General features: G+C 43.3%; 32 protein-coding genes and 1 pseudogene. 24 read left to right on the forward strand and 9 right to left on the reverse strand.

The annotated features are described in order from the left end of the window. The first annotated feature begins 168 nt into the window (after positions 1-168). The 9 genes from AB5443_RS16060 (at position 169) to AB5443_RS16100 (ending at position 14,610) form a co-directional block, all read left to right on the forward strand. Positions 169-672 (forward strand): sigma-70 family RNA polymerase sigma factor, encoded by a 504-nt coding sequence (locus AB5443_RS16060; RefSeq protein ID WP_009001328.1) that lies wholly within the window; start codon positions 169-171, stop codon positions 670-672. Positions 673-711: 39 nt separating this feature from the next. After that, complete coding sequence (locus AB5443_RS16065) at positions 712-1,887, forward strand: FecR family protein (protein ID WP_277130065.1); 1,176 nt, start codon at positions 712-714, stop codon at positions 1,885-1,887. A gap of 132 nt (positions 1,888-2,019) precedes the next feature. Beyond that, entirely contained in the window at positions 2,020-5,370 is a 3,351-nt protein-coding gene (locus AB5443_RS16070; protein ID WP_195662085.1) for a SusC/RagA family TonB-linked outer membrane protein, read from the forward strand. Positions 5,371-5,386: 16 nt separating this feature from the next. Continuing rightward, positions 5,387-6,910, forward strand: a complete 1,524-nt coding sequence (locus AB5443_RS16075; protein ID WP_277130062.1) for a RagB/SusD family nutrient uptake outer membrane protein — start codon at positions 5,387-5,389, stop codon at positions 6,908-6,910. A 9-nt stretch (positions 6,911-6,919) separates the two neighbouring features. Then, positions 6,920-7,609 (forward strand): DUF4843 domain-containing protein, encoded by a 690-nt coding sequence (locus tag AB5443_RS16080; RefSeq protein ID WP_195662083.1) that lies wholly within the window; start codon positions 6,920-6,922, stop codon positions 7,607-7,609. 18 nt (positions 7,610-7,627) lie between these two features. After that, a complete protein-coding gene (locus tag AB5443_RS16085; protein WP_277130058.1) occupies positions 7,628-9,253 on the forward strand; it encodes a PKD-like family lipoprotein in 1,626 nt (541 codons plus the stop codon). 15 nt (positions 9,254-9,268) lie between these two features. Then, positions 9,269-11,617, forward strand: coding sequence for a zinc-dependent metalloprotease (locus tag AB5443_RS16090; protein WP_277130056.1), 2,349 nt, complete (start codon positions 9,269-9,271; stop codon positions 11,615-11,617). A gap of 26 nt (positions 11,618-11,643) precedes the next feature. Next, positions 11,644-13,701: a DUF5117 domain-containing protein gene (locus AB5443_RS16095; RefSeq protein WP_277130054.1), complete on the forward strand. Its 2,058-nt coding sequence runs from the start codon at positions 11,644-11,646 to the stop codon at positions 13,699-13,701. 135 nt (positions 13,702-13,836) lie between these two features. Then, positions 13,837-14,610 carry a radical SAM protein gene (locus tag AB5443_RS16100; RefSeq protein WP_277130052.1) on the forward strand — a complete coding sequence of 258 codons (774 nt, stop codon included), beginning with the start codon at positions 13,837-13,839 and terminating at the stop codon, positions 14,608-14,610. A gap of 15 nt (positions 14,611-14,625) precedes the next feature. Here AB5443_RS16100 and AB5443_RS16105 read toward each other — a convergent pair whose 3' ends face one another. From AB5443_RS16105 to AB5443_RS16120, 4 genes are all read right to left on the reverse strand, one after another. Further along, positions 14,626-17,508 (reverse strand): chondroitinase family polysaccharide lyase, encoded by a 2,883-nt coding sequence (locus AB5443_RS16105; protein WP_277130050.1) that lies wholly within the window; start codon positions 17,506-17,508, stop codon positions 14,626-14,628. A gap of 90 nt (positions 17,509-17,598) precedes the next feature. Further along, positions 17,599-19,215 carry a RagB/SusD family nutrient uptake outer membrane protein gene (locus tag AB5443_RS16110; protein WP_277130528.1) on the reverse strand — a complete coding sequence of 539 codons (1,617 nt, stop codon included), beginning with the start codon at positions 19,213-19,215 and terminating at the stop codon, positions 17,599-17,601. Positions 19,216-19,244: 29 nt separating this feature from the next. Further along, positions 19,245-22,430: a TonB-dependent receptor gene (locus AB5443_RS16115; protein ID WP_022137334.1), complete on the reverse strand. Its 3,186-nt coding sequence runs from the start codon at positions 22,428-22,430 to the stop codon at positions 19,245-19,247. 354 nt (positions 22,431-22,784) lie between these two features. Continuing rightward, positions 22,785-25,868 (reverse strand): chondroitinase family polysaccharide lyase, encoded by a 3,084-nt coding sequence (locus AB5443_RS16120; RefSeq protein ID WP_277130047.1) that lies wholly within the window; start codon positions 25,866-25,868, stop codon positions 22,785-22,787. Between the two features lie 936 nt (positions 25,869-26,804). Between AB5443_RS16120 and AB5443_RS16125 the strand changes: the two genes are divergently transcribed. The 6 genes and pseudogenes from AB5443_RS16125 to AB5443_RS16150 all read left to right on the forward strand — a co-directional run bounded on the left by AB5443_RS16125 (position 26,805) and on the right by AB5443_RS16150 (position 35,262). Beyond that, complete coding sequence (locus AB5443_RS16125; RefSeq protein ID WP_277130045.1) at positions 26,805-30,647, forward strand: TIM-barrel domain-containing protein; 3,843 nt, start codon at positions 26,805-26,807, stop codon at positions 30,645-30,647. A 360-nt stretch (positions 30,648-31,007) separates the two neighbouring features. Beyond that, the gene (locus AB5443_RS16130; RefSeq protein ID WP_301885802.1) at positions 31,008-31,514 is read left to right on the forward strand and encodes a GNAT family N-acetyltransferase; all 507 of its coding nucleotides are present in this window, start codon (positions 31,008-31,010) and stop codon (positions 31,512-31,514) included. 349 nt (positions 31,515-31,863) lie between these two features. Continuing rightward, a complete protein-coding gene (locus tag AB5443_RS16135; protein WP_277130041.1) occupies positions 31,864-32,790 on the forward strand; it encodes a DNA adenine methylase in 927 nt (308 codons plus the stop codon). 159 nt (positions 32,791-32,949) lie between these two features. Continuing rightward, on the forward strand, positions 32,950-33,768 hold the full coding sequence (locus tag AB5443_RS16140) for a DpnII family type II restriction endonuclease (protein WP_277130039.1): 819 nt from the start codon (positions 32,950-32,952) through the stop codon (positions 33,766-33,768). Next, positions 33,761-34,266: pseudogene (locus AB5443_RS16145) on the forward strand (DNA methyltransferase). Before AB5443_RS16140 ends, AB5443_RS16145 begins: the two are co-directional and overlap by 8 nt. 177 nt (positions 34,267-34,443) lie before the next feature. Beyond that, positions 34,444-35,262 (forward strand): hypothetical protein, encoded by an 819-nt coding sequence (locus AB5443_RS16150; protein WP_277130037.1) that lies wholly within the window; start codon positions 34,444-34,446, stop codon positions 35,260-35,262. A 68-nt stretch (positions 35,263-35,330) separates the two neighbouring features. Here the strand turns inward: AB5443_RS16150 and AB5443_RS16155 are convergent, their stop codons facing one another. Further along, positions 35,331-35,582: a LuxR C-terminal-related transcriptional regulator gene (locus AB5443_RS16155; RefSeq protein WP_349815024.1), complete on the reverse strand. Its 252-nt coding sequence runs from the start codon at positions 35,580-35,582 to the stop codon at positions 35,331-35,333. Continuing rightward, positions 35,464-36,162, reverse strand: a complete 699-nt coding sequence (locus AB5443_RS16160; protein WP_368113687.1) for a hypothetical protein — start codon at positions 36,160-36,162, stop codon at positions 35,464-35,466. Before AB5443_RS16160 ends, AB5443_RS16155 begins: the two co-directional genes overlap by 119 nt. Positions 36,163-36,229: 67 nt before the next feature. Here AB5443_RS16160 and AB5443_RS16165 point away from each other — a divergent pair, with 67 nt between their 5' ends. Then, positions 36,230-36,736: a GNAT family N-acetyltransferase gene (locus tag AB5443_RS16165; protein ID WP_277130032.1), complete on the forward strand. Its 507-nt coding sequence runs from the start codon at positions 36,230-36,232 to the stop codon at positions 36,734-36,736. Positions 36,737-37,233: 497 nt separating this feature from the next. On the opposite strand, the gene AB5443_RS16170 is transcribed toward AB5443_RS16165, so the two are convergent. Next, a complete protein-coding gene (locus tag AB5443_RS16170; protein WP_195407710.1) occupies positions 37,234-37,446 on the reverse strand; it encodes a hypothetical protein in 213 nt (70 codons plus the stop codon). Between the two features lie 360 nt (positions 37,447-37,806). Between AB5443_RS16170 and AB5443_RS16175 the strand changes: the two genes are divergently transcribed. Continuing rightward, on the forward strand, positions 37,807-38,442 hold the full coding sequence (locus AB5443_RS16175; RefSeq protein ID WP_073347048.1) for a hypothetical protein: 636 nt from the start codon (positions 37,807-37,809) through the stop codon (positions 38,440-38,442). A 183-nt stretch (positions 38,443-38,625) separates the two neighbouring features. Here the strand turns inward: AB5443_RS16175 and AB5443_RS16180 are convergent, their stop codons facing one another. After that, positions 38,626-42,594 carry a two-component regulator propeller domain-containing protein gene (locus AB5443_RS16180; RefSeq protein WP_368113688.1) on the reverse strand — a complete coding sequence of 1,323 codons (3,969 nt, stop codon included), beginning with the start codon at positions 42,592-42,594 and terminating at the stop codon, positions 38,626-38,628. 8 nt (positions 42,595-42,602) lie between these two features. Next, positions 42,603-44,036, reverse strand: a complete 1,434-nt coding sequence (locus tag AB5443_RS16185) for a sialate O-acetylesterase (protein ID WP_277130026.1) — start codon at positions 44,034-44,036, stop codon at positions 42,603-42,605. A 266-nt stretch (positions 44,037-44,302) separates the two neighbouring features. Here AB5443_RS16185 and AB5443_RS16190 point away from each other — a divergent pair, with 266 nt between their 5' ends. The 7 genes from AB5443_RS16190 to AB5443_RS16220 are packed head-to-tail and all read left to right on the forward strand — an operon-like array spanning position 44,303 to position 56,947. Continuing rightward, positions 44,303-47,575: a TonB-dependent receptor gene (locus tag AB5443_RS16190; protein ID WP_277130024.1), complete on the forward strand. Its 3,273-nt coding sequence runs from the start codon at positions 44,303-44,305 to the stop codon at positions 47,573-47,575. A 29-nt stretch (positions 47,576-47,604) separates the two neighbouring features. Next, positions 47,605-49,416, forward strand: a complete 1,812-nt coding sequence (locus AB5443_RS16195) for a RagB/SusD family nutrient uptake outer membrane protein (RefSeq protein WP_277130022.1) — start codon at positions 47,605-47,607, stop codon at positions 49,414-49,416. 20 nt (positions 49,417-49,436) lie between these two features. Further along, positions 49,437-51,251, forward strand: coding sequence for a heparinase II/III family protein (locus AB5443_RS16200; RefSeq protein WP_277130020.1), 1,815 nt, complete (start codon positions 49,437-49,439; stop codon positions 51,249-51,251). 24 nt (positions 51,252-51,275) lie between these two features. Further along, positions 51,276-53,207 carry a heparinase II/III family protein gene (locus AB5443_RS16205; protein ID WP_277130018.1) on the forward strand — a complete coding sequence of 644 codons (1,932 nt, stop codon included), beginning with the start codon at positions 51,276-51,278 and terminating at the stop codon, positions 53,205-53,207. A gap of 15 nt (positions 53,208-53,222) precedes the next feature. Then, positions 53,223-54,404, forward strand: a complete 1,182-nt coding sequence (locus AB5443_RS16210) for a glycoside hydrolase family 88 protein (protein WP_277130016.1) — start codon at positions 53,223-53,225, stop codon at positions 54,402-54,404. A gap of 12 nt (positions 54,405-54,416) precedes the next feature. Next, entirely contained in the window at positions 54,417-54,890 is a 474-nt protein-coding gene (locus AB5443_RS16215) for a hypothetical protein (protein ID WP_277130014.1), read from the forward strand. Positions 54,891-54,919: 29 nt separating this feature from the next. Further along, positions 54,920-56,947: a hypothetical protein gene (locus tag AB5443_RS16220; RefSeq protein WP_195407718.1), complete on the forward strand. Its 2,028-nt coding sequence runs from the start codon at positions 54,920-54,922 to the stop codon at positions 56,945-56,947. Positions 56,948-57,671 lie beyond the last annotated feature (724 nt).

Raw genomic sequence — 57,671 nt, forward strand, 5'->3', positions numbered from 1 at the left:
GATTATCTTGCTCAAGACAGTTAAAGGGTTCTGCTGCCTTATGCAAGAAATAAAAAATGGAATTGATAGAACCCACCGGAAATAAAAAAGCAGATGTACAAATGCAACTACGTATTAAGTTTTAATGTATATTTGTCTGCCAGAAATAACAGAAGAATACGATATTAAATGGATGACAGGGCTACTTTTGACAAAATGTTTAATGAATGGTATGCACAGTTTGTATATTTTGCATACTATTTCATAAATGATGCTGAAGTATGCAGGGATATCGTAAGTGATGCTTTTGAGTATTTGTGGCGTAATTATGAAAAGATAGAAGAAGCAACGGCGAAAACTTATCTTTATACAATCATCCGTACACGTTGCATAGATTACCTTCGCAAGCAAAATATTCATGAAGAATATGTAGAGTTTACTGCGCAATTGACTGATAAAATGATAGAAGGCGATTCGCAAAATTCTGATTCTCGTGTTTTGCGTATTCGTGAAGCTATGAAGAAGTTGACTCCTTATAATTATCATATTTTGGAAGCATGCTATATTCATAATAAGAAATATAAAGAAGTGGCTGAAGAATTAAATGTAAGTGTCGCGGCTATTCATAAGAATATAGTAAAGGCTTTACGTATTCTTCGCGAAGAATTAGGCCAAAAGGGTAACCGGAATTGACTTTAAAACGTAAATATATATAGATTGAATACATTATTTATGGATGAAAAGAATATAAATATAAGTAAGTCGGAAGAAGAACTCCTGGAAATTATGGAGAATCGTTCGCATATAACTGCTGGTCAATTGCATAATTTGGAAGAAGATGAGGAATGTTTGCAAGCATGTTCTGATTTGACGGAGGTTGTGATAGAGATGCAGAAAGAGCAAAATTTACTGGCAATTGATGTCCGGAAAGAACTGGCAGATTTTCGTAATAAACATTCTAAGAATGATCGAAGAAAAAATACACGCATACTGTGGGCCAGTGTCACAGGTGTAGCGGCGGCTGTTGCCATCATTTTAGTTTTGCGTGCAATGATGATTTCCTCACAACCGGAAATCATTAAAGTGTTTCAAGCCAATCATATTGCCCGGGAAGTCACTTTACAAGTGAATGATGAGAAAGAAATAAAGCCATTGAAAGAAGTGGTAGAATCTCTTTCGTCTTACTCTACTGCGCAGTTGTCTTCTAAGGAAATAGATTATAGTCGTGCTCTCCTTCAGACAGAAACCAAGGAAGTAGGGAAACAGAAAGTACAGATACATAGATTAAGTATTCCTAGAGGAGAGACATTTAAAGTTGTTTTATCCGAGGGGACTGAAGTATTTTTGAATTCAGACAGTCGTTTGGCTTATCCTACGGTTTTCAAAGGAAAAGAACGAGTCGTCTCTTTGGAAGGTGAAGCCTATTTTAAAGTTGCTAAAGATGCAGCACATCCTTTTATCGTGAAAAGTGGAAATCTGCAGATTCGTGTATTGGGAACGGAATTTAATGTACGTAGCTACTCTCCTACTGATGTTCGTGTTACGCTCATTACAGGAAAAGTGGCTGTGAGCGATACTTGTGGAGTCCATAGTGTTGAAATGGTGCCGGGACAAAGCGCACAACTTTCTTCTGACGGAACATTTGCCGTGAATGAGGTGGATATTGAATCATTTTTGTATTGGAAGGAAGGATTTTTCTATTTTGACGATGTTGCTCTGGTTGACATGATGAAAGAAATAGGACGTTGGTATAATATAGATATTGAGTTCCGTAATAGCAAAATCATGGATCTTCGTATGCATTTCTTTGCAAATCGTCATCAGGACATCTATCACTTGATTGAATTATTGAATCGAATGGAGAGAGTTCATGCCTATTTTGAAACAGGAAAACTAATTATTGAGTAAAAAACAAGCAAAAAGACATAAATCTGAATAGAAAAATATATTTCTGAAAAAAAACTCTTTTAAGGGTAACCATTCTTTTTTAAACTTCGTATACAATTAAAAGAATGAAATATTATTTAACTATTCAGGCTTATGAAAAGAAATCAGGCACAGAAGTTCATTGTTTTATTCTTGCTTTTCCTTTTTGCCTATTCATGGCGTGTAGAAGCACAGACAGGTAAAGAAAAGCAAATAACAATGGAGTTTAAAAATGAAGGTTTACCCTCTATTTTTAAACGTTTTGAAAAAGTATCGGGGTATAAAGTTCTTTTTATCTATGATGAAATTAGCTCTTATACTTCTACCGGAAAAGTAGAAAAAGCTACAGTTGATGAAGCGTTGAAGGTGATTATCGGAAAAAATCCGTTGAAATATCACATTGACGGACAATTCATCAATATCACACAAAAGGATTCTAAAAAGTTTTTCTCACAAGTAAAAGGAAAAGTGCTTTCTGAAGAAGACGGGCTTCCGGTTATTGGCGCCACTATTATAGTGGAAGATCCTAGTAATAACCGTACTATCACAGACAATAATGGTAATTTTCAGCTTTCTGATGTTCCGAAAGATAGCCGTGTCAGAATATCGTATGTAGGTTTGGAAACCCAGTTTTTGCATCCTTCATCTTATATGTCGGTAGTGATGAAATCTGATACAAGGGCGCTGGATGAAGTAGTGGTGACAGGTATGTTTAACAGAAAGAAAGAAGGATTTACCGGTTCGGCTGTTACTATCAAAGGTGAGGATCTGAAGAAATATAGTACAAACAATGTGGCTAAAGCGATAGCCGCTGTCGCTCCCGGACTTCGTATTGTGGATAATATCAATATGGGATCTAATCCGAATGGTTTGCCTGATATGCGTATGCGTGGTAGTGCAAATATGGATATGGGCACACAATCTGTAGATTTTAATTCTACCAGTAATGATGTGCTGGCAGTTCAGGGCGAGTATGAGACGTATGCCAACCAACCATTGCTTATCATGGACGGATTTGAAATCAGTATACAGACACTTGCCGATATGGATCCCGATCGTGTTGCTTCTATCGTTTTGTTGAAAGATGCGGCAGCTACGGCTATCTACGGTTCACGTGCGGCAAATGGAGTAATTGTTATCGAAAGCAAGACGCCCAAACCAGGACGGATTTGGGTGACTTATGGTGGGGAACTTCGTATTGAAGCTCCGGATATGACCGGATATAACTTGATGAATGCAAGAGAGAAGATAGATGCAGAGTTAAAAAGCGGACTTTATACATACGGTGGCGAGACTGTTGAAAAATGGCAGCTCTATCAGTCCAAATTGCGTGAAGTATTGGCGGGAGTAAATACATACTGGTTGGACAAACCTTTGCAAACAGCTTTCCAACAACGGCATACCGTTACATTGGAAGGTGGTGATGAAGCCTTGCGTTATCGGATGTATGTCGGATACAATAGTTCTCCGGGTGTGATGAAAGACAGTAAGCGTGATGTATTGACCGGATCGCTTGATTTTCAGTATCGTCTGAAAAAGGTGTTGTTAAAGAATAGCATTACGTTGGATAATTCGGTGGCTAATGAGTCTCCGTGGGGAAGTTTCAGTGAATATACCCGCTTGAATCCTTATTTGCGTCCGTATGGAGAGAACGGGGAGATACAGAAACGGCTTGATAATTTTGAAGGAGTAGGCGGTGAATCGAGTTATCTGAATCCGATGTACAATACGACATTCAACAGCAAAGATCAGAGTAAGAACTTCACAGTACGTGAACTTTTCAGGGTAGAATATAATCCTACTAATGAATTACGTTTTGAAGGAGCTTTCAATTTGTCTAAAAGTGTAGGACATCGTGATATTTTCCGTCCTGCACAACATACGCTTTTTGATAATGTGACCGATCCTACCTTAAGAGGTGATTACCGCAGAAGCCAGAGTGAAGCTGTCAGCTGGGGAATCGATTTGACAGGAAGCTGGAACAAGCAATTGAAAGACCATTATCTGACTGCTAATGCACGCATGAGTGTATTGGAGAATAATTCGGAGACTTATGGAAACTATGTGACCGGTTTCCCGAATGATAATATGGATAACTTGTTGTTTGGTAAGAAATATAACGAGAAAGTGACGGGCGATGAGAGGACAACACGCTCTATCGGTTGGGTGGCTGCCGGAGGTTATTCTTATAAATATAAGTATTCGTTCGACTTTAATATACGCTTGGACGGTTCTTCACAGTTTGGAAAAAATAACCGTTGGGCTCCTTTTTGGTCAACAGGATTGCGCTGGGATTTGAAAAAAGAGAACTTTATGAAAGATGTATCTTTTATTTCCGATTTCATTTTGAGGGGTACATACGGTACGACCGGTTCGCAAGGTTTTGATCCTTATCAGGCGCATGGTTATTATACATACTCTAATTTGCTGCTTCCTTATTACTCATCGGATGCAACAGGTTCGGAAATCCTGGCTATGCATAATGAGAGTTTAAAATGGCAGACAACGAAAAGCACTAACCTTGCTTTGGAACTCGGTTTCTTAGACCAGCGTCTTACCGCCCGTGTGGAGTATTACCGGAAAATAACAAATAATATGGTTACTTCGATAAGCCTTGCTCCTTCTCTTGGCTTCGGTAGTTATCCTGAAAACCTGGGAAAGATAGAGAATAAAGGTTGGGAAATCTCTCTTTCGGCTATTCCTTATAAGAATACTGCCAAGCAGGCTTATTGGACCATTACGGTGAATGGCTCTCGCAATACAGACAAATTGCTGGAGATATCGGAAGCAATGAAACACAGGAATGACATGAATGCGTCAAATCTGAAAGATACACCATTGCCACGTTATGAAGAAGGTGAATCTCTTTCTCGCATTTGGGTAGTACGCTCATTAGGCATTGATCCGGCTTCCGGAGATGAAATATTATTAAAGCGTAACGGAGAAATGACAAGCGCCGTTAACTGGAGTGCGAATGATGTAGTACCTATCGGTAATACGGAACCTACATGGCAAGGATATATTAATTCTTCCTTTACATATAAAGGTTGGGGAGCAGATGTCAGTTTCAGATACCAGTTTGGCGGTCAGGTATATAATCAGACTTTGCTTGACAAGGTGGAAAATGCCAATCTGAAATATAATGTAGATCGGCGGGTAAGTCAGTTGCGTTGGGCTAAACCGGGTGACAAGGCACAATTCCGTACTCTTACCCCCAGTGGTTGGGAAACGAAAGCTACTTCTCGGTTTATCATGGATGAAAATATATTCCAGGGAAGTTCGTTGTCTGTCTACTATCGCATGGATCGTACTAATACAAAATTTATCAGCCATTGGGGATTGAGCTCCGCCAAAGTGACGTTTAATATGGAAGACTTTTTCTATTGGTCTACAGTGAAACGCGAAAGAGGTCTGTACTATCCCTATTCCCGTCAGTTTACTTTTGCTTTGAATGTTGCTTTCTAATTAAAAACATATTTGTATGAAACAGATAATATATATACTATTAGCAACAACCATGCTGGGACTTATGTCTTGCAGCGACTGGTTGGATGTATCTCCGAAGACTTCTATTCCTACCGACAAGCAATTTGAGTCGGAATCCGGATTTAAGGATGCGCTTACAGGTATTTATTTGAAGTTGGGAACCCAGACATTGTATGCCGGAGACTTGACTTATGCTTATTTGGATGAACTGGCAGGATTATATTCTGATTATCCGGGATATAATACAAATGCCGTTTTCGACCAGAGTATTGTATTTGATTATGAGAACATGTTTTTGAGTAAGAAGAATGGGATTTACTCAACGATGTATAATATCATAGCCAATATTAATAACTTCCTGGAGTATGTAGACAAAAATAAAGATGTCCTAGTTACCGAACGCTATTATGAAACCATGAAGGGAGAAGCACTTGGGCTTCGCGCTTTTCTTCATTTTGATTTGTTGCGTATGTTCGGTCCTGTTTATAAGGAACATCCTGCATCCAAAGCTATACCCTACCGTACTACTTTTGATAAAGATGCTACTCCTGTTTTACCAGCCAGCGAAGTGGTAGACGCTATTCTCAAAGATTTGAATGACGCAGAAAAATTACTGAAAGAGAACGATCCTCTTGATTTCTTTACCGACCGGACGGATGAAGATTTTACAGAGAAAAATCATTTTCTTGTCAATCGTGAATTTCGTATGAATCTATATGCGGTTAAAGCTATGCTGGCCCGTGTATATTGTTACAAAGGTGATGCGGAAAGCAAAGGATTGGCCACGGAGTATGCTAAACAAGTAATTGCCGCCTCTAAGTATTTTACATTGTACAAGTCGCAGACTGCTTCTAATTACAACTCCATACGCTATGCAGAGCAAATATTTGGAATAACAGTGAATGAATTCTCCAACTTGCTTATTGGCAACTATATGGATATGGAGAATACCAATACTCAGCAACGTTTCTATCTGGATGGAGATAAATTCAAATTCTTCTATGAAACAGCCGACGCAGGAAATACCGACTGGAGAAGAAATACAGAAATGTTTGAAGTTGTTAATGGAGCAAGTAAAACAGATGTCTTCTGTAGAAAATATAATCAGAAACCTTTGAATGGTGGATATGTCTATTCTGGTGCTAATGCTGTTCCATTGATACGTTTGCCAGAAATGTATTATATCGTAGCGGAATGTGCAATTTCTGCATCAGAAAGTGCTGATGCATTGAATACCGTACGTTTTGCACGTGGTATTTCTTATAGTGATGAGATATCGTCTATCGGATATGATGATCTTGATAATACCTCGGAAGAAGACAAAAATCAGACTAAACGTATCAATGAGATAATGAAAGAATATAGAAAAGAATATTTCGCGGAAGGTCAGCTTTTCTACTTCCTGAAAGCGCATAATTATAGCACCTATCATGGTTGTGGGATTGAAACGATGACTGAAGCCCATTATCAGATGACGTTGCCGGATGATGAGTATATTTTTGGAAACAACTCTAAATGATGAAGCATTATGAAACGTATTATATATTTTGTTTTAGCTATTCTTGTTTGCGGCGTCTATATGGGATGCAGCGAAAACGAGATAGAATTATATGACCAGACACCTCGTGTCAATTTTTATGGAAGTATGCATATCCGTACTTTGGTTGATACGGATTATGTGAAGAAAGAAGACCCTTATGCTATTGACAGTTTTATGGTAAGGATACAAGGGGATCTTTTGAAAGAGAATCGTGATTTCTGTGTGAAAATTACTTCGAATCATGATTATCAGAATTCGGTAGATGTTATACTGGAAAATAAGTATACATATACCGAATTGGACACTGTTTGTCAAGTGTTTTATTATAAAATTAATCGTCCGAAAGTAGAGGCAGGTAGAAATGTTTATGGCTGTTTTCTGGAGTTTGATTTGAGTAATCCTCTTCATCAGTTTGATAAAGGGCTGGTGGAAAAGAATCAAATAGCTTTAAATGTCAGATGGGAGTTGAAACCGAATGATTGGAGTGATTGGAGCGGATATAGATATGGCAGCTATAGTGATAAGAAATATATGTTCATTATGGATGTATGTGAGTGTGTGTATGAGGAACTGAAAGATGAGGATTATGACAAAGTTAAACAAGCTTACAAAGAATATATAGAAGCAGGAAATCCTCCTATTTTAGGTGAAGACGGTGACGAAATTGTTTATGAATAAGATTAAAGGAAAAACGTTATGAGGAAATATATCATCTATATAGTAAATTTTATCGGAGCGGCTTTATTGCAAACAGGCTGTTACGATGACAAGGGAGATTACGATTATCATGATGTGAATATGATGGAAATTGTAATACCTGAAACCAAGTTGCGTATGCCTAAGGAAAAAGCGGTGGAAGTTTCTATTATGCCGCAGATTTCCCAGACATTAGAACAGAATGAAGAAAATCTTGAATTTCAGTGGAAACGTCTCAATCCGAATGCTACGTTGGGATCGGACCGGTTGGCTGATTATACGGATTATTCTGTAGGAAAAGAATGCACGATAACTGTTGAGCCCAATGAATCTAATAATATAGGTTTGATGTTGGTTGTTTTAGATAAAAGAAATGGAACCACTTGGTATCAGACAGGTGAAATTGCAATTATTCGCCCTTTAAATCCTTGTTGGTTTGTATTGCAGGAAAAAGAAGGAAAAGGAGTATTAGGAGCGATAGAGGGGACCCCGGAAGGATATTATGTTTATCCGGATGTCTTTCGGTCGGAATTGAACCTGTCTTTTCCTTTAGAAGGCAAGCCTTTGGCAGTGAGTGCAAGAAAAGATTACGGAAATTCAACTTTGAAACAAATGTTGGGTTTCTTTGGATTTACAGTAAGTCCGGCATTGATGTTAGTAACCAATCAAGATTTGGCATTGTTGACTCCAAGTACTTTAATAACGAAATATCCTTCTGATAAGATACTTTTTGAACCAATAGAAAAAGGTGAGCCGTTGAATATCGGATATTATAAAATGAATGCTCATGGTGAGCTGTTTGTAAATAGCGGAAAAGCATATTGCGCTCCTATGGATGGATTTTGCGTGCCGTTTTCAGTAATACAGGAAAGTGGACTTCCTGTTATTTCTGCTTATGGTTCGTATGGAAAAAACTTCCTGTTTTTTGATTCAGAAAATCATTGTTTTCTTAGATCATCCGTTCCGAATTATATGGCTTATATGTCAAATCAGGCTACTCAAAATATACGTAGATATGGAACTAAATGGAGCGATCAGAAACCTGTTCAAACATATTTTATGTCATCCAACGAGTTGGATGCCTTTGATCCGAATAAGATTGATCCGTCTTTGGAAATGCGTGATATTGTCACAGGAGGAAGTCAGGGAGATTTTGCCTATGCGATTGCTGCCCCACAGAACGGGCAAGAATTGACAGTGTTTAAGTTCAGTGATGAAGATCCGGTTTGTGCTGCCCGTTATAGGCTTGCTTTACCGTCTGAAGTAAATATAGAAACAACAAAGTTTATTGCTTCTTATGCGTATACGGCAAACCTTGTATTTATGGCTTCAGGTAATAAATTGTATCGTATTGATCTTGATCGTGGAAGAGCAGTCGAACTTTATCAATATGAAGCGGATCCGTCAGCGCAAATTACATGTTTGAAGTTTAAAGATGCTGAAAATGAAGAAGAACTCGGCATGTCTCTCGGATTAGGCATCAATACAGCTGATAAAGGTGTAGTTGTAGAATTGCAACTGACAGTGGCAGGTGATGTGGCCCGCGAAGAAAACAGTATTTGTGTTTACGAAGATCCCGAGCAACCCATTGGGAAGATTGTTGATATTAGCTATAATTATGAATAGTATAAATCGCTCTTTATGCTAAAAGGAATTATCAGTGCAGTATTTCTTGCTGTTGCCTGTACTTTTTTGTACGGGCAACAGCCAAGTATTGCTACTTTTCTAAAAGAAGGAGCACCAGTGGAAGTTATTCCCGGTATGTTTACTACTTATCGAAGTGATAAGCATATATATTGGGAAATCCCGGATTCATTGATTGGGCGTGAATTTGCCGTAACAACTACTATTCTGACTGCTCCCGCCCGTCCGGACCGGGATATGGAAAAGACATTCGGATATTCGGGTGATATGATAGGTCCGGTATTCTTCAGTTTCAGGAAACAGGGTGATGAATTGTGGATGATAGATCCACAACATGAAAGGATCATAGAAGATCCTGAAGGAGTATATGCGAAGATTGCTGCCCAACGTGGGAATAATAGGCTTTATGAGAGATTGCCGGTCAAAGCAAAGACTCAAGAAAGTAGTTTGATAGAAATTGGCGAAGTATTAAAAGATTTTCCTTTGTTTAATCTTGATATTGTATCTTTTGATTTATCAATAGGTACGCGTTTAAGAGAGAAAGATTGCATCAAGGAAATCAAGGGATATGATAATCGCTTGTTGGTTCACGTATCACGGGCTTATCGAAGTTCATCGATAGGAATACCCGGTAGACCGGTTTCGGCTCCTTATGTCGGTGATTGGGATACGGGTGTTTGCATTAAGCTATTATCAAAAAATCCATTGGAAGCAGTTCCTGCAAATAACGGAGCCTACTTCTCTATCGGCAAGGAGTGTTTTCAGGGCGATCAGCCCGCTGTCCGGAAAGCTGTTGTCAAACGGTGGCGTTTGGAGATAAAGCCGGAAGATAAGGAGAAATACATAAAAGGTGAATTGGTGGAGCCAATACAGCCTATTATCTTTTATATAGATCGCAATACGCCGGAAAAGTATATCGGTTGCATCATTGAGGCAGTACGTGACTGGCGTCCTGCTTTCGAGCAAGCCGGATTTAAGAATGCCATTGATGCACGATTGGCACCCACTGCCGAAGAAGATCCGGATTTTAGTATTTATGACAGTACTTATCCGTTTATTTCATGGAAGATATCAGGGCGAAATAATGCTTATGGCCCGTCTCCTTGCGAATCGCGGTCGGGTGAGATTATAGCTTGCCATATCGGTATTTTCAGTAGCGTGTTGAATTTGGAACAGAAATGGTATTTCGCCCAATGTGGAGCCAATGATCCGCAGGCATGGAACATAGAATTGCCGGACTCTTTGCTATTTGAACAGATAAAACAAGTCTTGACACATGAAGTCGGTCATACGTTGGGATTGGAACATAATTTTCTAGGTAGCTCTCATTATTCCATCGATCAATTACGTGATAATGATTTTTTAAGTCAACATAGTATAGGTAGTTCTATTATGGACTATGTACGGTTTAATTATGCTTTGCGTCCTCAAGATAAGGTCGATTTGGAAAACAGACGGATACGTGTCGGCGAATATGATAAGTGGGCTATTGAATGGGGTTACCGCATATTTCCGGGTAAGGATGCTTCTGAAAGAGAAAAGAACAGGAACCGTTGGAATCAGGAAAAACAGAAAGATCCTTCATTGCATTTCTTAGGTGGAATGGATGTACGGGCACAGGCGGAAGACTTAGGTAACGACCATGTTATTGTCAATACACAAGGAATAGAAAATTTGAAATATTTGTGTGAACATCTGGATGTATGGAATGTAACGGATAAAACGTCTTTATATGTATTACAGGGGCGTTATGAAGCTGTATTAAATCATTATAAACAGTGGGTACAGCATGTCTTGTCGCATTTGGGTGGAAAACGTCTTGCTAAAGCCGATAATAAGAATATTTATATACCGGAAAAGGCTGATTACAATAAGAAAGTGATGAACTTTATACAGACTTATGTATTACAGCCTCCTGTATGGATGTTTAATACAACGTTTACCAATAAATTAGAAATAGATACCAGTCAGGAATTCGATCGTTTTTATGAGGAGCTTATGTCGGAAATAATCCGTTCTCTTCGGAAGGTAGAAAAAGCGGAGGATGCTTGCGAGGGGATGTTATCTGTAAATGAGTTTCTGGAAAGCATGCATGAAGGATTATTCGTCGAATGGGCTAATAAGGGTCTTGTAAGTGAAGCGAAGCATAAGGTACAGATACTTTATGTAAATAAACTTTGTGATATGCTGAATCGGTCGGGAAAGACAACCTCGTCGAAATTATTAGTTTCTGTCAGGCAAGCTTTGAATAGAATTAAGAAAGAGGGGCTTGAATATAGTCATAGGGTATCAGAACCGGTTGCTAGAAAGCGTGCTATGTTTCTTGTAGATAGTATTATATTTTAAGGATGAAAAGCAAAATAAAAAGACTCATGAATAAGAGAAAATATGTGATTTTTATATTGCTGTGTATGACTACATGGCTTCAGGCACAAGATTCCGTCAAGACGTTTGATGAATTCTTTGTCACCGGAATGAAAAAAATAGAGGGTGTATTTCCTGTATATGTAGCTGAGAAAGAGGTTTATCTGGAAATACCCGGTGAATATATCGGGCGGGAGATTGAAGTGCGAGGACAGATAGATAGAGGCTTCGATTTACTGAATCGTCCTGTTACCGGTTTGGGGGTAGTACGCATCATGTCTCCTGATAAAGCTACGATTTGTTTCCAAAAACCGTTTTATACAGAACGTATTCTGGATGAAAAGAGTGTATATCAGCAGTCATTTTCATTGTCGAATATACAACCTGCCGGCGATAGCTATCCGGTAGTGGCTTATTCGAAAGAACAAGGAGCCATTATCAGGATCACAGAATATCTGAAGAACGGCAGTGAGTGGTTCAGTTATAATTATAATTCTATTCGTTCGTTGGTTCCGGAACTGTCGGAGGTAACAAAAATACATCCTTTTGAAGAAGGAGTGTCATTCACTGTCAGGCGTTATCACGGGGCTGAGTCGGAGAGATATATGTTTTCCAGTTCTGCCATTATATTGCCTGAAGGCAGCATGCCTTTGGAGGTTACTTGTGTAATACGTTTGCTCCCTCAAAAGAAAGATCAGATCCGCCTGGCAGATCACAGGATACCCTATCAGACATTGACTTTTAAAGATTATTCCCAGGATCCTTATTGTATGGTAGAAGATTCATTGATTCTTCATTGGGATATGTCGAAACCGCTTACTTTTTATGTAGATACGCTTTTTCCGAAAGAATATTTTCAAGCTGTGAAAGAAGGAATATTGGTATGGAATACTGCATTCCGCAAGGCAGGTATCCGGGATGCCTTACAAGTGAAGTATGCAGACAGCAAGATTATTCCGGCCGAACAGCGTGCTTTCGTTTCTTATGATTTGATGATGCCTGGGATAAAGAGCGACTTTACCTGTCATCCTCGTACCGGAGAAATACTGTCATGTCGTGTGAATATCGGGCATGGATTTCAAAAAGGAAAATTGGATGACTATCTGTTGAGTTGTGGTGCTTCGGATCCGCGTATCATAGCCGACCGTTATGCAAAGGAAGTGGAAAAAGAGTTGTTGCAAAGTGAAATAACAGGGGAAATCGGGCATCTTTTAGGTTTACGTGGAAATCTGTCAAAAAGCTCGTGCGGAACGACTGTGAAAGTAGGGGACGATGCTTGCCGGGCTATTTGTTTTGGTTATAATCTTCTCAAAGGAAGTAGGAATTGCTATGATGAACGGGAGCAACTCCGCCGATGGATAGATAAAAACCTGCCGGATGAGACTCTTTCTCTTCCGTCATCCGATTATGCAGCAAAAATGTCAAATCTGCAGATTGTACTAAATCAATTGGATAAGATTGTGTATAAAGGAAAAAATAAGGATAAGGGGGGGGCGCTAATTGATATATACAGGAAGGCTATTCGCCTGTATGGAAGTTATCTGATGGAGATTGCAAAAACAGTAGGTAGTTCTCAGCCGGCAGACGCACAACATCAAGCAATGCTTGAACTGGACAACTATTTATTTCATCCTGCTGAAAAGATGGAATGTGCGTATGTAAAAGAGAATCTACTGGAAACAAGAAATAACATTCTATATCCGGAATTGGTGAAGATGTTCAAGCACTTACTAAGTATAGAAACAATATCGGCTCTTAGATTGCAGGCATTACATAGTAATCAAAAAGGGTATAGTGATGACGATTTCTTCCGGGATTTGTATAAAGGGCTGTTTAATGATTTTGATCTGTCGGCTGCTGTAAGCTATGAACAAATGGATATCCAGTTGATATGTCTGGACGCATGGTTGGATATCATACAGGAAAATGCAAAACATAATAGTACAACGAAGCGTTTAAAGGACGAATTGCATAGTCTGTACAACAGATTGGAGAAGCTTGGCACGATACATCCCCAGGCAGAGGTGCGTGATATGTACACTTTACTTATGGGAAGAATAAAGTGATATTTCTGTTATTTCCTGCATATTGTTAAAGAAGCTAATTTGTTTCGGGTGATGAAAAAATGGTTGAACAGATAAGATAACCTGTAACTTTTGGGTTATCTTTGCTACGATTTATGAATAAATTATTAAAATAAGATGACTATTATTTTTCCTTCACCCATCTTCGGCCCTATCCATTCCCGCCGTTTGGGTGTTTCTTTGGGAATCAATTTATTACCGGATGACGGTAAAGTTTGTTCATTCGACTGCATTTACTGTGAATGTGGCTTCAATGCCGAGCGCCGTACGAAGAAGCTTCTCCCTACCCGTGTGGAAGTCCGTACGGCTCTTGAAGAGAAACTGAAAGATATGCAGGCAAACGGTCCTGCTCCCGATGTACTGACATTCGCCGGAAACGGTGAGCCGACTGCGCATCCCCATTTCCCGGAAATCATAGAAGATACGCTTGCACTTCGTGACAAGTATTTCCCCAAAGCGAAAGTAAGTGTATTGAGCAACTCTACGTTTATCGACCGTCCTGCCGTATTCGAAGCGTTGAACAAGATAGATAACAATATCCTGAAACTGGATACGGTGGATGAAGAATATATTCGTCAATTAGACCGTCCGAATGGAAAATATTCCGTGAGGAATATTATCGAAAAGATGAAAGAATTCAAAGGAAACTGTATTGTACAGACGATGTTCCTGAAAGGAGCTTATCAGGGAAAAGATATGGATAATACATCCGATAAATATGTACTTCCCTGGATAGCAGCGGTGAAAGAAATCGCTCCCCGTCAGGTTATGATATACACGATTGACCGTGAAACACCCGACCATGATTTGCAGAAAGCTACCCATGAAGAATTGGATCGTATTGTAGCTTTACTGGAAAAAGAGGGTATTCCTGCAACAGCTTCTTATTAGTATGTGACTATTTATTCATAACTTCTCTAACGTAAATTCTACAGGCTGCCCGTGCTGGCAAGTTACAGTGACAATCGTTTCTGCCTGATTGGAGTGTACGGTTATTTTCTCATGGGGTGTTGTGCTTCTCCATTTCCCTTTTAGAATCAACTTCTTTTCAATGGGGCGGCTTGGCTCTTTGGTGGTAAAAGCTTTTTCAGAGATATTCAAGTTAGGATCGCATACACTGAGCAAGATGTTGGAACCTGATTGTTTTTGCATTACCATCGTTTCAGCAGGGATTGATAAGAATAGTTCATCTTTTTGAGGAAGATAGGTTTCAAAAGCTGCGTATGCGGTGATACCTGTCTGCTTGTCGGCAACTACATGAGCGATATTATCTTTGTGGATTATCCGGTAAGGGGCTTTCCGGCGGGCGGCATTCAGTTCTTCCGGGGTGGGTTGTATCAATACCATGTATTCGTATGCGGCATTTTGCGGCGTTACTCCGTGATTGATGTAGGCGGAAGCAAATGTTCCTTGTGTTTCTATACGGGTTTTCTCGTGACGGGAGTCTTGTCGGGCGATTTGTACCTGTATGTTGTCACCATTCACCAGATAGTAATTGTTATATCCGTCTTGAATACAATGGCGCTTACCATCATTTAATTCTAGGTGGAAAGGCGCGTTTTTCTGTTGGCCGTCCACATAGATATCGCTCTTTCCTTTTTGGAAAGTACTTTGAAAGAGAGTCGTTTCCGTAGGGAAAGAATTGTTGTTGTTACTGATGCCCGTGCCCAGACATATCATACGATTATCGAAACAGAACACTGATTTACGGGCAACGAAGTCGGGGGTGAAGTTCTTCAGGTTACGTTCCATCAGTTTCATGGCAAACATGCCGTTTTTGCCTTCCAGTGAACTGCTTCCGGAGAAATTTTCTTTGGAATGAGCCATGGTGGTACCGGACAGGGGGCTATCCAGCAAGTCGAACGGTAAATGGATCGTGGTGGTTCCGGGCAGCCGGTTCCAATCCCAGCCATTTTCGTTGAAACCGCTGGCTTTGCGCGAAGGATATCCCATGATTTGAACGGAACCATAACTTTGGTAACGTCCGTAGCGGTTGTCTTTCTTGTAAATCTCAGCTCCCCATACATCGGTAGTGTAACCTTTCAAGGTTACCATCCAGCCATCTCGGCGAAAGATACCTGCCGAACCGTAATTGTATACAAAAAAGCCTTGAGGTGCTTTTGCGGGGGCAATTCCTTCTTTCTTGAAATAAGAGGCTTCAGAAGTATTCTTGTTGCAAAGCCGCAGATAGTCTGCAGCCAAGTGGTGGTCGAAGGTGTTACCTTCTCCCGATAAATCTCCGGCAAGGGCAAGATAGGCAAAGGCGGCAACATCATTCTCCTTCATGGAACCTCCGAAAGGGTGTCTTCCGCTGATGCCGATACCCCATTCATAGGCGTTGCAATAGTTGCGCATAGATATGAATGCGGATTTTAGCACTTGGCGTGCTTCCACGGTAGGCACATACCGGGTATGGTCAGTGAGTGCGATGAACTGCCCTACCATGGCAAGTACTCCGGTAGTGTAGGCGGGATAGAATCCACCGTGGTGGAAAGTTGTTCCGTCTACCTTGATACCGCCAATGGTACCCGGACTGTACTGCAGGGAACCGCTCAACCATCTGGAGAGTCCGGTAAGGGCGCGTGCTCTTTCTCTTTCGTCCACAAACATGAGTGCAGATACGGTTTTCGCCATCAGCAGGGTGTGCCAGCTGTCCAGCAATTCGTCCCGCCCGTATTGGAAAGGGATTCTTGTTTCCTGCAATGCCGACCAGAAGATGAGTGTTGAGAGAATGTTATCTCGGTTGGGAGCTTTCCGGATGGCATCGCGTATCAGCCATGCCGTGGTATATATTTTTCGTACCTGATAACCATAGTGGTGGTTAGTGCCCATGCCGCTGCCGAAAGCGAAACCTTGGTTGATGGCATAATCCCAGACGAGGAAGTAGTTCTTTGCCGATTGGGTGGAGTGGTTGTAGTAGGCATCGTAGGCAAAGCCGGAGAGCATATCTTCCAAATCGTTCCAGGAAAGTTCGCCTTTTTGGCGGTTCAATTCGTCGGGTGCTACGACGGGAGCACCGATGAAGCCGTTACCGGAGGGACGGATATTGGCTGTCTGGAATGTGCTGTAGGCTTTTAATATCCCTTTTTTAGGCGCTTCATGGATGTCGAGCGTTGCAGTCAGTCGTGCTTCTACAGTAGCCAGTTCTTGTTTTTCGTCAGTAGTTAGTGATTTGCTCAAGGGCAGGTCGTATTGGTATTGTTCCCATTGCCAAACACGGCACCAATGCCACAAATCCCGATAGGTGAGTGAGTTATTCGTGGGCATCTGTAAATCGGGGGTGGTACGGTCATTAATTTTTTTCACCGGGAAGGTCAGTCGGTCTATAAAGACTCGTCCGGCACGGTTGGGGGCAACGATACGGTAACCGGCAATTTCTTTATCCTGTTTGTCTCCCTGCATGTGCTTGAAACTTATCCAGCAGGCACGCCATCCGGCAGCATACAGCCGGAATCCGAAGTGATAAGAAACATGTCCGGTGGGAGAATAGAATTCAAAGCGCAGAGAATCTTGCTGAGGCTTTTCGTTGTATATCCATAAAGTAATTCCGTTGTCATTCTCCAGGGTAAAGGCTGATTCGGATGGAACGTTCAATGTACTGTTGGGAGAGAATTTCCACTCCAGGCTCTTGCATCCTTCTTTATAGTATGATGAAGATAAAGCTAACTCGTGTGTATCGGAACTCTTGAAGTTCCGGGGGATTTCTTCCTCGAAACCTGTGAATTGCGCAAAAGCGGGTGAGCTAAGAAAGAGTATGGTAAATAGTAGTTGAAAAATCTTTTGTGTCATATTTCTTTATATGGATGTATGAGAGTATCGAGGGGAGAAAGAGGGGAAAGAGGAGAATGAGCTTTCGATCACCCTCCTCCTGTGGTTTTATTACCACCATCTGTTTTGCTTTAACTTGGTATTTACAGACAGTTCTTTACTGGGGATGGGATAGAACTGGTGTTTTTCTTCCGTTTTGGCTGCTACAGTAGCGGCGAAGTCATATTTGCCACCGGTTTTGTCGGCTTTGGTATCACTTGCACTCTGTGAGTTCCAGCGTTTGTCGGCTGCTGCCGCACCCAATGCATTCTGCATTCTATCCAAGTAAATACCCCAGCGTACCAAGTCGAATTTACGTATGGACTCGAAGCAAAGTTCGCGGGCGCGTTCATCACGTAACTCCTGTTGGAACTGTTCGTAGGACAAATCCTCGAGCTCCGGGATACCTGCGCGTTTGCGTACAAGGTTGATAGCTGTATAGGCCAAGTCCGTAGGTTGCTTGTTCACTTCATTTTCAGCTTCGGCAAGCATAAGCAACACGTCGGCATAACGCAAAAGCGGATAGTTTTCGGGAGTCCAGTTCTTATTTTTGTTTTCGGCTGTTTCCCATTCACGGCGGAATTTGCCACAACGGCGCATGGTGATTTCGTGGTCTTTCCATTTTACTTGCGCGTCTTTCGCATTCAAGTAATAAGGCGCCATGGAAAGATCGCGGCGTTTATCTGTACTGTTCTTTTCGAATAAATCCCAAAGGATTAGTGTGCCTGCATAGAAAGCGTACGTATAACCTTTGCCTGTGGCATTACCATTTCTTTGGGCGTTACCGATGGTGTTGCCGATACGGCTTTCGGTGTAGTTGTTGTCAAGACGGGTACCTATAAATTCCACTTCCCAGATAGATTCGTTATACTCAGTGTCATATTTATCCGTTGCCATACATTTCCACATGGCATATACATCAGGGTTTAAGTCATGTTTTTTGGATTTGTAGACTTCATTGGCGTATTGAGCCGCTTTTTTATAAAATGGTTCTCCACCGTTGGAAGGCTTTCCTGCTCTCCATAAGCATACGCGTGCCAGGATACCGTATACGGTAGTCTCTTTTACGTGAGAGGGACTTTTGTCATAATCTTTTTTGTCAACCAAAGGAATGCAGTCTTCCATTTCCTTGATAATCCAGTCTAACGCTTCCGCATTGGAAGTGGCGGGCATACTGGCGGCATTGATGTCATCTAAGGATTGCTTGCGGATAGGTACTTCATAGAAAGCCTGAACAAGCAGGAAGTGATAGTAAGCGCGGAGAAACTTGGCTTCACCTTTTATTCTGTCTTTAACGGTTTGATCCATATCTGCCCCGTCTATGTTTTCGAGCAAGCCATTGGCGTTCTTAATACCGGTGTATAGTCCTGCCCAGATGTTCCATATCTCTTGGGTGGTACTGGTATAGTCGTTTGCCCATAGCTTGCCGGAAAAGCCGGAGTTGCGCGTATAGTAGCTCAGGTCATCTATATTGGTCATTTCCGTTGCATAGAAATTGCCGTACAGGTTGGCGGTTGCCATCGGATAATATACTGCGGCAAGTGCCATGTTACATTCAGATTCGTTTCTATAGAATGTAGTCGGTGAAACGAAATCGTATGGTTCGGTTTCTAAGTAGTCGCATGAAGTCATAGAAATTACTCCTATGAGGACAAGGGCTTTTTTGAAGATGTTATAGAATTTTTCCATCATTGTTTTTTGGTTTTATACATTTGTTATTAGAAAGTAAGGTTCACTCCGATAGATGCGTTGAAAGAACGCGGATATGCAGACCAGTCGAATCCGGGAGTCAATACGGAATTACGAGTTGATACTTCGGGGTCCGGACCGGAATATCCTGTGATCGTAGCGATGTTTTCAGCGGAAACAAATATTCTGGCAGAACTGATGAATGCTTTTCTCAACAACTGTGCCGGAAAGTTATAACCTAAAGAGATTGTTTTCAGTTTCAAAAACGAGCCGTCTTCCACATAGAGAGAACTGTATTCGTTTGAACCGAGGGCATTTGCACGAGGCATATTGCTATTCGGATTTTCGGGACTCCAACGGTCGGCATAGGACGCAAACATGTTGGTGTTCTTCTTCTTGGCGGGATTTTCAAAGACCATGCGGTTGGCATTCAGGATATCATTTCCTAAACTCCATTGCAAGAAAATACTGAGATCCCAGTTCTTATAGGTAAAACTGTTGGTGAAACCACCGGTACATTTGGGCAGACCGTCGCCGATGGTGGTGCGGTCGTCGTCATTGATGACGCCGTCGCCTGTATCAGGGATACCGTCGCCATTGGTATCTATGGTAGGGATATCTCTATATTTGGGGTCACCGGGTTGGCAGCCTTTCACGTATGAAGCGATACCGTCTTTCAGGGTATATACTTTTTTGCCATTGCCGTCAGTGGTAATGTCAAAGTCCGATTCTTTGTAGGTGCCTTCATAAATGAAACCATACATCTTACCGGCCGATTCACCGATGCGGCTTACGTATGCGGGCATGGTTTTGTACTTGTTGTCCCAGCTTATATAACTTGTAATTTCACCTTTACCTTCCGTCAATGCGGTAATCTTGTTAGAGTTGAAAGCTATATTGAAGTTGGAAGTCCATGAGAATTTCTTGTTCTTCAGATTAATCGTTTCCAACGTAAGTTCAAAACCTTTGTTCTCGAGTTTACCGACGTTGAGAGTGGCGCTGGAGAAACCTGAGCTACCCGGAACATCTGCCTGGAGTAACAAATCTTTAGTGGTTTTTATATAGTAATCGGCAGTCACGTTGATACGTCCGTCGAAGAAACCCAAATCCAAACCAAAGTCTATTTGTTCGGTAGTTTCCCATTTGAGTTGTGAATTGGCTTTGTTGGCAATGTGGAAACCCGGAGTAAATGTTCCATTCCAAGGATATTTGTACACGTCATCGCTGGTAATCAGTTTGGCCATGTAGTCAAAGTCTCCTACACGGTTGTTACCTGTTTGACCGTAGCTGACACGCAGTTTACCATTAGACAGCCAGGAAGCATTTTCCGATACAAAAGCTTCGCGGCCGAAAGCCCATGCTGCAGACGCAGAAGGGAAGTATCCCCAACGATTGTTTTTCGGGAATTTGGAAGAACCGTCGGCACGCATAGTGGCATTGAGGTAGTATCTGGAGTCGTAGTTGTAGTTGATACGACCGAAGTAAGACATCATTTTACTTTCTCCCTGATTGCTCTCTATGGTTTGGTTGGTACCCTTATCCAGCCCTGCCATGCCGAAAGACTCATTACTGATATGTTCGGTCGCTACTGAATGAGCATAATCGCTGTTCTTCTGTAAGCTTAAACCTGCCAGTACATTCATGCTATGACGCTTTTTATTGAACTGATAGGTCAATGTGTTTTCGTTCAGATAGCTTCTGAATTCATATTGGTACAATTTGGCATTGATACCCTTACTTTGCGTGTTGGAAGGATGGGAGTTACCTGTACGGGTATTAGGACCGTTGAATTCTTCTTTCTTTATATCGCGGCTCGAATAACCTGCTGCAACTTTAAGTTTCAAGTTCTTGACGATTTCATACTCTGCGCTCAAGTTGGCTTGTAGTGTATTAGTAATATTTCTGCGATACTCATTCTTGGCCGACAATACAGGGTTGAAGCGATAGTCCTCTGCCATATCGATGTCGGTGTCATAAATTTCTTCCATTAAGTCGGTGCCTGACGGAGATACCGGACGATACGCCCACACACTGTACATGAATGCGGTAGACATGGAACTGGTGTTGTTCGAAGGATTAGGCCCGTTCTGTTTTGTGCTGGCAAAGTTTGCGTTGGCATCTACCTTCAGTCTCTTGTTGAATTGCTGGCTGAGGTTGACACGTCCCTGGTATCTGCTTAAGTCCGAATTGATGATGACACCTTGCTGGTTGTTGTAAGATACGGAAGTAGAATATTTCAAGTCGCCGGCATTACCGTTCAAGAGCACATGGTGATTGTGGCTTAAAGCTGTACGGTAAATCTCCTTCTGCCAATCGTAGGATTTGAAATTGCGGTAGTCTTCCAGTGTGATGCCATCTTTCAGATACATATTGTTGAAATCATCTGTACCCATGATTTCTTGTTGGAGTTTCACGAATTCATATCCATTCATCATTTCAGGTGTATTGTTCACCAGACCTACCGTGAAACTTCCGTTGTAGGAGATGGTCGGTTTCCCTGATTTACCTTTTTTTGTAGTGATGATAACCACACCGTTGGCACCACGCGAACCGTAGATGGCGGTGGCGGAAGCGTCTTTCAAAACGTCAATGGATTCAATATCATTCGGATTTAAGGAGCCCATGTTAGAGGTCTCTTGGGGGAAACCGTCGATAACATATAAAGGCGCTGTACTTTGTGTTAATGAACCGGCACCACGGATCACAATATTAAAGTTGTCGCCCAGTCCACCGTCCGTAGATGAAACTTGCACACCGGCAATACGTCCGCCTAAAGATTCGGCAACGTTGTTTACTGGAGTTTTAATCAACTCCTTGATGTCTGCTTTAGCGATAGAACCTGTCAGGTCTTTGCGGCGGACATCACCATAACCCACTGCCATAACCACTACTTCTTGTAGTTGTTGTGAATCCTCTTTTAAGTTGATGGAAAACTTCTGCTGATTGTTTACCGGAACTTCTTGTGTTTGATAACCAATGAACGAAACGACCAAGGTTCCTTTGGAAGATACATTAGATAATGTGAAGTTTCCGTTGCTGTCAGTGATACAACCGTTGCTTGTACCCTTTACGAGGACTGACGCACCGGTAACCGGACCGAAATCATCATTCACAGTACCGGAAATGTTCAATCCTTGTGCATTAGCTTGCGTTGCAAATAGGACACAAAGTAACATAATACTCAACGTCCTTAAAAAGATTAGTTCCTTTTTCATACATATTAGTTTTATTAATTAATAAGGTTGTTGGATTGTAAATTTCACCTTACGGTGCAAAATTGTAGCACAAATATATTCGGATGATACTAAAAATGTATGATGTAATCGTTCATAAATAATCCAATTTTGTACATGAAGTATGGACTGGAGATACTCTGTGAGCTGATTTTATCTTAATATTATGAACTAATTTTAATAGGAAGGGGGGCAAAACACTGGCACAACCTTTATCATGCGTAAAGTTGTGTTGTTTTGCCCCCTTACAAATATTAATAAAATATTTTATTATTACATATTCGAAATTAGGTGTACTTCAGGACGTATCTGAGCTACGTGGGGTAGATTGAAATGTTATTTATACAATTCCACATCAAAGCTTGCTGCATCCCTACACATGAAACGTAGCACTGTCTGTTTTTTATCAGTAGAGACAAGTTTGCAGTAAGGAGTTTCAGCCACTTGCCACTGTCCTTTCAGAGTAACGGTAACGGGTATTTCGCCGCTGTCATTGTTTATCCACGGACGAGAATAGATACTACGTTCAATGCGCTTTCCGTCCTTATCAAAGGCCTCGTCACTCGGGCCGCGATATAGAGCAAGATCCGGTTGGGCCACAGTTAACATGAGTTTGTCTTTGTTCTCGCGTATCATAACGAGACAAGAAGTATCGGCTTTCTGCAATAATCCTTCCACAGGTAGTTTCCGGGGAGCCTCAAACAACACGTAGGAAGTCAGGTTGTCTGTCAATGAATGGACGATATGCGCATTGCGGTCTTGTTGAAGAACTTTGTAAGTAGGTTTTTGGGTGAAAGCTTGCAAAGAAGCTATATCGGTATGAGGCAACACGGCATATTCATACGAAGCGCCCTTAGGTGCCTTGCCATGTTCCAAGACGAGTGACACCCAATCACCGGAAGTAGATTGGGTACTACGTTCGCCTACCGTCACTTGCGGAAAGTTCTTTTCATACCGGGCATTTACGACGGATGCTTCGGAAAGGTAATATCCTACTCCATTCGGATCTATATAAGTACGTCCGTCACTCTGATAATTCTTCCAATAACGATTTGTTTCGGGAGTGGTGGCAGCCAGTTGGAAAACAGTGGTTTCCGTAGGATATTCAGTATTTGTATTTTCTATATCAGTTCCGAGACATACAATGGTACCATCAAAGAAGTGAAAGGATTTGCGCGCACGATGCGAACCGTTGTACTTGTCATGTTCGTGCAGCTTCATTCCGAAATTACCATTGATACGTGCTTGAGACAACCCACCGGCAAAAGCCTCATCAGAATAAAGCATTTCTTCCATTCCTGAAAAAGTGTCTACATTCAACACTTTAGCTCTTAATTGGTCGAAAGGCAGATGGATACTGGTTACTCCCGGAATACGATTCCAGTCGAAACCGTTTTCTTGCCAACCGCTAGTACCGAAAGTGACCATATCACCGGGTTTCCCAGTTAAGATTTGCATACTGCCATGTGCCAGATAACGGCCGTAGAAATTAGCGGGAAGGTAGTGTTCGGCAGCCCAAAGATAACGGGAATGTCCACGTACCACTGCTGCCCAATTATCTCGACGTTGAACGGATACACAACCATAACCAAGCGCAAGATTACCTTGTGGATCAGGTTCGGGACGAAAACCTTGCTTTTCCAGCAGTTTTTTCATTTCCAGTTCCTGTCTGGTAGAAGACTTTGGTAGATAATCGGGAATATTCTTATCCGGTGTTTCTGTATAAGAGACCAGGCGCAGGTAAGCTGCGGCCATTTCAGGATCATATTTTTGTTTACCATCCGGTGTACCGGCAATCGCCATAGTAGCATACTGAATGGGCACCAACTGGCCTTTCCCATTAGGATGACGGCCGGACATGGAAAGTGGCCATTGCTTCAGATTACAATAGAAACGCATCGTGAGGAGTACGTTCTTCACTGTTTCGTGCGCTAATTCGGAAAGTTTGAATTCTGTACCGCTCAGCAGATAAATCATACTCGTAGCACCGTCCAGCCCGCCTACCGCATATGCAGGATAGTTATTGCGGTGATGAAAACATGCTCCGTCTTTCTTAAAAGAACCTTCCAATCCTAATGCCGGACGACATCCGTAGTCTAGCCAGCGGGATAAAGAACGCAAATATTGCAATTTCTCCGGTGTATCTTCCATAATCAGAATACTGGCAACACGACCTTGTAACTTCGTATTAAAAGTATCTATATCAATGCCGTTGACTATCGGTTTAGGATATACCTCGTTCGTAATGGCATACCAGTTCAATGTTCGTTCCGCCTCATCCAGTTTACCCGCTTCGCGCAATACATCCTTCATCAGGAAATAAGAAACAAAAAGTCCGCGCATGCTGTATCCATAATGATGGATATTGCCCCAGCAACTGCCGTATGCCACCCCTTGATCGGTAATATGATCGTACATAGCAAGAAACTTCTGCTGTAATTCTTCCTTAAACGCGGGCTGCGTAGCGTTATTATAAGCAACAGCAATACGTTTCATCAGGTCGAAGTATTCTTTCATCTCCATACCCAATTGGGTAAACATATTCTTATCCCAGTCAGAAGACATACGCTCGTATGCCTCGGCCTGCCGCACCATAAAAATGGGTAATCCACTGACTTTGCCATCTCTGTAGATAATCCGATAATGGTCATATTTCTTACGGATGGACTCCATTTCTTTTTCCGTAAATTTGGAAGGCGTATAGAGCATATTACGAAAACGGTCTTCCATTATCCGTATATCCTGCTTTTGCTTTTCGCTGATAGGCGCAAGAGCGATCTCCGGTTTCCAAAGAGAATGTTCATAGATAACCAACCAATGATTAGTCGTTCCTTTGTTCACAAACGGGACCTGTACGTCGGCTGATTGCTGACGGGCATCCACCTTGCTGGCGGTGATGATATGATCCAGGAACAGTTTTCCTTCCACATCCGGCGCGATGATACGTATTTCATTCATCCCTTCTTCAGGCACGCCATCCATGTCACGTTCATAACATACCCATGCGGCACGCCATCCGGTGAAATTAATTCCAAAAGGAAAAGAGGTACATTTCTTGCCGTCTTTCAAGAATTCGAATTCTATTTTCTTGTCTTGTGCCTGCTCGTTGTATACCCACACGATAAAAGCGGAAAGATAAGTATCTTTTCCTGTGGGATCTTTCTTCTCAAACTTTAGATCTTTCTTAATCGTAAGGACTGCTCCGGGCCGGAATTGCCAACTCAGACTCTGGTGCCCGTCTTTATAATGTTCATTACTAATGCTCAACTTGGAATTTGTTTCTGTAATGAAAGCCGGTACTTTTACCTCTTCAAAAGAAAGCAAACGTTCGTTTTTCATTACTTGGGCTCCGCCTTTCATCGGCATCCACATAGTAAGGAGCATACTTGCTCCTATTGTCCACTTATTAAATTGTATCATGTTAGTTTATTTAAGGTTGTCTATCCTAATATACTCTGAAATAAAGATTGTAGTCGCATATTTCAAGGTATTAGTAATATCTACTAATTTTGCACTATACAAAGAAAACCCTCTTTTGGGAATAAGAGAGATACAAATCGTTCAGAAGAAGTATAAAATTGTAATTATTTGAATTTTCATGCTATAATCCGCTTTCAGCCGTTCCGGTTTTATCCGCAAACGCTTTGCTGGCCGGAGATAGCGGCTGAAACCGGAAAATATTGACCCTTGCAGGAAGATGCTGTAGGCAAGGGTGAGTGCTTTCAGCACTTTCAGCTTTTTTCAGGCTTGCCGGTAAAACTATATATTCAGCGTGGTGGGTATATATACACACCATGCTGGAACTATATGTCCACCACGCTGGATATATAGATTCACCACGTGGGTAAAAGTAAGGTGAAATGTGGGCTTATGCCTGCTTGCTCGTGGGCTGGAACACACCAACATGTGGGCTGAATAAAACAGAGCCTGTATTTAGATAAAACAGAGCCTCTGTTACAATGAAATGCAGTCTTCGTTTTGTTATAACGGAGCCTCTGTTAGAAGGAGTCAGCGTTGTACATTTTTGCTTTCAGGGGTGTCTTCAGGAAAAAATGCCGATGAAAAGGGGCTTTTTTGAAGAACTGAAGGCTGAAAGCGTTTTTTCTATTTTGATAGTTAGTAGGAGATTTGTTTGTAACGAGTAGAAGAATGGCTTGGAACAAGTACTACACTTGATGAAATGATGTAGAAGATTTCAGTCGTTTCCCTCATTATTACCTTTGAATAGTGAAAAAAAGTAATAAGAACAAAGAATATTTAAAAAAATGGCTATAAAATTAGGGTAGCAAGAGACTTACGTGTATTTATCATTGTATTACGACAAGCATCTTATGTCTAATTCTAAATAAATAAAGCATGAAAAACAATCATTCTCTTTCTTCGCAGTATCTCAAGTTTATCGCATTACTAGTATTGTTATTACATCCCATTTCGTTTCTTTCCATACAAGCATCCGAAACTTCAGGTATCCTTCGGGCGGAAAAGGTAAATCCGACCACAGTCGATGTGCTGTTTACAAACAACCAGCGAATGACTATCGACTTCTACGGAGAGAACATCTTCCGTATTTTTCAGGATAACTCCGGAGGCATCATTCGTGATCCCGAAGCGAAACCTGAAGCGCGAATACTTGTCGACCAGCCCCGCCGCAAGGTATCCGGCCTTGCACTGGATGACAGGGACGGCCGTATCATCCTGACTACCGGAAAGGTACGGATTGAGTTCGACAAACAAACATCCCTGATGAAAGTCTTTAACCTTGAAACAAACGTATGTGTCATCGAACAAACTGCCCCGGTGGCATTCAGCCCGAAAGAAGTGACCGTCACCTTGAAAGAACAGCCGGACGAATATTTCTATGGCGGCGGCGTACAGAACGGGCGCTTCTCCCACAAGGGCAAAGTGATTGCCATCGAAAACCAGAATAGCTGGACAGATGGCGGAGTCGCTTCCCCCACCCCTTTCTACTGGTCAACAAAAGGCTATGGAATGATGTGGTACACCTTTAAGAAAGGCCAATATGACTTTGGAGCAACAGAAAAAAACGTAGTGAAACTATCCCATAATTCTTCTTACCTTGATTTATTTTACATGGTCAACGACGGAGTCGTCGCCCTGCTGAATGATTTTTACCAACTGACGGGAAATCCAGTCCTGCTGCCCAAATTCGGTTTCTACGAAGGGCACCTCAACGCCTACAACCGCGACTATTGGAAAGAGGATGAAAAAGGAATCCTCTTCGAAGACGGAAAACGTTATAAAGAAAGCCAGAAAGACAATGGCGGTATCAAAGAATCCCTGAACGGTGAAAAAAACAACTACCAGTTCTCCGCCCGTGCCGTTATCGACCGTTACAAGAACTATGACATGCCCCTCGGCTGGCTGCTTCCCAACGACGGCTACGGCGCCGGCTACGGACAGACGGAAACGCTGGACGGCAACATCGCCAACCTGAAAAGTCTGGGCGATTATGCCCGTAAGAACGGAGTGGAAATCGGACTTTGGACACAGTCCGACCTGCATCCGAAGGAAGGCGTAAGCGCCCTGCTGCAACGTGACATCGTGAAGGAAGTACGCGACGCAGGTGTACGTGTACTTAAAACCGATGTAGCTTGGGTGGGAGCCGGATACTCCTTCGGGCTGAACGGTGTAGCCGATGTAGGACATATTATGCCTTATTATGGCAATGACGCCCGTCCCTTTATCATCTCCCTTGACGGTTGGGCAGGCACGCAGCGTTACGCAGGCATCTGGTCGGGAGACCAGACAGGCGGGGTATGGGAATATATCCGTTTCCACATACCGACTTATATCGGTTCCGGCCTTTCCGGACAGCCCAATATCTGTTCGGATATGGACGGCATCTTCGGTGGCAAGAATGAAACAGTCAATATTCGTGATTTCCAATGGAAGACATTTACCCCCATGCAGTTGAATATGGATGGCTGGGGCGCCAATGAGAAGTACCCCCATGCTTTAGGCGAACCGGCTACATCCATCAACCGGATGTACCTGAAGCTGAAATCCGAATTAATCCCCTACACATATAGTTTTGCCAAGGAAGCGGTGGACGGAATGCCGCTGATCCGTGCCATGTTCCTGGATTACCCGAATACGTACACCTACGGGCCTGCTACGCAGTACCAGTTCATGTACGGCACGGACTTCCTCGTAGCTCCCGTCTATCAGAACACCAAAGCCGACGAGAAAGGCAATGATATCCGTGACGGTATCTACCTGCCCGAGGGAACCTGGATTGATTACTTTACCGGTGAGAAGTACGAGGGCAACCGTATCCTCAACAACTTCGATACCCCGATTTGGAAATTGCCCGTATTCGTGAAGAACGGCTCTATTATCCCGATGACCCACCCCCACAACAATGTCAGCGAGATAGACCCGTCCCTGCGCATCTATGAGCTTTATCCGAACCGCCATACCGCCACCGTTGAGTATGACGATGACGGCGTGACGGAAGCTTACCGCCAGGAGAAATCCGTATCTACCTTGATTGAATCCGACGTGAATGCCAAAAAGAATAACCTGACGATTACCATTCATCCGGCAGCCGGCAACTTCGACGGCTTTGTGAAAGATAAAAAGACGGAACTGCGTATCAATGTCACCGAAAAGCCGAAGAAACTGTCAGCTAAGATAAACGGCAAGACAGTGAAACTGACAGAAGTGAACACAGCCGGCGACTTCCTGAAAGGTGAAAATGTCTTCTGGTATGAAGAAGCACCGAATCTGAACAAGTTTGCCACAAAGGGTAGTGAATTCGAGAAAGTAACCATCACGAAGAATCCGCAGGTGCGTGTAAAACTGGCCGCTACCGATATTACCGCCCATCAGACCACAGTAAACGTGGAAGGCTTCCGCTTTGAACCTGCCGACCGTTATCGTGTAAGCACCGGTGCTCTGACAGCTCCGCAGAACGCACAGGTAACGGAAGAAAACCGGGAAGCATATACCCTGAAACCAACTTGGGACAAGGTGACCAATGCCGACTTCTATGAAATCGAGTTTGGCGGAATGCTCTACACAACCATCCGTAACACTTACCTGCTGTTTGATGGTCTGGAAGCTGAGACGCCTTATTCTTTCAAAGTACGTGCAGTCAACAAGGACGGCGTTTCCGACTGGGCTGAAATTCAGGTTACAACGAAAGCAAACCCATTGGAATTTGCCATCCAAGGCATTGAAGGCGAATCTACCGCTCCTTCACAGGGAGGATTCGGTGTCAACCGCTTGTTCGACTTTGCCGAATCAGGTGACAACTGGCATACGAAATACCGTGCCAACGCCATTCCTCTGGATTTGGTTATCGACCTCAAGACTGTTAACCAACTGGATAAATTCCACTACCTGCCACGCACCGATGCCGGAAACGGTACGATACTGAAAGGTTCCGTGTCTTACAGCATGGACAAGGAGCACTGGACGGAAGCCGGAGCATTCGACTGGAAACGTGATGGTGAAGTGAAAGTCTTTGAATTTGCCAACCATCCTACCGCACGTTATATCAAGCTCAATATAACGGCAGGTGTGGGCAACTACGCTTCCGGTCGTGAACTCTACGTATTCAAAGTGCCCGGAACAGCCAGCTACCTGCAGGGAGATATCAACAATGATGGCAAGATTGACCGCAACGACCTGACTTCTTATATGAACTACACAGGTTTGCGCCGTGGTGATTCGGATTATGAAGGTTATATCAGCAAAGGTGATATAAATATGAACGACCTGATAGACGCTTATGACATATCCGTAGTAGCCACCCAGCTTGAAGGCGGTGTCGGCAGAAAGGATACGCTCAAAGTATCGGGTTCTTTGTCAATCAGCACCCCGAAACGGCTGTATCAGAAGGATGAAATCGTTGAAATTCGTGTCAAAGGCAATGACCTGAAAGCAGTGAACGCACTTAGCTTTGCCTTGCCTTACGACCAGAATGACTATGAGTTCGTAGGTGTAGAGTCATTGAATATGAAAGCAATGGAAAACCTGACTTACGACCGCTTGCATACCAACGGCGTGAAATCCCTCTATCCTACGTTTGTCAACTTGGGAAAACAGGAATCATTGAATGGTTCGGAAGACCTGTTTATCCTGAAATTGAAAGCGAAACGTAAAGTGAAGTTTGAATTGACTTTAAAAGACGGAATATTGGTTGATAAGGAATTGAGGATGCATCAGTTCTAATGATTGATGCATCATACCATTCCTGAATAATTCATTTTATTTTTCTTGTAAAATGGTTAGGGAAGCAAATAGTAGATTCGGAGTACAATCTCCGTATTCTACTATTTGCTTTGTTTTTGTTATTTATTGTTTTCAGATATTCCTATTTGATTCAGATACTCAGTATGTAAGAAGTCAGAATGTTCGTACGGTACTTCGTTCTCCCGGTTTGAGAACTGCCCAGTTGTTGTTATATTTGAGCAGTCCGTTCTTCTTCTTTTGGAAAAATAAAATCAAGTCTATTTCCGGTTTTGGATTAATTTTGTAGTTTTACGGACGTATCAGGAAAAAGAGGGTATAATCGTAAAATGTAATCATAATATGGAATGTAAAATACGTTGTTGGCGGATAGAGGATGCAGAAGATATTGCAGAGACACTGAATAATAAGAATATACTGGATAACCTGCGGGATGGCATCCCCTTTCCATATACAGTGCATGATGCAAGGGAGTTTATACAGGCAATGAATGCTGCCGATTCGGAAAGTACGTTCTCATTTGCAATAACTGTCGATGATAAGGCAATAGGTAGCATAGGTGCCTTCCGCCAAAGCAACATACATTCGAGAACTGCCGAAGTGGGATATTACATTGCAGAGCCTTATTGGGGGCAAGGTATCGGTACAAGTGCTGTGAAACAAATATGCGAATATGTCTTTCAAAATACGGATATAATCCGACTGTTTGCCGAACCTTTTGCACATAATGCCTCTTCTTGCCGCATCCTTGAGAAATGCGGGTTTGAGTTAGAGGGGACATTGAGGAAGAATGCGGTAAAAAATGGTGTTGTGGTGGATATGAAGATATACTCAATTCTGAAAGAATGAATCCCGGATTCATCATGTAAAAGATATATGTCGGACTCTTATGGGCTAGCCCGGTTATATGCTAATACCCAATTGAGTGTATCAGGGCTTTGCATCCTTTGTGATGCAGTGATTGGATTAGACTGAATATAAAGGTGCAAATTGGAATGAAGCATGATATTGTAAAGATTAGTCTGTTATCGCCTATCTATCTCAACTATTTACCTATACAATTCTGAATGACTTTCATTTTTTTTGCTTACTTTTGTAGTTGTAATAGTACGATATATAGATAGATATTAAAATGCATCTTTTTTGCATAACCAATCAATCTGTTTTTCGTAACTCAAAATAGAGTATAGAAATTATTATGGCTAAACCTTTTATAAAATGGGCTGGTGGTAAAACACAATTGCTAACGCAATTTGAACGCATCCTCCCTAACGACCTTTACGAAGCAAACCCTTTTACATATATAGAGCCTTTTGTGGGTGGGGGAGCGCTATTGTTTTATATGTTACAAAAATTCCCCAATATAGGTCGTGCAATTATCAATGATGTGAATCCTAATCTTACCACTGCCTATCGAGTGGTAAGGGATATGCCTGAGCTTCTTATTGCAGAATTGAAAAGGCTTCAATTAGAGTTTCATCAACTCAATAGTGAAGAAGCAAAAAAGGATTATTTTCTAAATATCAGAAATTCCTATAATGTGGAACAACATGATGATGTTATAAAAACAGCCCTATTTATTTTCTTAAACCGTACTTGTTTCAATGGTTTGCATCGTTTAAATTCTAAAGGGCATTTCAATGTACCTTTTGGGAAGTATACTAAACCAACCATTTGTGATGAAGCTTTAATTATGGAAGATAGTTCTGTGTTGCAGAATGTTGAAATTCTCTGTGGTGACTACTCTCAAATAGAACGATTTGCCGATGACAATACTTTTGTTTATTTCGATCCGCCTTATCGTCCACTTAGTGTGACTTCAAGTTTCACATCTTATTCAAAAGAGAGTTTTAATGATGCCGAACAAATACGCCTGGCTCAATTCTTTGCTCGATTAACAAGGTTAGGTTGTAGGATGATGCTTAGCAATTCTGATTGTAGTTCACATAATCCAAGTGACACATTCTTTGAAGAATTGTATGGCAATTATATAATTGAAAGGGTTTATGCTTCTCGTAGCGTTAATGCAAATGCATCAAAGAGAGGTAAGTTGACAGAAATTTTAGTCAGAAATTATGAATCTGCTGGAATACAGCCTGAGGATGAATTTCAGTTTGCTATTTAAACAATTAATATCTTATGCTATGGAATTTTTAAATCAAAAATCTAAAGACTTAGTGAATGTTTTCACCACCAATCTGTTGTCGACTAATAGAAGCTTCAATTATTATGTTAACTGGGCTAATGTAGATGGTTATAAAGGATTTTTGGTTGAGTCCATGCTATGGATGTCTTGATAGGATGTAAGGATGAAAGTTTCAAATCCCAATTTTTCACCCTTATTTCTAAACTTCCCAACGTAAGATTGCTATTTCCGTTTTTATTTGGATTGGCTAAAAGTGAAAGGGAACAGCTCTATAGAGGTAAAAACAAGCTGAAAATCATTCAACATGAATTGGACAGCCCAGATTATCTGGTTTATAGTTTCTCTAAAACAATCGATCTGTTTGATGAAAACAGTATCGAGATGTACTATGATTTTTTTGTTAAAATGGGATTGAAAAACCTCTATCAAAATATAATAGAAAAAAGCACGTTGGACTATATTGCAGGAGTTTTTGTTGGGATGGATTCTAATGGTCGCAAGAACAGGGGTGGAGAAGCATTTGAACTGGCTTGCCAACCATTATTTGAGAATATCTGCTGCAACTGCAAATACCCATTGAAACTTTTGGTACAAAAGCAATTTAAAGGATTAAGCAAATACGGATTTGATATTTCTAAGGATATTGCTAACCGGAAAGCCGACTTTATAGTGGTGGATGTTGAGAAGAAAAAAGCCATTAATTTTGAAGTTAATTTCTACAATGGGTCAGGCTCTAAACCTGAAGAAATTATTGATTCATATATTACTCGCCAAGGTAATTTAAAATCCTCAGGGATAGGTTTTGCCCTTGTGACTGACGGTAAATGCTGGTCGACAGCTTCTAATCAGCTATTGAAGGGATTCAGGCATTTAGACTATCTTCTCAACTTCTATATGCTCAAACACGGTATGTTGGAGGAAATATTAGACAACGTGTTTGGTGAAGATAATGATTGAATCTTATTTTAAATCTCCCAACCGTGACTTTACCCTTCTTCACGGTGATAGTTGCAAGTTGCTCCGCGAATTTGATTTCAAGTTTAATTGTATATTTGCCGATCCGCCATATTTCCTTTCCAATGGCGGTATCAGTGTGCAAAACGGTCAGATTGTCTGCGTAGATAAAGGCGAATGGGACAAGGGTATGACTCCACAGAAAGTGATGGAGTTTAATATGGAATGGATCGGACTTTGCCGGGAGAATGGGTACTTGACCCATTATGTGGCAGTTCTACAACGGGTATTGCTGCAAATCTATTGGGACGACGCTTTTTGGGCATTGACCAAGAAGAAGAGTTTCTGAAGATCAGTGAATGTCGCCGTGAAGAATTGGATGATATCCAAACTTTTCATAAGTATCGTTCTAAAATAAAAGATATTAGTTATGTTGATTTGCAATGTTCACACATTGCGAATGAGGAAACAGATTGCCAATATTGTGATTTACCGTTTTAGGTATTGAAATTTACTCTTATCCTCCTTTTTTCACATAATCTTTCGGCAATATCCCGAATTGTTTCTGGAAGTAACAGACTTCATCCATCTTATCCTCTCTTTCGCGCAAAAGTTCTCCGGCGGATGATGTCCCGTTTGAAAATAAACACTACCTTTGTCTCCTGTAAAAAAACAAGTATGTATCTGACAAGTATGAGCCAGGAGGAACTGTATGCCGAAGCGCATAAAGACCTCATTGCAATATCAACCCCAATGAACATGTTTATAGACAAAGTTCGTAAGAAAGCAGCGATGACGAGTCCATTTCCTGTGGCGCCCCAGCGTATGACTATCACCACTACCCGAAGAAATGTATGGACGCTGGAAGGGAGATACAATTCTTATATGCATGCTTTGGCATTTCAAGCTTACGCTCCAGTCATTGGTGCTTCAAGCAATGGCTATATCCAAATAACAGGTTTCAAGTCCTCAAATATAATAATGCATTACACGGCACACTTCATGCAACGATACAAGGAGCGCTACATTGATCATTATCAAATAGACCTCAAAGGAGAAAGTTTGTACAATTACTTTGTGTATAATAATCCGGATGTATTGTATACTCAAAAGAACAATGGCGGTTATTTCATTGTTTCCGACCATGGCATCGCTGTAGCCGAGTTTAGTGACGAACGAAAGCTTATGACCCATATCACTTTTCTGGGAGATGATGAACTGACTCTGAGGAAACAGCTCATCTATGATGAAGAAATCGGAATCTATAAAGGGGTACTTGAACTGAAACGGTTAAAATTGAGAAATCAACAGGATGACATCATCACAATCTGGAATATCGCAAAGAAGCACCATGCAGGTTTTGAAATGGTGAAGCGTTGGTATAAGTGGAATGGAGTGGAAATATCCGAAGATGAGCTTCATCAATGCATTGAGTGCATTGAGAAGTATCATGTACAATCGCTTGACAAACTAGGCAAACTTATGTCACAGATTTAATAGAGGTAGGAAAACTGATTTTCCTACAGTTTTCGGCCTATACTCTACTCGATAATTTATCTTTTGATTCAGATACTCAGTATGTAAGAGGGCAGACTGCTGTTTGCATCCAGATTCAACTTCTGTTTAAGCCTGTATTTCTTCAGTTCAACCGAACGGAGCGCAATGCCCATAATGACAGAAATCTCTTTCGTAGATAAGTTAGCCCTTAACAGACAGCAAAATTTCAGTTCGGAAGCCGAGAGAGAAGGCTGTGTCGGTATTTGTTTTCCATAGATAGGTTGCCGGTTCGAGGATAATTGATGATATTCCGTTGTCAAGCGAGGGCCAAAGGAAGTTCTTGTCGGCGAAACACAAGCCATGAATATTGAGGTCTTGCAGTTGCGAAGAATGATAATGCGTCTGTTGTCTGTTTTTCAGGTCAATCAGGAACAAGCCGCCACACTTCTGCGTAAACAGTTTGTCACCTGCCGGATAGAGAGAAACACAACAGTCGTTTTTCACCAGATAACCCATATCCTTGCCGTCATACCAGATAATATTGCCGAAAGAATGGAAATACACCTTGCCTTCCGTTTCGGCTATACTCCAAAAAGTCTCCCCTTTGATTCCAAGCTTGTTTACCAGGAACAGAAGAGATGTATAGTTGATTTTTCCGTTCGCATCATATTGCCAGTAGCCGATGTTGTTGTCGCCTGCTGTGTAAATCCGGTTCCCGATACAGCAGACCGCACGTACGGTACTTCGCTCGCCCGGTTCGAGAAGTGCCCAGTCATTGCCGTTATATCTCAGTAGTCCGTTGTTATTGCTGCTGTAAAGAACCTGTCCGGGAGAAACCGTAATGCCCCAGTTCTGAATCCCGCCTTTGTAGTTTTTATAATTATAGTTGGTGATTTGCACAGGTGTCTGTGCTGTGCCCGGCGAGAGACAGGCAAAAGAGGGTATAATCGTAAAATGTAATCATAATATGAAATGTAAAATACGTTGTTGGCGGATAGAGGATGCAGAAGATATTGCAGAGACACTGAATAATAAGAATATACTGGATAACCTGCGGGATGGTATCCCCTTTCCATATACAGTGCATGATGCAAGGGAGTTTATACAGGCAATGAATGCCGCCGATTCGGAAAGTACGTTCTCATTTGCAATAACTGTCGATGATAAGGCAATAGGTAGCATAAGTGCCTTCCGCCAAAGCAACATACATTCGAGAACTGCCGAAGTGGGATATTACATTGCAGAGCCTTATTGGGGTCAAGGTATCGGTACAAGTGCTGTGAAACAGCTATGCGAATATGTTTTTCAAAATACGGATATAATCCGGCTTTTTGCCGAACCCTTTGCACATAATGCCGCTTCTTGCCGCATCCTTGAGAAGTGTGGTTTTGAGTTAGAGGGGACATTGAGGAAGAATGCGGTAAAAAATGGTGTTGTGGTGGATATGAAGATGTATTCAATTCTGAAAGAATGAATCTCGGATTCATCATTTACAAGATATATGTCGGATTATTAAGATGTATACTAATGCACAATTACATTTATTCATCAGGTAGTATTAATGATTTCTTCTATATAAACTAATGGCTTCTTTCTGTCTGTTAACCGATTCTTCCGCATATATTAATCAAATGCACTTGAGCAACTGTGTTGTTGCACTTGTGTATCCGGATGGTTGCCCAAGTCCGTCATGGAAGTTGCTCAAGTGTAAGCAGATACTGCTTTGGAAGGAATGTTTTTGGGGGAAGAAAGACCAAAAAGCGGATGTAATGCATTAATAAATAGAATGTTACAAAGAAAATGCAGTTTTCTCGCAGAAAAAAGCAAAAACATCCTATTGTTTTTTGTGAACTTCTCTTAAAAGAAAGCCTTTTTAGGGGTTAAGTAACTGATTATTAGTTCTGCAACATTTTTGTTTTTCCCCGTATAATACTTAAAATAAGAACAAAAATGTCACAGATAATTTCAACGTTACGGTTGCTCGATGGTAGTAACGGGAAGATTGGTACAATCGGCGATGACGGCGGCGTCTATTCCTTTCTGTTTGAGTTTATGTGCTATCTCTAACGTGCGGTTATGTTCTTCGAGGAACTGGAATACGAGGTGGGACAGATAATCCAGTGCTTTGTACAGGCGTTCCCGACCCTCTTTCTTCCATTTTCGGTTCGTATTTCCTTCTGGCAAACAAAGGTATGAAAAAATATGCAAAGAGCTTATATCATGTTAGAAAACACAATTTTAGGAAATAACAGAAATAAATGCTTTGTTCTTTTGTATGTAATACGATAAAGTTGTATTTTTATAGCCTATAATAATGCAAGATATTTATTTGATATAATATAGTATTGATATACAGATTGTTATATTGTTGTTTTATAAACATGTATAGTATTAAACTTATATACACACAATATGAAGATACACATGCAAACAAAGAACCCGTTCGGATTTATTCTGTTTTCCTTTGGAAAATCCACCATCCGCTGCTTTCGAATATAAAGAAATGATATCCATTAAATTAAATCAACTTAAAAACTTTCAAGTATGACAACCAAAAGAACATTTCAATCATTAGTAGCCATCTTTTCATTGGCATTAATTCTTGTATCCTGTGGACTGGCAAAGAGCAGCGCTCCCCGACCCACCGATACGGTAGGCACAAATCCCGACGAACTAAAAGCAAAATTGGTAGAGATAATGGAGAATGCAGGCGGAACGCTGGAAACGGCGGAGTTTGCCAGTATCACTTCCAGTTGCAGCTATTCAGGTAAAATGAGTTATTCTGTTTACTTGGAAATTGTGAAACCACAGAATAAAAATAAATTAGCCGAGGCTACGTGGTATAGCTCGGAATCGTCTCCCAACGATTTTAGTGTAACGGATATAGTACTGTCAGATTCAAAAAACAATGTGATTAAAGAGTATGACCAATTCAAAGATATACTCTTTACTTATGCCGACATTGAACACTACATCACCCATTCACCTGTTTGCTTTAAAGAAGCACTGGAAGCATCCGGATATGGTACGGACGGTTACATTGAACGTATTGACATTTCCCGGGAGCAACACAATAACAATAAACTAAGAGCAAATATCAAGGTGACGAACAAGAGCAGTAGGACGTTAAACAAATACTATCAGATTCAGGAAGACGGAATGCACATTATTAAGAAATAATGCAAAGCAACGGCAACCGGCCTGTAGGGTGTGTCATGGGCACACCCTACTACACATAAGGAAGATTGTAAAGGGATTATTGTGACATAATTATATAAGAACCATTGAAATGTATGCTCGTCTATATGGCAGAGACAACTAGAAGATTCCTCTTTGGTTGTTCGGTTTCCTATATTAAAATTCTCATCCTTTCTTCACATAGTCTTTCGGCAATATCCCGAATTGCTTCTGGAAGCAGCGTGCGAAGTATGAAGGATTATTAAATCCTACGATGTAGCAGACTTCGTTAATCCGGTACTCCCCTTCCCGCAAAAGTTCTCCCGCAGTTTTGAGCCGAATCAACCGGATATAATCATTGGGCGGCATTCCTGTCAATCCTTTCAATTTGCGCTGTAAGTTGGAACGGCTGATAGCCATCTCTTCCGCCATCTTGTCGATGGTAAATTCTTCATTGGTGAAATTGCGGGTAATGATTTCATTGATCGTGTCCAGCCATTTCACGTCTGTTTTATTCATCAATGTCTGGTCGTATGACATATTCGGTACCGTTGTAAAGTGGTTGAACAGCATGCGCCGGTTTTCCAGCAGATTATTGATGGTGGCTTTCATGTGGCTTAGCGAGAAAGGCTTTTCTATATAAGCGTCCGCGCCATAGTCAAGACCGGCAATTTTTGAATCTATGCTGTCGAGTGCCGAAAGCAGGATAAACGGGATATGGCAAAGCATATTGTCAGAACGGATGGACTTTAACAATTCGAATCCGTCCATGTGAGGCATGACGATGTCGCTGATAATAAGATCTACTGTCGTTGTCTCCAGACATTCCAACGCTTCCTTTCCATTGGCGGCTGTATGGATGGTATAGGTATTTCCCAGATTCTTAGCCAGAAACTCCAGCATATCCGTCGTGTCTTCCACTACCAGAAGAGAGTAACCGGCGGGGTCGCTTTCTTCTTCCAGAGCGGGAACTTTGTCGGGCATGGAAGTGATGGAAGGGCTGACAGAGATGCTTTTCTCCAAATACGGAATTTCCACGCATACCTCGCATCCTTCCGTATAGCCGGGATTGATATAAACCTTCCCTTTATGCTTCTCCACCAACAATTTGACGAGACTTAATCCGATTCCTACTCCCGAACCGTTGTTTCCTGTGTTTCCCACCTGATAAAACGGTTCGAAAACCTTGCTGCACTCCTCTTGTGGAATACCCGGGCCGTCGTCACGTACACACAGGGAAAGCGTACGCCCTTCAGCAGACAGATGTTCGTCCAAAATCACCATAATGCGGGTGCGGGCATATTTCATGGCATTCGTCAGCAGGTTGCTGATAATTTTAGTCAGCGCTTCCTGGTCTACATTATATTGCAGATGTTCTTTCGGCAGAGAGACACTGAAGGAGATTCCGGTCAGGGAGATGGCACGGAAACGGTCGATGATGTCCTCTGCCATCCGGTTGATATCCACTTCATTGAATGAAAGCGTATAACCTTCCTTGTCCACTTTGCGGAAGTCGAGCAATTGTTTGATAAGCTCCATCAGCCGGTTGGTATTCTTTTGTATCACAGACAGGTTGCTTTCCACTTCACTGTTCCATTCATGTGTTTCCAAAATCGCTTCCAGCGGAGCTTTGATAAGACTTACCGGAGTCTTGATTTCATGCGCCACTTGAGTGAAGAATGTAATTTTCGACTGGAACAATTCCTGATTCTTGATTTGTTCCATCTCTTTCATCTTTCTTGCTTTCACAACCTGCTGTTTACGCAAATAAAGCCGTATCAGGAAATATGCGAGACCACACGCTATTAGTAAATAGAAAATCTTGGCATAAATGGTCTTCCAGGGTGGAGGAAGTATTTCAATATGCAGGCAACAGTCGTCATTGCTCCAATATTCATCGTTGTTACTCGCTTTCACACGGAAAGTATATTCACCCGGGGGCAGGTTGAGGAAAGATACGTTATGTTTATCCGTATATATCCATTCTTTGTGAATACCGTCCAGTTTGTAGGCATATAAATTCTTGCTGGGAGCCACATAACTAAGACTTTCGAATGCGATGTCGAACGATACCACCTGATAAGGAATCGTTACTTGTCCGCTAAGAGCAGGTATACGCTTGCTAAGGCTTACTTTGTCGTCGGGGCTGTGCATATATACCGCTGAGATAGACGCCGTAGGCCTTACCTTATTAATAGATAATTTGAACGGATAGAAACTATTGAACCCGTTCACTCCACCGAAATAGAATTTCCCGTCACTGGCTTGCAGGGAAGAACGGAAATTGAACTGGTTGCTTTGCAATCCATCTTCGATGGTATAGAGCTGTGCCCGTTTGTTTTGAGGCTCATACCGGATCAGTCCCCTGTTGGAAGAAAGCCAGTAGTTACCCGATTGATCGTCCAGTATGCCATAGATGATATTGTTCGGCAGATTCTCTTTGGTGGAGAAGTTTTCAAAACGGTCTTCCTGATAGTGATAACGGCAGATGCCACCGCCTTCGGTACAGAACCATAGATGTTGCTTATGATCGATATACACACGGATTACCCAGTTGCTGCAAGGAGAATCAGGGTTCTCCGGGTCGTTGCGATAGTTATGCAATTTGCCGGTTTGGCGGTTGTAACGCCAGATACCGTCCCTTTTGCTTGCCAGCCACAAGTCCCCATGTTGGTCTTCAACCATGTCGTAGATAAAGATATGGCTTAAAGGTTCCAATGTCCGGAAAGAGTCACTTTCCAGATCATACCGGCAGAATCCGGAAAGCGTACCTAGAAAGATGCTGCCATCTTTCGTTTGATAAATGGAGTAGATATGGTCGTTAGGAATTGAATGTGGGTTTGCGCGGTTATGGCGATAGTTTTTCATTTTTCCCGTTTGAGTATCCAGGATATATAATCCCCGTGAGAAACTGCCAATCCACAATTTTCCTTCATTGTAGAGCGGTGCATGGATATTGTGATAACCGATAGTAGGGTTACTGCTTCTCAACAGATGATTCTTAAACTTCTTCGTGCGGGGATCAAAGAGATTCAGTCCCCCGTCTTCGGTAGCAATCCAGATGTTACCGTCAGGAGCTTCGCAGAATTGGCTGATTACATTTCCCGAAAGAGAATTTTCCGTACCATTGGGATAATACCACTCGATATCCTTATGCTTGGGAGACAGGTAACTCACTCCACTGAAATAAGTCCCGATCCAGATTCCCCCTTCCCTATCCTGATAACAGGCATAGATACTCTCCTTGCTTTGTCCGTCGTCAGTAGGCAGACATTCTCCTGTCGTGGTGTTGAATGTATAAAGTCCGTCGTCGGAGCCGAGATAGAAAGAGTTGGCCGTCCGTTGAAACAAGGTGCGGATGCGCGGAATGGTAAGTGTGTCCCCTTCTCCGAAGTAATAGCGGAATTGCCCTGTCTCTTTATTGAAACGTGCCAGTCCCCCGTACCATGTACCTGCCCATAATACTCCCTGCGAACTTTCCATCAAAGAGATAATCTCGTTGCAGGCAGGACGTCCGAAAGAAGTGCCCTCGGATATATATCCTGTGAAGTTGTCCGTACGTTGGTTGTATTTCGCCAGCCCATTCCGGGTACCTATCCAGATAGTCCCGAACGAGTCGGTATAAATCACCCACACGTGATTGTCCGGCAATGAATGAGGATCGGAAAGAGAATGCAGATATTGCCTCAACGTACCTTTCTTCTCGTTGTAGACAAACAGTCCGTTGGTTGTTCCGATCCATAACTGCCCGTCATTGTCGTATGCCATTCCGAATACGCTGTTGACTGACGCTCCGTCTTCCGTCTGTTTATCGAATACGGCGAACTTTTCTTCGTGTGAATCAAATAGATACAGCTTCTCCGTACTTGCCACCCAAATATGATTGTTATCCTGATGGCGGCAGATTGTTACTATGTTCATATAGCTGTTTCCACCGTTTTCCGAAGAATGTCCGTAGTTGGTAAATTCAATGCCGTTGAAACGATTCAGCCCGTCCTGCGTTGCAAACCACATATATCCGATGCTATCCTGAAGGATGCTCCGGACACAGTTGCCCGATAACCCCGATCGAACGTCATATTTCTTGTAGATATTGGCGAAGGCCAGAGAAACCGATGCCAGCAGTATACATATAGATAAGATGGATCGTTTCATAATTTCCTTTATTTCACGTCGTCCCACGTATCCGTGCGGAACGGGAAAGCACTCAATCCGAAAGTATTCCGCAGCGTGATATTTCCCACATAATTACGGAAAGCATAGCGCACGGCAACCGGTTGGGTTACCTCTTCACTCCACACTTCTACTGTGTTGGTACGTCCTACAATCTTTGCTTTCGCCGGATAGAACTTCTTGTCCGCTCCCGCAATCTCGAATCCTTCCAGTTCGGAAAAAGTAGGAAACAACCCCGCAGGTGCATTATCAAATGTCACTATAGCCTTTTTGTCCGCATAGTCCACTTTGGTCATCGTCGGGCCGTTGGGCGGCAACCGGCGGACACCGTATGTTTTAGTCAGTGCAAGCGTAGCCAACCGAAGCCCTACTACATCCTTCTGTGGCGGATGGATGCAGAATTCATCACCGATATCCGTAGTGGGTATCATGCCCGAATTGGGAATCGTTTTCAGTGCTTCCATCTGTGCTTCACGCAACAGGGCGGCACCCGTATTCCGGCTGTTTTCATATTGGTAAGGAGCAATCTGTACATAATAGAAAGGCATATCGGGTGCTTCCCATATATTTCTCCATAGTTGTACCATGGCACTCATCATCGGAGCATAAAATTGGTAATTGGATATGTTCGATTCTCCCTGATACCAAAGGAAACCGCGTGCTGTGAAGTTCTTAACAGGCCATAACATCGAGTTGTACAGACATTCCAAACGCTGGTGCACCCCTCTTTTAGGATTTTTGGCAGCTTCAATGTTCATACCTTCCACGGTTTTCAATGTCGGTTCATCCATCCATGCTTCGATCGCCGAACCTCCCCAATTGTTGATAACCAGTCCTACCGGAAGATGGAGACTTTCAGTCAGTTGGCGGGCAAAGAAATAGGCGGCGGCACTGCAATCAATGGTCGTTTCGGGTGACGATACTTCCCATTTTCTTTTCTCGAAATCCGTACGGCGTTCTGTTTCGTTGGTTCTCGGTACGGTAATAAAACGGATACGGTCGCGATAATTTCCCGAGTTCAGCAGCGTTTCAAGTGAGTGGTCAATGGGTTGTGCCGCATTTCCCATCATACGCATTTCCATGTTCGACTGTCCGGAGCAGATCCACACCTCCCCTATCAGTATATCCGAGAGAGTGACCGGAGTGCCGTCACTGATCGTAATAGAATAAGGAGTATATCCTCCTTCGGGAGTGTCTACTTTCACCAACCAGCTCCCGTCTTTATCTGTAGACGCTTGATAAGTCCGATTGTTCCACGAAGTGGTGACGGTTACTTTTTTGCCGTCCGCCCAACCCCATAACTTAACGGAGCTGTTCTGTTGGAGTACCATGTGGTCTCCCATCATTGCAGGAAGTTTTACTTTGCCTTGTGCAATCGGCAGGAATAAAAGTGATAAAATAAGAAGTAGAAAATGTTTTTTCATACTGTTTTTATTAGATATTCGACGAATAGTTATTAGGTATCAGGCAAAAATACAACCTATTTTTAAATATGGAATAAAACTAGCTAGTCATTTTCTGATAAAAGCTGGTCGAAATCTTAAAAGCTTGATTTTCCTTTTCATTCTCCGCCGAATTTTCTTAATTAGTGGCATCAATCGCCTAAACAGTATTATTAGGTTGGCTAAATATCCCATTTCTTTGCATTGTGAGTATTTAACAACCTAATTGTTTCATTAAATCTAATAAAATGAAAAAGAAGCATTGTCTATTATTTTTATTGGCTTCGCTCTTTTTACTGACAGATGTGGTGTGGGCACAAACATCTGCTACAGTAAGTGGAGTAGTGATCGATGAGAATGGAGAAACCCTGCCGGGTGTTTCCGTCGTCGAAGTAGGTACAACGAACGGTGTCCTGACAGACCTGAACGGACACTACACCTTAAAAACAACTTCTGCCAAACCTTCCGTTTCTTTCAGTTACATTGGTTATCAGACCACCACGCTTCCCCTGAACGGACGTACGAAACTCGATGTACAGATGAAAGTGGAAACGAAAGTACTGGATGAAGTAGTGGTAGTGGGCTACGGTGTACAGAAGAAAGTGAACCTGACCGGTTCTGTGACTTCCATCAACTTTGCCGACCAGACGGAAGGACGACCCATCATGAGTGTTTCTTCCGCCCTTTCGGGACTCGCCGCCGGTATGAACGTCACACAAGCTTCGGGACAACCCGGCTCGGACGGTGCCACCATCCGCGTGCGTGGTAACGGTACGTTCAATACCAACTCCCCATTGGTCCTGGTGGACGGTATCGAATGGAGCATGGACAATGTGAACCCCAACGACATCGAAAGCATCTCCGTACTGAAAGACGCTGCCTCCACAGCTATTTATGGTACGCGCGCCGCCAACGGAGTCATCCTTATCACCACCAAAAACGGGAAAGGCAAACCGCAAATCTCCTATTCTTATTCGGGAGTCGTGCAGATGCCCTACAATAACCTCTCTTTCGTAAACGACTATGCCCGTTATATGGGACTGGTGAACGAGGCTTGCGACAATGTGAATACCAAAGGTATCTTCTCGCAGGAAAGCATCGACCGCTGGAGGGCTGCTTCTGCCGATCCGAACGGGTTGAACGAGTACGGAGTACCCAATTACGTAGCTTATCCCAACACCGATTGGTTCGACGAAGTATTCGACACCGGATATTCGCAAGAGCACAACCTGTCTGTCTCCGGCAGCTCGGAGAAAGTGAAATACATGCTTTCCTTGGGCTATCTCGACAATCAGGGAGTCATGAACCGCTGGAATCTCGACTCAAGTACGCAGAAAATCAATTTCCGTACCAACCTGGAAGCTAAGATAGTGAAATGGATGACCGTCGGCACCCGTCTTTACGGGCAAAAGCAGGATTATGGAATGGCTAATATCAGCAACGGATTCAAGTATCTCTATCAGACCACTCCGGGTGTATATCCCGGCGAGCCGAACTATTGGGGACGTGCCGCACTGGCCAGTGAAGAATCTTCCAATGCCAATAATATCTTCGGTCAGATGGCGGGAGCCACCGGTTTCAATACCGTATGGCGTCTCAACGCTTCGGTCTATGGAATTATCACTCCCTATAAAGGGCTCAACATTGAAGGTACCTTCAACTATTCGCCGACATTCACCGACAAGTCTTCTTACAGTCGCCAGAATGGTTATTGGGACTACGTCACCGACCAGCGTGTCAGTGAAAGCGCGTTGGAGAACGCTTCCATCACCAATACGAGCGCACGCACCTGGCGTCAGAGTGCTGAAATACTGGTACGCTACAATACGACCATCAAGAAAGACCACGATCTGGGCGCACTGCTCGGATATTCCGCACAGGAATATTACAGCAAGAGCTTTGCCGTTTCCCGTAAAGGCGCTACGGACTGGACGCTGAACGAACTAAGCACTTATGAGACGCTCGTCAGCTCTTCCAGCTCATCACCTGCCAAATGGGGACTGCTCTCTTACTTCGGCCGTGTCAACTACGGATATAAAGGACGTTATCTCTTCGAAGCCAACCTTCGTGCCGATGCCTCCTCCCGTTTCGGTGTGAACCAGCGTTGGGGATATTTCCCTTCGTTCTCCGGTGGATGGCGTATCTCGGAAGAATCGTTCATGCAAGGAGCATCGGACTATCTCTCCAACCTGAAACTGCGTGTTTCCTGGGGAAAGACAGGTAACAACTCTACGGGCAACTACGACTGGCAGGCAAACTACGCCACAGGCAATGTTGTAATCGATGGTGAAGGAACCAAAGGACTGGTACGCAAGAAACTAAGCAACGACAAACTGCATTGGGAAAGTACTGCCACCACCGACATCGGACTTGATTTCGGCTTCTTCAACAACCGCCTGACGGGTGAAATAGACTATTATAATAAGTATACTTCGGACATTCTCTACCATCCCGAACTCTATCTTTCGATGGGTGTCATAGGCTCTGCTCCCGAGAATCTGGGTGAAGTGCGCAACCGTGGTGTTGAATTTACCCTCAACTGGAACGACCGCATCGGAAAAGATTTCGAATACCGGGTGGGTATGAATTTCTCTTTCAACGCCAACAAAGTAATGAAGTTCAAAGGCGAACTCCAGAAATACTGGACGTATGATGCGCAGGGAAACAAAGTGAGCTATGTCAACAACTTCAGTGATGTCTCCGAATCCGGTTTCGGAGGTTACATCTGCGAAGGCCGCCAACTTGGGGAAACCTATATGTATAAGGTGTACAGAGGTTCCGGCGAAGGCTATACCGGAGGTGCGGTGGATATCCATGCGGGGCCGAAGGACGGAATGATACGTACGAAAGAAGATATGGTATGGGTGCAGGCCATGATTGACTCCGGTTATTCGTTCGGAGGAATGAAGACAGTTGCCAAAGACCAGCTTTGGTATGGTGATATACTCTATGCCGACAGCAACGGTGATATGAACTACGGCGATACCAACGACCGGGATTTCTCCGGACACACCAGTGTCCCCAAATTCAACCTGGGTTTCAACTGTGCCTTCTCTTACAAGAACATTGATTTCTCCATGTTATGGTCGGGAGCTTTCGGGCATTACCTCAACTGGAATACGGATTACTACAACTCGACACTAGTCAGCCACGGATATGGCATTATCGAGCATATCGCCGATAACCATTACTTCTTCGATCCTTCCAACCCGGACGATCCGCGCACCAACCAGTGGGGCAAATATCCCCGCCTGACATACGGTACTACCTATAATAACAGAATCCAGAGCGACTGGAACGAATATAAGGGCGACTACTTCAAGTTGAAGAATATCCAGATCGGCTATACGTTGCCGCAACGGATTTCCAGCAAGTTCTTTGTTAATAAGCTCCGTGCTTTCGTGTCGATGGACAATATCCTGACGATTACTAGTTATCCGGGACTCGATCCGGAGATAGGAACTGCTATCGGTTATCCATTGATGCGTCAGATCTCTTTTGGCGGACAGATTACCTTTTAATGATGTAGAACTAAAAAACAGAATCTGATATGAAAAAGATATTAATGATTTTAACGATGGCGTTGGCGGCTACTTCCTGCATGGATATTCTCGATGTGGCTCCGGAAGACCAGATCGCAAGTGAAAACATGTGGACCACGGAGGAGCTTGCCGACAAGGGAATGGCAGGACTTTACTTCCCGTTCTATGCCACCCAACTCTCCTCCACCCAGCTTCGCCGTGCCGACGGACTGAACCGTCAGGGAATCGAAGCTATGAGCTTTGCAACCGATTATTATTCCAACAACTATCCGGTGGAACTGCTTTCGCTGGCTACCAAGCCTGCCAATGACTTTCAGGTGTGGTATGAATGGAAGTTCTGTTACACCATTATCCATGCGTGTAACGATGCGATTGCCAATCTGCATAAAGCGGGTATGAGTACTGATAAACTGGCACGTTACCAATGCGAAGCCCGTTTCCTCCGTGCCTGGGCGTACAATCGTCTGAATATGCTTTATCAGGGTGTCCCCGTTTATCTGGAACCTATCAATAACGAAGACTGTACCCGTGGCCAATCTTCGGTAGATGAGGTATGGCAAGTGATTCTGGATGATTTGACGTATTGCATCAACAATCCCGACTTCCCCAATAACACGCTGAATGAAAACTACGGCCGTCCTTCTAAAGGTGCCGCTTATGCCCTGCGTGGTATGGTGTATATGTGGAAGAAGCAATACAAGGAAGCAGGCAACGATTTCAAAGAAGTGGAAACGTGTGGTTATGGCTTGTGGACAGGCGAATATGCCGACTTCTTCAAATATGAAAACGAGAAAGACAAAGAAATGATCTTCTCGCTCCAGTTCAGCGAAGAAACCGGTTATTGTGATAACATTCAGCAAATGACCGGTGCCCGCGATACGTATGATGGCTGGACGGAAATAAAACCTTCTGCAGACTTTGTGGACTACTATAAGAACGCCGACGGATCGGACTTCAAATGGTCGGAAGTAGACGGCCTGCAAGACTGGGACTTGCTGACTCCAAAACAGCGTGAAATCTTCTTCTGCCGTGACGGACTGGAATCCATGTCCTCACAAAAGAATGCGCTTATCAAACGGGTAGGCGAAGATATCTATCAGAAATATTACCTGAACAGCGGTAATGAAGCCCGCATCAAAAAGGCGTATGACAGTCGTGACCCGCGTCTGCAACAGACCGTCGTCACTCCTTATGTGCCGGTAGACTGCTACAAGCCTAATTATGCAGGAGATGCCAACCAGATCGGTAAACAACTCCGTTGGCCGTTGAAGGAACAGGGCACGAATGGTGGAGACTTCTGGCTCGATAAACGTACTTCTGCTTTCTACTGCTATCGCAAGTACAATGAGTTTGAGAAAGGACGTTTGATTAGCCGGAGCCGTTGCCATACCGACTGGCCGTTGATTCGCTATACCGATGTACTGTTGCAGTACGCCGAAGCATTGGCGCAGACCGATCAGTTGGGAGAAGCCATCCGCCTGGTGAATAAAGTGCGTACCCGCGCCCACATGCCTGCACTGATAGAGGGCGGAAGCGGCCCGTGCGCAGTGAACGGAAAGGAAGACATGCTCGAAAGGATACGTTATGAACGTCGCGTGGAATTCTGCTTGGAAGGAATCAACTTCTTCGATGAAGTACGTTGGGGAACCTACAAAGAAACCAAATTCCAGGGGAAAGACGTGAATGGCGGCAAGTCCTGGTGGGGCGATATGGTAGAGTATAACTGGTATTACACCGATTATATGTGGCCGTGGACTGCTCCTATCGTTGAAACGCAAAAGAACCCGAACCTGACTAAACGAAGCGGTTGGGCGTATTAATCATAAAGATTTGAATAAGGATGAAGAAAATACTTTTACTATTACTCATTTTTGTATCCGGTTGCACGGGTGTAGTTGCGCAACAGTTTGATTATGGCAAGATAGCGCCTCATCCCCGGTTGTTATTGCCGGCGGAAGGAGAAGAAGCCATCAGGAAAGCCATTGCGGAGTATCCCCCGTTGGCCACTGTTCACCAGCGGATCATGGAACTTTGCGACCGGACACTTACGGAACCACCTGTGGAACGTATCAAGGAGGGCAAACGCCTGCTGGCGATTTCGCGCATCGCATTGAAGCGTATCTATTACCTCTCATACGCTTACCGTATGACGGGAGATAAGAAATATGCTCACCGTGCGGAACAGGAGATGTTGGCCGTCAGTCGTTTCACCGACTGGAACCCCACTCATTTCCTGGATGTGGGTGAGATGGTAATGGCATTGGCTATCGGTTATGACTGGCTGTACGATTCTTTGCAGCCCGACACCCGCCGGGTAGTGCGCGAAGCAATCATCGCGAAAGGCTTCGACGCGGCAAAGAACACCCGTCATGCCTGGTTCTATACAGCTAAGAACAACTGGAATTCCGTATGTAATAGTGGATTGGCGTATGGCGCGCTGGCTCTTTTTGAAGAGATCCCGGAAGTATCGAAAGGCATCATAGAGAAATGCATGGAGACAAATCCGAAAGCGATGGTAGGTTATGGCCCCGACGGAGGTTATCCCGAAGGATTCGGATATTGGGGGTACGGGACAAGTTTTCAGGTAATGCTCATTGCTGCGCTCGAAAGTGCTTTCGGCACAGACAATGGGCTCTCCCAAGCCCCCGGTTTCATGGAGTCTGCCCGTTTCATGCAGTATATGACGGCTCCGGGCGGAGATTGTTTCTGTTTCTCGGACTCTCCGGTAGAGGCGGAGTGCAACATGATGATGTTTTGGTTTGCAGGCAAAGCGAAAGACCTTTCCCTGTTGTGGATCGAACGTCAGTATCTCGACCGGCCGGATATGCCGTTTGCCGAAGACCGTTTACTGCCCAGCCTGATGGTGTTCTGTTCGCAGCTCGATTTGAAGCATATCGGCAAGCCGAAGAAAAACTTTTGGTTCAGTCGAGGAGATACGCCTGTGTTTATCTACCGTGGCGGATGGGACAGCAAGGAAGATACCTATCTGGGAGTGAAAGGCGGTTCGCCTTCTACCTCTCATGCCCACATGGATGCCGGTTCGTTTATCTTTGAGAGAGACGGAGTGCGTTGGGCGATGGACTTGGGTATGCAGAGTTACATCACGCTCGAAAGTAAGGGAGTAGACCTGTGGAATATGTCGCAGAACGGACAACGCTGGGAAGTATTCCGACTAAGCAATATCGCTCACAACACCCTGACGATTAACGGCGAACGCCATTTGGTAAAGAGTAATGCTCCGATCACCCGTACTTTCGAGTCGAAGAAACAGAAAGGGGCGGAAGTAGACCTGTCGAGTGTGTTTGCCAACAGCGTGAAGAAAGTCGTCCGCACCGTGATATTGGATCAGAAAGACCATCTGGAAGTAACCGACCGGTTGGAGACGGGGGACAAGGAAGCTGCCGTATCCTGGATAATGGTCACTCCGGCGGAAGCCAAAATAACGGGCAAGAACCGGATGGAATTAACCAAAGACGGACAACGGATGCTATTGACGGTAGATGCCGATACGGAAGTAGAAATGAAAACCTGGTCGAACGTGCCCCCGCATGAATATGATTTCCGCAATCCGGGAACCATCCGCGTGGGTTTTGAGACGGTGATTCCTACCAATCGTGCTTCGCAACTGAAAGTACGACTTATTCCTTTGAAGTAGTAATACAAATAAATTCATTGAACCATGAAAACGATTCTTTTTAAAACAATCATCATAGCTTTCTTTGTAGGAACAGCCGTTAGTTGTTCCGATGAAGATGAGAACAGATTCCGTCCGGGATCTACCCATGAGAAACCGAATCCCACGGAGCCGGAGGGCGGACTGGATTATTCCAAACTGACCGCGGACAATCATCCCCGCCTGTTGATGAACGCCGAGGCCTTCACTGCGTTGAAAGCCAAAGTGGATGCCAATTCGAGTGCCAATCTGACCTTGCTCCATAATACCATTATGGGAGTGTGCAACAGCAAAGGGATGAACGCCACGGCACTGACTTATAAATTGGATGCCAGCAACAAACGTATCCTCGATGTGTCTCGCGATGCGTTACTGCGTATTTTCACCTGCGCTTATGCCTACCGGATGACCGGCGATGCCAAATACCTGACTAAAGCGGAAACGGATATCAACGCTGTCTGCAACTTTCCCGACTGGAACTCAAAACGCCACTTTCTCGATGTAGGCGAAATGGCTACGGCTGTTGCGTTCGGCTACGACTGGCTCTACAACGAACTAAGCGCAGCCACCCGTACAAAAGCGGCCAACGCATTGTTGAAGTTTGCCTTCCAACAAGCGCAGAACAAGAACTGGAACCTCAACTTCTATGAAGCCACCAACAACTGGAACCAGGTTTGCAATGGCGGACTGGTCTGTGCGGCACTGGCTTCCTATGAAAACAATCCTTCCGAAGCAAAGGACATGATTGGAAAGGCGTTGGAATCCAACAAACCTGCATTGGAAGTGATGTATTCTCCTGACGGCAACTATCCGGAGGGCAGCGGTTACTGGTGTTACGGCACGCTCTATCAGGTATTGATGCTTGCCGCCCTCAACAGTACGCTCGGTACGGATAACGGGCTTTCCGATACACCGGGATTCTCCAAGACGGCAGAATATATGCTGTATATGACAGGCTTGAACAGCAAGTTCTTTAATTATTCTGACTGTGCTCCCTCCTCTACCGCGGCATTGGCTTCGTGGTGGTTTGCCGATAAATACAGTAATCCATCCTTATTATATAATGAACTGAAAATGCTGAAGAACGGTGAATACGCTTCTTGTGCCGAAAACCGCCTGTTGCCGATGATTATGGCGTTTGCCAATAATCTGAATCTGGACGCAATCTCCGCTCCTTCCAATAAACTATGGAGTGGAAAAGGGGAAACGCCCGTGGTGATGGTACATACCGACTGGACGTACACCGATACGGATAAATACCTCGGAATCAAAGGTGGCAAGGCAGGTTCGAGCCACGGACACATGGATGCCGGTTCGTTTGTGTACGACGCGTATGGAGTGCGCTGGTCAATGGATTTCGGTCTGCAAAGTTATACAACGCTCGAGTCGAAATTGGCAGCTTTGGGTGGTAATCTTTGGGATATGGGACAGAACTCGATGCGTTGGGATGTATTCCGCTTGAATAACTTGAATCATAGCACGATTTCAATTAATGACGCCCGTCACCGGGTAAATGGGGCGGCTACGCTGACTACTACTATCAATACCGCTACGGAATTGGGAGCCATTTTCGATCTGACTGAAGTAGTGTCCGATCAGGCGGCGTCCGCTACCCGTACCGTGAAAATCGTGAACGATAAAGATTTAGTAGTCATGGATGAGATCAAGGCGAGAACAGATAAATCCGCCAAAGTGCGCTGGTGTATGGTAACGCCTGCCGTTCCGACGGTGGAAAGTAACCGCATCGTACTAACGAACGGAAGCAAAGTGATGTATCTCACAGCCAGCGGAAGCGTGAAGCCTACCTACAAGCAATGGAGTACTACCAGCGAGAACTCTTATGACCAGGCTAATCCGGGCACCTATATGGTCGGCTTTGAAGCAACGGTCACCGCCAATCAGACCGCTACATTTACCACAACCCTGTCCCCTAAATAAAAAAGAATGGAACGTATGAGAATCCTATTAATATCTATACTCGGACTTTTGACATTGGCCTCCTGCACGAAGCAGGAGCCGATGGAGGCGTTGATTGACCGTGTATTTACCGTTGCAGAGCAACAATACACGGCTATGGACACCCGCCTGACACAAAAGACACTTCCCCGCACGCTCTCTGCCGACGGTGAGTTTGTTCCCTCGAATATCTATTGGTGGTGCAGCGGCTTCTATCCCGGTTCCCTTTGGTATATCTACGAATATACCCGGAAGGACGCAGTGAAAACACTGGCCGAGAAGAACACGCTGAAACTCGACTCTATACAATACGTGACCAGAGATCATGATGTCGGTTTCCAGTTGAATTGCAGTTATGGCAATGCTTTCCGGCTGACAGGTAATGAGGCTTATAAACAAGTGCTCTATCAGGGCGCCAAATCCTTGTCAACCCGTTTCAATCCTACTGCCGGTGTGATCCGTAGCTGGGACTTTGTACGCAAAGGCTGCGACTGGAAGTTTCCGGTGATTATTGACAATATGATGAACCTTGAACTGCTGTTGTCCATGTCGAAAGCCTACGCCGACGACTCTTTGCAGAACATTGCCTGTACGCATGCCAATACCACTATCCAGCATCACTTCCGGGATGATTATTCCACCTATCATCTGGTGGATTATGAACCTGAAACGGGTGCGGTGCGCGGCAAGCAAACGGTGCAGGGCTTCTCGGACGATTCCTCCTGGAGTCGCGGACAGGCATGGGCCTTGTATAGCTATACGATGATGTTCCGCCTGACGGGGTATCAGAATTATCTGTTGCAAGCAGGGCATATCGCTGATATGCTGCTCCGCCGTCTACCTGCCGACGGTATTCCTTACTGGGATTTCGACGCTCCGGTAGAAGAGCAGACCTATCGGGATGCTTCCGCTGCGGCTATCATGGCCTCCGCCTTTATCGAACTAAGCCGTTATATCCCCGGCACGGAAGCCAAGGAATCTTATCTTGCCATGGCAGAAAAGCAACTCCGTACGCTTGCCTCGAAAGAGTATCTGGCAGAACCGGGTACGAACGAATGTTTCATCCTGAAGCACAGCGTGGGTGCACTTCCTGATAAAAGCGAAGTGGATGTCCCCCTGACGTATGCCGATTATTACTTTTTAGAAGCATTGCTACGGTATAAGAATCTACAAAAATAAAACTAATACAATATGATTATGAAGAACTTACATATAAGCATGGCATTTATCTTCGTATTACTGCTGATAACTGCCTCCTGTTCGGACAAGGATGATTCGGCTCCGCGTGTCATTCCCACTATGAACCTGACAGTTTCGGAGATTGCGGACAATACGGCTCTGATTACTTCCGAGCAGCAAACAGGTACTACGTTCGGAGCGAAAGTCATTGAATTCTATCCGGTGGCCGACATTGGCTTTGATTATAACATTGAAGTGAAGCTAGTGAAATTCGTAGAAGAGAACGGAGAACCCGTATCCCTACCTTATACGCGCAAAATCACCGAAGGATTACGTCCGGGAGTGAATTACATCAGTGCGATCATCGCCTATAATGCCGAAGGACGTGCCGTGTGTTCCGCTTTCCAGACTTGGAAAGCTTCAGGAACGGAAGGAGCATGGAGTGACGGCGGTTCTGCCGGTGATCTGGAAGAGAATAAATGGTAAAAATGGTGTAACTCAAAAGAATGAATGGTATGAAAAATAGATTATTTGCAATAGGTGCAATGATTCTCATGATGACAAGTTGCACGCAGGACGAACTTATTTCGTCCGATAACGGCAAAGAACCGGCAACGGCAGGTTCATGTCTGACGTTGGTTGGACTCTCGTCTCCGCAGACACGTGTTTCTATCGGTGACAAAACAGGGGATGTTTATCCGGTGCTTTGGAGCGAAGGGGATGCCTTGGGTGTTTTCTCCCGTACGGCAGGGACCGACATCAATAATGTGCAGTCTTTATTGAGTGATGAGTCGATCGGGCAGAACTCCGGCGTCTTTACTTCGGACGATGTGAAGATGGCGGAAGAAGGAGCTACGGAACTTCTTATTTACTATCCTTACCGGGCAAGTACGGAACTGGCCGAAAATGGCAACAAGATAACTTCTACCCTGTCTGTTGAGCAGGAACAAAGCCGTCCCGGCGATAGCCATCATATTGGAAAGTATGGTTTTGCGTTTGCCAAGGCTACGGTCAGCAGTCCGGATATGCTTGCTAAATTTACGTTGAACCATGCGATGGCTTATGTGAAGTTCAGCATCTCGTCCCAGGAGCTTTCTACGTACAAGCTCAAGAGTGTTTCTTTATATGACAAGGAGACAAAAACTCCTCTTTCCGGTGTATTCACAGCAGATTTGGATACGGACGAACTGACCTACGGTACGGATGTGAAACCGTATGCCACTGTTTCACTGACTACTCCCGAACTGCTCGCTTCCGCACAGGATATATACCTGACTACATATCCTGCCGATTTAAGCGGCAAAGAAGTGTACATTGTCATCACTCTGGAGAATGACCAGCAGACTGTTACAATTCCTATTCTCAAAGAAGGAAAGCAACTGAAAGCCAATGCTGTCAATACGATTGCTGTCAACAACCTGAAACTTTCGGATAATTCCTGCGAATGGTACGAGCCGGTAGAGACACGTTTGTTGGCAGGAGGATGGGCTTATGGCGAGTCCAACTGTCTGTTGACGAATATTTCTACCAGTGGCGTGAGCAATACGATGAGCGTGAAAGCACGTGGTAACTTTATGGAAGTGGAAGAGCCCAAGTATGCAAAGACTATATTTAATTGTGATTTGAACAATGATCATAAAATGGTATATGTAAATGGATCTGCTACAGATTTCTCTCCTATTGCTAATGATTATACCATTACGGTTAATGCCTATAAAGTGAGTGGAGGATATGATGGTGGTTGTGGACAGGTGGCCATTTATGGAAATGACCAGTCTACTATATTATGGAGTTTTATTGTGTGGATGACTCCCACTCCGGCAGAACATATATATGGAAATACCGGTTATATTGTTCAGGATCGTAATTTGGGTACTTATATGACCGGTGAAGGAGATAACTGGAAGGCAAACGGTGTTTATTTCCAATGGGGACGTCCTACTCCGTTTGGGTGGGGAGCAAAAGGTTATTATTCTATGCCTACCGAAGCTACGAGCGTTCGCTTCTCCATTGAGAATCCTCGCTATTTGCTTTATACTGCAACGGTCGATAATACGAAATCCGACTGGTATTTGGGGGCATGGACAGGTGCACGTACTGACCGGAAAGATGACTTCTGGGGAAATCCGAATGAATCAAACACTTATAATAATCCGTCTGATGGTCATAAATCTATTTATGACCCTTGCCCAAAAGGATATCGTGTTGTATCTCCGGGGGTATTGACAGAGGTAGAGAAGAGTGGAGAATATGTGAAACTGTCAAGTATTGGAGTGATAAGATATTGTTATGACGGTACAAACTATTCCTATTGGCCATTGGCCGGTGCTCGTTGGGGTTCTAATCCTTCGGACCGTACTTCTAACAATTCTACAACTGCGGCTTGTTACTGGTCAAATTCACCCGCAACGAGCTATGGAAACGATAAAGATCAGGGAGGAAGTACAATCTATTACAAGGCAGCGGATAAAACTTGGACTCATACCGCCGGTCGTTCTCATGCATTCTCTGTACGCTGTATGAAAGATACCGAGAATCGTTAGGCTTATGGGTCTGTATGAGGAAATAGAGTTTTCCATCTCTGTTCCATTTTTAAGATTCAGAAGAAAACCGGAATAAGATAAAAGGACCTAATAGAAGAAAAAGTGCATATTCAGTTGCAAGAATATGCGCTTTTTCTTTTTATATTGCATTTATTTCCTTGAAATATGCAATATATGGTGTCACTAAACCATCGGTTTGGTGTAATCAAAGCTTCGGTTTGTTTAAAACAAACGCTCTCTTTGGTATAAACAAACCGTCGGTTCCTTTTAAAGGAAGCGAAACTGGGTTTTGGGAGAGCAGAATTAGAGCTGGTTTGCCTTTCTTTTCTGTTGGTTTGTAAATAGCAATCTGATATGTGTCTGATAATATAGTGGCTTTTTATACTTTTAAAAGGTCTGCTTTACTGCAATTTGTCTAGCAATAATAGACGTTTGGTATCGATTGCAAATTGTGCTGTTTTAAATTGCAGGCGTTTTTTCTGATTCAGAAGAGAGGAGCTCGAATTATGAGGCACAGAATAGATAAATTATGCGTTTCTTCATATTGGCACTTTTTTCTATATGCTAAACGTTTTGAAGATGTGGTTTGTGTTCATATCTTGAATTACTTCCAACTTAAAAAGAAGAATGTACTATTTATATGTAAATTCACCATATATAGTGAATTTACTTGCTTTTGTACTAAAAAGATTTTTCTAACATAAGAATCTATTCTTTTTGTCAT

The organism is Bacteroides sp. RTP21281st1_H5_RTP21281_210402 (assembly GCF_040918965.1).
GTDB classification, from domain to species: Bacteria; Bacteroidota; Bacteroidia; order Bacteroidales; family Bacteroidaceae; genus Bacteroides; species Bacteroides congonensis.

What these genes read in the sequence shown, in the direction of transcription:
- AB5443_RS16135 (WP_277130041.1), top strand. Translation starts at nt 31,864, where the DNA reads ATGGCTAAACCTTTTATAAAATGGGCTGGTGGTAAAACACAATTGCTA.
- AB5443_RS16220 (WP_195407718.1), top strand. Translation starts at nt 54,920, where the DNA reads ATGAAAAATAGATTATTTGCAATAGGTGCAATGATTCTCATGATGACA.
- AB5443_RS16110 (WP_277130528.1), bottom strand. Translation starts at nt 19,215, where the DNA reads ATGGAAAAATTCTATAACATCTTCAAAAAAGCCCTTGTCCTCATAGGA.
- AB5443_RS16215 (WP_277130014.1), top strand. Translation starts at nt 54,417, where the DNA reads ATGATTATGAAGAACTTACATATAAGCATGGCATTTATCTTCGTATTA.
- AB5443_RS16060 (WP_009001328.1), top strand. Translation starts at nt 169, where the DNA reads ATGGATGACAGGGCTACTTTTGACAAAATGTTTAATGAATGGTATGCA.
- AB5443_RS16090 (WP_277130056.1), top strand. Translation starts at nt 9,269, where the DNA reads ATGCTAAAAGGAATTATCAGTGCAGTATTTCTTGCTGTTGCCTGTACT.
- AB5443_RS16200 (WP_277130020.1), top strand. Translation starts at nt 49,437, where the DNA reads ATGAAGAAAATACTTTTACTATTACTCATTTTTGTATCCGGTTGCACG.
- AB5443_RS16165 (WP_277130032.1), top strand. Translation starts at nt 36,230, where the DNA reads ATGAAATGTAAAATACGTTGTTGGCGGATAGAGGATGCAGAAGATATT.
- AB5443_RS16150 (WP_277130037.1), top strand. Translation starts at nt 34,444, where the DNA reads ATGTATCTGACAAGTATGAGCCAGGAGGAACTGTATGCCGAAGCGCAT.
- AB5443_RS16065 (WP_277130065.1), top strand. Translation starts at nt 712, where the DNA reads ATGGATGAAAAGAATATAAATATAAGTAAGTCGGAAGAAGAACTCCTG.
- AB5443_RS16075 (WP_277130062.1), top strand. Translation starts at nt 5,387, where the DNA reads ATGAAACAGATAATATATATACTATTAGCAACAACCATGCTGGGACTT.
- AB5443_RS16100 (WP_277130052.1), top strand. Translation starts at nt 13,837, where the DNA reads ATGACTATTATTTTTCCTTCACCCATCTTCGGCCCTATCCATTCCCGC.
- AB5443_RS16085 (WP_277130058.1), top strand. Translation starts at nt 7,628, where the DNA reads ATGAGGAAATATATCATCTATATAGTAAATTTTATCGGAGCGGCTTTA.
- AB5443_RS16105 (WP_277130050.1), bottom strand. Translation starts at nt 17,508, where the DNA reads ATGACACAAAAGATTTTTCAACTACTATTTACCATACTCTTTCTTAGC.
- AB5443_RS16115 (WP_022137334.1), bottom strand. Translation starts at nt 22,430, where the DNA reads ATGAAAAAGGAACTAATCTTTTTAAGGACGTTGAGTATTATGTTACTT.
- AB5443_RS16095 (WP_277130054.1), top strand. Translation starts at nt 11,644, where the DNA reads ATGAATAAGAGAAAATATGTGATTTTTATATTGCTGTGTATGACTACA.
- AB5443_RS16140 (WP_277130039.1), top strand. Translation starts at nt 32,950, where the DNA reads ATGGATGTCTTGATAGGATGTAAGGATGAAAGTTTCAAATCCCAATTT.
- AB5443_RS16175 (WP_073347048.1), top strand. Translation starts at nt 37,807, where the DNA reads ATGACAACCAAAAGAACATTTCAATCATTAGTAGCCATCTTTTCATTG.
- AB5443_RS16180 (WP_368113688.1), bottom strand. Translation starts at nt 42,594, where the DNA reads ATGAAACGATCCATCTTATCTATATGTATACTGCTGGCATCGGTTTCT.
- AB5443_RS16195 (WP_277130022.1), top strand. Translation starts at nt 47,605, where the DNA reads ATGAAAAAGATATTAATGATTTTAACGATGGCGTTGGCGGCTACTTCC.
- AB5443_RS16130 (WP_301885802.1), top strand. Translation starts at nt 31,008, where the DNA reads ATGGAATGTAAAATACGTTGTTGGCGGATAGAGGATGCAGAAGATATT.
- AB5443_RS16210 (WP_277130016.1), top strand. Translation starts at nt 53,223, where the DNA reads ATGAGAATCCTATTAATATCTATACTCGGACTTTTGACATTGGCCTCC.
- AB5443_RS16070 (WP_195662085.1), top strand. Translation starts at nt 2,020, where the DNA reads ATGAAAAGAAATCAGGCACAGAAGTTCATTGTTTTATTCTTGCTTTTC.
- AB5443_RS16185 (WP_277130026.1), bottom strand. Translation starts at nt 44,036, where the DNA reads ATGAAAAAACATTTTCTACTTCTTATTTTATCACTTTTATTCCTGCCG.
- AB5443_RS16125 (WP_277130045.1), top strand. Translation starts at nt 26,805, where the DNA reads ATGAAAAACAATCATTCTCTTTCTTCGCAGTATCTCAAGTTTATCGCA.
- AB5443_RS16080 (WP_195662083.1), top strand. Translation starts at nt 6,920, where the DNA reads ATGAAACGTATTATATATTTTGTTTTAGCTATTCTTGTTTGCGGCGTC.
- AB5443_RS16205 (WP_277130018.1), top strand. Translation starts at nt 51,276, where the DNA reads ATGAAAACGATTCTTTTTAAAACAATCATCATAGCTTTCTTTGTAGGA.
- AB5443_RS16120 (WP_277130047.1), bottom strand. Translation starts at nt 25,868, where the DNA reads ATGATACAATTTAATAAGTGGACAATAGGAGCAAGTATGCTCCTTACT.
- AB5443_RS16190 (WP_277130024.1), top strand. Translation starts at nt 44,303, where the DNA reads ATGAAAAAGAAGCATTGTCTATTATTTTTATTGGCTTCGCTCTTTTTA.